Origin of the sequence: Terribacillus jepli (assembly GCF_047228925.1) — a bacterium.
GTDB lineage: Bacteria > Bacillota > Bacilli > Bacillales > Amphibacillaceae > Terribacillus.
In genome coordinates this window covers 1-57,671 of sequence record NZ_JBFEGH010000003.1, presented here as the reverse complement: position 1 = coordinate 57,671, position 57,671 = coordinate 1, and the positions used below count along the sequence as shown (strand labels likewise).

Below are 57,671 nucleotides of genomic sequence, written 5' to 3'. Positions count from 1 at the left end.
GAAAGGGAAATTTCCTGGAATTTTAAAAGATGACCCCTGTTTCATACAGGGACCATCCTACAGAAAGCTGCCTAGTCTTTTTTTATCATGTCCTTTACATAGGGTACACATTATTACGAATCATATAGCCATCAAATTCCTAATCCAAAACTAAATAATATTACTGCCAGAATGACTGCAGCCAACGGAACACATACTGTCATTGCTCCAAATGCCGGATATGCATCACGGTGCGTCTCCCCGGCAATAGCGAGCCAAAGCATTGGGCTGGTAATTCAGCTCTTCAGCAGCCTTCATTACTTTTTTCCGTGTTTTCTCTGATACACTGGCACCTGGCGTGAAAACCCTGGATACCGTCGACTGTGATACATTTGCCAGTTTAGCAACTTCGATAGCAGATATTATTCTTTTTTCCATATCCATGCCCCATATCTTTACTTGTTGTTTCGTTTTCTAAATCATTTGTTCTATTTTCTTGGCAAGACCATTCGGATAAACGGATAAACACCACCATTGGTAAACTGGTCAAATTGCTCTGTCCGTTGAAAACCGACCCGTTCATAGACAGTGATTGCTCGCTTATTGAAAGCGGCTACGCTAAGTGAAACCCTCTCAGGTTGATACATTTCATCAACTGCTTCCACCAAAAATGAAACAAAGGACTGTCCCAATCCTTGACCTGTTAAATCAGGCCGAATCCCGAATCCGATTTCCGCTTCCTCTTTTTCATACGTCACTGATACGAAGCCGATGAGCTCTTTCTCCTGTTGAACAGCAAAAACATTGCCTTCTCGCTCCTTAGGATCAAGGAATTCATCCATATCCTCTTCATCTTGATCCATATCATAAAAGCTGTAATCCCCATCATATTTCCAATTGTTCGCAATCGATTCTGCCTGTGATTGTGTCATTGGCACTATTTGGTACATGGTCATTCACGCTCCTTCCGTGCTGCCTGCCATTCTGCCATGACCGCCTGCTTACGCTTTCGGTTGTATGTGCGAAATACTAGATAGGTACCGATCACCAAACCTATCACTATCAGCAGGATAAGTGCGATGATCGCAACGGTGTAAAAGGATAAGGCAGTCATAGATGATGCTCCTCTTATATTAATTAATTCCATTATAGATAGAAAACCTGCAGTAAACCAAGTACAACTTTGATAAGTTTTTCTTGCCTTAGTCTTTTTAGCCATTTTTGCAGCTAATATTTTGATTTTTATGTCGCACTTGACCTGGAGTGAACTCCAGCTTATATAATCACTTTAGTGTATTCAAACGAAAGGTGATGTACATGCAGCAAACTTATACATTGAAAGAACTTACGCAGTCATGTGGTGTTAGTGAAGATACCGTCCGTTATTATGAAAAAATGAATCTCCTTCCCCCTGTCTCACGAAAAAGCAATGGTCATAGAGTTTTTCATGAAATCCACCGGGAAACGCTGCTGATGATCAAGTGTTTAAAAAAGACGGGAATGAGTCTCGAGGAATTGCGGCCCATCCTCTTGCTCCAATTGAACAATAATGATGTGTCCGATCAAGAGTGGGAAGAAAAACTTACTGCTTATCAAGCCAAGATAAAGAAACAGCAAGCAGATTTGCAAGTGATATGGGAACTGATAGAAGAAAAAAGAATAAACGGCGTTAAATTGGGGCACTTTCAATAAATTTTCCTTTACTACTTGACCTGGTGTAAACACCGGCTTGTAGGATGAACTTAAAGTAAGCCCGTCACCGGCTGCTTTAAAAACATGAAAAGAGGAAAATGATATGCGTAATCAAGCAACAATCGGCAAGACAGGATTAACGGCTTTCAAAATGGGGTTCGGCGCCGGCGTTGTCGGCAATGAAATGATGTATCCAAAGATGGATGATGAAAAGAGCCGACAACTATTGGAAGCAGTTTTGGACGGGCAATTTGAAATGATAGACACGGCATATATATACGGCCAAGGGAAATCCGAGGAATTGATTGGTGAGATGATTCAAAAAAGAGGCGCCCGGGATAAACTGATCCTTTCCACAAAGGTCTCTCCCAACCCAGAATTCATAGATGGCAAATTGCAGGTCGATAACAGCTCGAAAGCACTGCGTCTTGCTGTGGAGGACAGTTTAAAAAGGCTGCAAACAGATTATATCGACATTTTGTATCTTCATTTCCCTTATAGCTCCACACCTTTGGCTGAGTCAGCTGCTGCACTTGCTGATATGAAGAAAGAAGGAAAAATAAAGACTATTGGTGCTTCCAATCTGGATTATCAGCAAATACAAGCATTCAACCAATCAGACGATTTGAACGTACTTCAAACGGAATATTCTTTATTAGCCCGCCACGCGGAAAAGGAGATCATCCCGTATTGCCTTGAGAGAGATATTTCCGTCATCCCATTCTTCCCTTTGGCTTCCGGTTTATTGGCTGGTAAGTATCGCAAGGATCAAGTATTTACCGATACATCTCGAATGAACAATCCCATGTTCCAAGGAAAGGTGTACCAGGATAACGTCGATCGTGTCGAACAATTTAAGTTATTTGCTGAAAAGAAAAATGCCCAGCCTGCTCAAATCGCGCTTGCCTGGCTGCTTACCCGTCCTGGCGTTGACTTGATCATACCCGGCGCCACTAGTCCGGATCAGCTTGCCAGCAACTTAAAAGCATTGGATATTCACCTTACAGCTGCAGAGCATGAGGAATTAAATACAATTTTCGAGAAGCCCAACAGGTAACAGAGACCCGAAATCACAAAAACCCGGCAATCAGCCGGGTTTTGATCACTTATTCACTTTTTCTTCCGCTCGCTTTATCTCTTCTTCAGTCGGTGTGATTGTATTTGCCACCCATTCTTCGCGGTACGCATGATCCAATGCACTCAAGCCTTTTTCTTCTTCGTCGGTTTTGGCATCCGGGCTCGGCAGCTTGTCCTCCCGCTCTTTATCCTGCAGATTCGAACCTGTCACCTTTTGATCATCGTTCTTCTTGCGTTTCAAATAAGAAAAGGTACCTGCTGCTGCGGCTAGTGCAACTGTTCCTCCTGCGATCCATCCGATATTTTTCTTCATTGTTACTTCCCTCCACTCATTTGTGTTCGGTTGTGCTCTCGTTATATATTCCTTGTTTGCGCTTGCTTCAAACTATCAAGCTTCCTGCTTCAGTTCAAACTCGACAAGATTCTCCCCAAGGACACTGAGTGTGATATGGTTGTCACTCATGTTGATATAGCCATATTTAGAGCTCGATGTATCTGTGATACTCTGCCTGAGATTACCTGGTACTTTTCGCTCGCCATTCTTATAGCATGTATAGATATGATCGATCGTCACATCAGGTATATGCAGGACATTTTTCAAATAGTAGACTGCCACTGTATTGAACTTGATATTGGAATTCACTTCATATCGCTCCAGGAAATCACGGAATGGTTCCACCCCGCTCTTGCCCAGGAGATCCAAGTCTTTCACCATGCTATAGGAGTCTTTGTTCCGGCGAATCGGACGCTTTTTGATGGATTGAACTCGATTGGGATCGACGACCGATATATGCTGTACCGTCTCTGGTTCCGGTTCTTCCACAGCCGCTGCTTCAAAGACATGCTCCCCGAGATAGCTCTTTACCATGATATCGAAAACCTTGCCTTGCAGATTCTCCGGGAACTTTTGTATTACTGTCGATATACGTTCCATTTCCACTACTAATTCCTCGTAAGAAGTCGTCATGATTCCCCTCCCATAGCCTTTTTCTATTTGTTTCTCCATTATTCACACTATTTCCTGCATGCATTTCAATTTTTTCTATATTGAAAGATTTCTATAGTCACCATTCCACAATCCTTATCTTTTCACACCTTCTTTACTTAAAGCTTTTCTATGTAAGAAAAAGAGCAGTCATTGCTCTTCTCCTCCTGATTCTTCAGCTGCTTTTTGCTTATCCCATAGCCGGAAAAATGGGTAGTAAATCAGAAACGATAGGGCAAGAATGATAACCTGTAATATTGCCCCCGATATACTGCCTGTAATCAGATATCCTTGTAAAATCGGCGGCATTGTCCAAGGAGGTACGATTCCGATTGGTTTTGCAACCAGACCCCAGTCCATGGCCAAATACGTAATCAGTACCGAGATAAGCGGTGTCACGATGAAGGGGACGATCAATAGCGGGTTCATGACGATAGGCATCCCGAACAATACCGGCTCATTGATATTGAAAATACCCGGTCCGATACTCAACCTACCGAGCTGTTTCATTTGCTGGCTTTTCGCGAACAATAACATTGCCAGCACCAGTCCAAGCGTCGTACCAGAACCCCCGATGAAGACGATATCATTGATTTCATTCGTAACGATATGCTGCACTGGTTCGCCCAGCTCAAAGGATTTAGCATTCTCAGCTGTCAATGTCAGCCAAATCGGCCCTGTCACCGCTCCGACAATTGTCGCTCCGTGCAAACCAGTGCTCCATAGCAAAGTAATCAACAGGAAAATGATCATTGTACCAACAAGACTCGTTCCGATTGATGTGAGCGGTTTTTGCAGCAGTACCGTGATGACATTATGAATGCTGCCGAAAGAACCGACATTCTCGACCAACAGACGAATCATCCAGATTGCGATGATGGCAAAAAATCCTGGTATCAACGCAGTAAAGGAGCGTGCAACTGCTGGCGGTACGCCATCTGGCAGCTTGATGACCAAATTTCGCTGTACAATCAATCGATATATCTCTGTACATAATAGTGCAATCAGCATCCCGACGAACAAGCCCTTGCTTGTGAACATTGCCGTTTGATAAGCTGTCTCGGTGATATTGGCGCCTTCTGGTGTCTTGCCGATTATATAAGTCACATATGGTGTACCTACAAAGAATGCGGATAAAGATACAGCTCCAGCCGCAAGCGGATCCACTTTGTATGATTCAGCCAGACGGTAGCCTATCCCAAAGACTGCAATCAGAGTCATCAATTCAAACGTGCCGCGATACGGATAAAGCAAGCTTTCCTTTAGCTGGGGCCGATCAGCCAGGAAGTCCATATATGACTGAATCGGGAAATTAGCAAGTATCAAAAAGAATGAGCCGATGATGATAAGCGGCATCGATAAAATAAGGCCATCACGAAGTGCATTCAAGTGGCGCTGCTGTGCCACCTTTGCCGCAGCAGGCATAACTTTTTCCTCCAGTAATCGATTCACTTTACTCATGACTGTACCCCCTCAACGGATTTACAGTAGTTTATGTAAACGCTTACAAATAGGAAGTGATATTTCCCGCCCAATTATTACCTGCCGCATAAACTCCCGTTTAGTGGGGTACAACATGCTGCGTTTTTTAAAAATAAAAGCAAAAAAAGCCAGGAATCAATTCCCAGCTTTTTTACGATCTAAGATTATCATCCAGAATTAATTCTTTTGTATAGGTATGGAAAAGGCAGTTTTATATACCTCAAGAATTAACTCTTTTGTACATGGACGTGGGTTGCCTCCTGTACACACATCTGCCATTGCAGCGTCTGCTAAAGCATCTAGATCTTCTTCTTTGACACCAATTTCGTCCAATGATTGAGGAATGTTTAGATCAATAGATAATTGACGAACAGCTTCGATTGCAGCCGTACGATATTCGTCTTGCGTCATATCGTCAACCCCTTCAATCCCCATAGCACGCGCGATTTCCTTGAACTTTTCACCAGTATGATCTTTGTTGAATTCCATTACATATGGAAGTAATACGGCATTGGCTATACCGTGAGGCGTATTATAGAATGCACCTAGTGGATGGGCCATACCATGAACTACACCAAGACCGACATTAGAGAAAGCCATACCTGTCATGTATTGACCGAGAGCCATATCTTCGCGTCCTTTGGGATCATTATTGACAGCATCCCGAAGTGAACGGGAAATCAATTCAATTGCCTTTAAGTTTAACGTATCAGCAAGCTCCCAAGCAGCTTGTGTAGTATACCCTTCGATAGCATGCGTCAGTGCGTCCATCCCAGTGGCAGCAGACAATCCATGCGGCATGGAGGACATCATATTGGGATCAACGACTGCAACGACCGGGATATCATGCGGGTCGACACAAACGAACTTACGGCGTTTCTCTTCATCCGTAATAACATAATTGATCGTAGTTTCAGCAGCTGTCCCCGCCGTTGTAGCAACAGCAATCATCGGAACTGCTTTGTTTTTAGTTGGGGCCGTGCCTTCCAAGGAAACAACATCAGCAAATTCTGGGTTATTGATGATAATCCCGATGCCTTTACCAGTATCCTGTGGGGAACCTCCGCCTATAGCGATAATATAGTCAGCACCAGCCTTCTTGAAGGCTTCCACACCAGCTTTCACGATAGCAACACTTGGATTGGCTTTCACTTGGTCAAAGATTTCGTAAGGCAGGGTAGCGTCATCTAGTAAATCAGTTACCTTTTTCACAACACCAAATTTAACTAAATCAGCGTCAGTAACAATCAAAGCTTTTTGAAATCTACGATTCTTAACTTCACCGACGATTTCATTGATAGCTCCAGCACCATGATAACTAGTCTCATTCAAGATAAAACGATAAGCCATTTTCTATGACCTCCATTTTTCATTTTTTAAGAAACTGGTCAATTCCTTGTAGTTGCTTTCATATTGCTATGTGCATTGGCCTCTCGTACTTCCTCCGCCATATGGGTAAGTATATTAACTATATGTGATTTTTCTAAAGGGGAATAAGATTTGGGAGACCGTGATTCTTGCCGAAGATGGAGATGTTGCGTTAATAAAACACTATTTCTTTTCTTGATTATATTGAAGATAGACAACATGCGTTTGCAAGTACTCTTCCAGCCCATGTTTTCCATCTGCGCCACCGATACCGGATTTCTTCCATCCAGCATGGAAACCTTGTATTGCTTCAAAGTTTTCACGATTGACATATGTCTCCCCGAATTCCAATTCCTTGCTTGCACGCATCGTTACATCAAGGTTTTGTGTATAGATGGAAGACGTCAGACCGAATTCACAATCATTTGCCAATTTCAGCGCATCGTCTAAATCCTTAAATGTGGCAATAGGAAGGACAGGCCCAAAGATTTCTTGCTGCATAATATTCATCTCATTATTTACATCTACGAGAACAGTTGGTTCATAGAAATACCCTTGATCTCTCGCAGCACGCTTACCGCCCGTCAGTAATTTGGCCCCATCAGCTATTGCTTCTTGCAACATTTGATCTACAGATTCCAGCGCATCTTTACTGATAAGCGGTCCCATATCGATATCTCCATCAACTAATGGGTCACCATACCTTACTTCTTTCATTGCATTTGTCACTTTTGTGATAAACTCCTCGGCAATGCTTTCATGCACATACACACGTTCGGTGCAGTTACATACTTGTCCTGTATTAATGATGCGGGAATCGATGACAGAACGTACCGCCAAATCGAGATCAGCATCATCCATCACAATGGCAGGAGCCTTTCCTCCCAATTCCAAGGATACTTTTGTAATATTATCGGCCGCAGCACGCATAACAGCAGCTCCAGCGTTATAGCTCCCTGTCAGACTGACCATACCTATATCTTCATGTTTCGCCAGCTCTTGACCAATCGTACGCCCACTGCCGGTCACGATATTGATGACACCTTTTGGCAAACCAACTTTTTCAACGATTTTTGCGAACTCCAATGCATTGTTAGGGGACAAGTCACTTGGCTTCAAGACGATTGTATTCCCTGTGACCAAAGCCGGAGCCGCTTTGCGAGCAATCAGGAAAAACGGGAAATTCCATGGTAAAATACCAGCGATCACTCCGATAGGTTCTTTGTGAACAAAAATCTGTTCATTCGGACGGTCACTTTGGACGATTTCCCCTTCATAGCGTCTGGCCCAGCCAGCCATATAATCAATATAATCCGCTGTAAAGTTTACCTCAGTTTTAGCCAGAGCCAGCGTTTTACCCATTTCCTCTGAAATCGTTCTTGCCAGGATAGCTTCATTGTTACGAATCTCTTTGGAAATCTCCAGTAAGTAATTCCCTCTTTCTACAGCAGGGAGCTTCTTCCATTCTTTTTGTGCTCGCTTAGCAGAGTCAATGGCTTGTCGTACATCTGCTATCGTTCCTCTGGGAATCTCTGAAATAATCTCCTCCGTTGCTGGATTGACAACGTTTATTGTCTCCTGGGAGCTAGAATCCACAAATTCCCCATCTATGAACATTTGATACTTTTTAGAAGTAACCTCCATAATTCTTCTCCTTTCTACTTTCATGTAGTCGGAAATTACGTTTAAGTAATTTCCTGTCTTTTCACATGCTGCGAATTTGCCCGGGATGTAAGCGTTATCATTTTTCTTCAAACTACAACTCTTCTTTTGGTAGTCCAATGAAATCATTAACTCACACATAAACTATCTTTAACCTTTGTCAACCACCTTTCTTCTTATTCACTTGACATCCAGTCATCATACGACCTGATGTGTAAGATAATGCTATTTAAACATTCATTTGATATAATTGTCAATCTAATTGTTTATTTTTTCAGAAAGTTAATATTTACACGAATGCGCAAAGCTTCGAAATATATGTAACTCTTGAGAAAAGAGAAAGTGTTTGTCATCCAGTGGTGCGATCAACCAAATCAGGTGTATATCCCAGGAAATAATCAAACAAGAACCGTTCATCACCCAGATGAACGGTTCTTCCTTTTAAACTGTGAATTCTATTCCAATTTCTTTGGATCGCTTACCAATTGCTGAATGATCCCCTGCATCAGTTTGTCTCGGGTTGCAGCCATGCTGCTTACGTCAAATACCTCATCCAATTGATCATTTGATCGTTCATTTTTCAGCTCTTTTACTTCATTATGGATCATTTCCATCTTCTCATCCAGTGCTGCGGCGGAATTGGCCGCTTCCTTTAATTCATTCGCCAGCCTGTTTGGTATTTCCTTATCGTATTTGTAGTAGATCTTATGCTCCAGACTGGCCCAGAAATCCATCGCTATTGTCCTGATTTGAATTTCCACACATACTTTCTCTTCCCTGTCAGACAAAAATACCGGTACTTTCACAATCAAATGCAGACTCTGATAACCGTTTGGTTTCGGGTCCTTTATATAATCTTTCCGTTCTATAAGCTCAATATCTTTTTGTTTCTGGATCATTTCGCCTAATGCATAGATATCCGATTTGAAAGAACAAATGATCCTGATACCAGCGATATCTTTGATATTATCTTTTATATTATTTAAGGAAAATTCTATATTCTTCTTATAAATCTTCTTCAGGATACTTTCTGGAGATTTTAATCGCGAACTGCAATGTTCAATCGGATTATAATCATGAATATAAGAAAATTCGTCTTTTAGGATGTTGATTTTCGTATTCACTTCATCCAAGGCAAACTTGTAAACGGCAGTGAATCTTGTCAGTTCTGTTCTCATTTGCTTAAGCTGCGTCAGATTCTCTTGTGTCAATGGTTGCATCATCTGATTTTCCCTTCTGATCTGCAATGATAATTTATAATTCTTTCATCTACTCAGTTTACCAATTCTTCGTTTACAAAAAAAGAAACGTCCCCTAAAAGAACGTCTCTTTCTTTACACTCAGCTTGTTTTTCTCTCTTTTTCTTTCTCATGAAGGAGTGCTTCCCCTTCAACATCAATATTCGGTAAGATCTTATCGAGCCATTTCGGCATATACCATGCTGCTTTCCCCATCAAGGACATGATAGCCGGAACAATCGTCATCCGAACAACGAATGCATCGAATAGGACACCAAATGTCAGTGCCATTCCGATAGATTTGATCATCGCATCAGGCGTCACCATGAATCCGACGAATACCGACATCATGATCAATCCTGCTGCCACCACGACTTTACCGCTATCACGCATACCAGCAAGTATCGCTTCTTTTGGATCTTTCGTTTGGGAATAGACTTCCCGCATCCGGCTGACCAGGAATACTTCATAGTCCATTGCCAGACCGAATAGGATACCAATCGCAATGATCGGCAGGAAGGCTAGAATCGGACTTTCACCCGGGAATCCAAACAGATTGATCATATTGCCATCCTGGATGACGAACGTGACGAAACCTAATGTTGCCCCGATGGAAAGCAGGAAGCCCAGTACCGCTTTAAGCGGCAGAAGGATCGACCTCGAAGACAGCTTTAAAATAAGCAGACAATATACAATAAAATGGAAAAACGAGAAAGGATGGAACCCTTTCTCGTTTTTCTATTCCTACTACATCAGTAATGACCAATTCATCCTACGACTATTCCGCCCCATTCCTCTTTAAACGATTGATATCTTTACGGGGAGGAAAACCAAATAGCCTGGCGTATTCCCTGCTGAATTGGGACGCACTTTCATATCCTACATGAAGGGCAGCTTCCATTATGTCTGCATCTTCATACAACAAAAGCTGACGAGCCTCTTGCAGCCTTATTTGTTTTTGAAATTGAATCGGACTCATTGCCGTCACTTCCCTAAAATGCCGGTGGAATGTCGAAACACTCATCCCTGCAATATCAGCTAGCTCCTCTATACGGAAGGATTGATTAAACTCTCTCCTGATATGGTCGATCACATCCCGGATACGCTGTGTATTGCTCCCTTGGATAGCCATCTGTCCCAAAGCACTGCCATGTTTTCCTTGCAAAACACGGTAGAGAATCTCCTTTTTGATCAAAGGCGCAAGCACGGGGATATCTTCCGGTGATTCAAGCAGGCTAGTCAGCCGTACAGCAACATCCAATATAGGACGCTCGACTTCACTCACATACATACCACGCTTCGGATCCTCTGCTGTACTGAACTGCAAAGCACCTTCCTCCATCACCTCTAATATTTCTGCTGGTGTAAATTCCATTTTCATTGCCAAGTACGGGGCATAATCAGACGCTTCCAAAATCTGACCGGAAACCGGCAAATCCACCGAAGCTACCAAATAATGATTGGGGCCATAAAGTAAGCGCTCCCCGCCTAACAGTAGTTCTTTCTCTCCTTGCACGATAATACACACAGAAGGTTTGTAGACACTGTGTACAGGCCCGTAAGCAGTTGAATGCTGGATGAAAAACAGGGAAGGAATGCTAGTCTCACAGATTCCCTCTTTCGGGGCGAAGCGCTTGATCGCTTCGGCAAGTGTCGATTGCTTATCTGAAGTTGCTTTTATCATAAAACCTCCACCTTCTCCACGTCTATAATAATAGTATAAATCATTTCTTCCCGCATGGCAGGATTAGGCATGTATAGGATAGGAATAAGATAACGCTCCCTGGCCGTGTCACTGCATAATGGAAAGACAAATCAGCCAGCTATGATAGGAGTTCAGTAAAGATGCTTGAAAAAAACTTTTATGTAACAATTGAAACAGGATTTGCACGTTACGCAGCAGGCATAATCAGTGTTGCAGGAAATTTCTCATCCAACATAACCATTCTGTACCAAGGAAAATCTGTTGAAATAAAGAATGCCCCCGAATGTATCATGCAGATTATGAATCTTGGCATTTACACACATAGTTACTTTACGATTAGAGCTGATGGAACCGATGAAATTCAAGCAATAGATGCAATATCTGATCATTTGAGGATGCTGGATACAATGAATGACATGGTGAACTTGAAATATATGGAATGATTTCGATCAGCGCTGTATCACAACATACTGGCGGTCGCTCCATCTGAATTTTCGGGCCAGAGCTGCTATCGGATTTGAAAGATGCTCCTTCAGATTGATATCTGCCAGCATCCAGAAAAATCATCGTATCACATGCTTCAAGCCGGGCTAGCATCTTCTTCCCCATCCCAACATGTTTACGAATCCATTTTCCCCCATATCCCAGCTGATCTTCGATAAATCCGAAAAGCGACTCATAAGCCACCCTTTCATTGGGCATTCCAATTCATAAAGAAAAGGAGGTGACATGGGGAATGATTATATCCTTTCGGCGCTCGATTGATAACAATATAATCTTCCCAGGTTTTATGGAGATGCCAATATGGATGACCTTCCCTTTGCTTCAGTCCCTTATTGGTTGCAAGATAATGTTTCTCTGTCTCTTTGTTCACCTGCTCCTTATACACATAGTATTCAAGAATCATGCTATACTGGCATCACGATATAACAAGCTATAACACATAGGAGCAAACAAATGATTACGATAAATAAAAACGAAGCAATTCCGCTTTCAAAACAAATATATATGTCATTCGTAGATAAAATCCGATCCGGTTTATTGATGGGCGGAACGAAATTGCCCACGGTACGGCAGCTGTCCAAAGATCTCGAGGTTAGTCTCGTCACGGTCATGAAAGCTTATAAACAGCTTGAAGAAGATGGTTTTTTGGAATTGAGCAAGGGCAGAGGCACTTATGTTAAAACCCAGCAGCAGCCGGAAAGCGTTCATACAGGATCTGATTTGGATTGGCAGCTCAGCATTCCTGATTACTTGCATCGTTCTCAATATGCTCGTTTTCAAGATTCGGATGCGAATTACCATTTCTCTTCATCCATGATCGATCCGGCCTTGTTTCCGAATCAATATATGGATCAGCTGATTGCACAAGTATTCATGCAGAATCCACGCATACTGTCGCAATACGGTGGTATTCAAGGCGACCTGGCATTACGCGAAAAGATGGCACAAAATCTGCAAAAATCAAAAATCACCACTTCACCAGAGAACCTGCTGATCACTAGTGGTTCCCAGCAAGGTATCGACCTTGTTGCTCGTACTTTTGTTGGTCCTGGTGATGTTGTGATCATGGAAGCTCCGACCTATCCCGGTGCTATCGATGTCTTTCGCAGTCGTGGTGCCACCATTCTTACCGTCCCGGTTGATCAAGACGGTATGCGAGTCGATATGCTGCATGGTTTATGCGAGAAACACAATCCAAAATTGATTTATACAACGCCCACCTTCCATAATCCGACGGGAACGATCATGCCGCTGCAGCGACGAAAAGTATTGCTTGATATCGCCGAAAGTCATCACTGCCTGATCATGGAGGATGATCCATTCAGCGATATCTACTTCGACCGCAAGCCGCCGCTTCCAATCAAAAGCATGGATAAAGCAGGTCATGTCATCTACTTGAAAGGTTTAAGCAAGACGATTGCACCGGGCTGCCGTATCGGTCTCTTAGCAGCTTCCGGGTCCATCTTCAAGCGGCTTTATTCTGCAAAAGCGAATATGGATCTCGGCAGTCCGCTGCTTCCTCAAAAGGTGATTCTGCCGCTCGTCGATTCCACCAAAATGGAACAGCATACAAAACGACTTCGGGCTGCCTTGAAGAGCCGCCGGGATACTGTGCTGAAAGTCCTGACAGAGCAGGCACCCACCGGCGTTAGTTGGCATATTCCAAAGGGCGGACTGAATGTCTGGATTCAGCTGCCGGCTTGGCTTGACAGCAATGATTTACTCACGGAAGCAAACAAACGTCATGTCTCCTTCCTGACAGGCTCTGCTTGTTTTGCCATTGAAAATGAGCATAGCACCTTTCGATTAAGCTACTCCTATGCCAATGAAAAACTGTTGGAAGAAGGCGTCCAGATCCTTTGTGATATTATGCAGGCGCTGCAGCCATCAAGCTCCTCTTCGCCTACGTTTTGAATAATCGAGTTAATCAGAGTGACAATAAAAGATAGTTATCGGGATACAAATTAACCGCTCCACAAAAAGAAGGGTCAGTCCAATCGGACTGACCCTTCTTTTTGGTTAGTTAGTTTAGCGCTTCAAAATGCTCTTATAATGTGAAAAAGTATCAAAACTGGCTTTGCCATGATACGCTCCCATGCCGCTTGCGCCAACCCCGCCGAACGGAAGGTAGTGGGAAGTCATGTGGCTGATGGTATCGTTGATAGCACCGCCACCGAATGAAACGCTGTTTAAGATTTCATCATGGAATGCCTCATCTTCAGAGAACAAGTACAATGCAAGTGGCTTCGGTCGTTTTACAATTCGATCTATGATATCGGATGGATCGTCATATTCGAGAACCGGTAAAATCGGCCCAAAGATTTCATCCTGCATGATTGGATCATCCCAAGAAATGGAATCAAGGATTGTCGGCTCGATAATAAGCTGGGAACGGTCGGATTTTCCGCCTGCAACTATCTTTCCATTACTCAGGAAGCCAGCAAGACGATCAAAATGCCTGTCACTTACCACATGTCCGAAGTTTGGATTTTGGACAATGTTATCTCCATAAGTTGCAGTGATGACATCTTTCAGTTTGGCCAGCAGCGGTTCTTTTACACTGCTATGAACAAGGAGATAGTCTGGTGCGACACATGTCTGACCTGCGTTTGCGAATTTTCCGCGTGCGATTCGCTGAGCTGCTTCATCCAAATTCGCATCTGCATGGACGATTGTCGGACTTTTACCGCCAAGCTCCAATGTGACAGGCGTCAAATGCTTGGCTGCTGCTTCTGCTACGATTTTACCGACACCAGTGCTGCCAGTGAAGAAGATGTAGTCGAAGTCTTCTTTGAGCAGCGCCGTGCTCGTTTCCACTTCCCCTTCTACAACATGCAGATATTCATCCGGGAAATGATCATTAAAGATGCGTGAAAGAATAGCTGACGTTTTCGGTGTCAATTCAGATGGTTTCAATACCGCTGTATTTCCGCCAGCAATCGCTCCTACCAATGGAGAAACTGCCAGCTGGAATGGATAGTTCCATGGTGCGATCACCAATACAGATCCATAGGGTTCCGGCTTGATATAGCTTTTCGCCCCTTCATGGGAAGATGCTGTTGGCACTTCCTTTGTTTCCGCCCATGACTCCAAATTCTCCAAAGTGAAATCGATCTCACTCAGCACAAGTCCTACCTCTGCTCGTTTAGCTTCCATTTCTGATTTGTTCAAGTCTTGCTTCACAGCATCCAAGATGGCTTGTTCATGCGTAAGAATTAAATCTTTCAATTTATTTAATGTATTGATACGGAATTGTACATCCTTGGTTTCTCCGCTTCTATAAAAAGTACGCTGTATATTCAAAAGGTCTTGATAGTTCTCCATGTTAACTCTCCTTTGCACTATTGAATGCCTCGGGTAAACCATCTCCCGTTGCTACCCACTAGATTGCACCCTATTAGTTGATGCATCAAACATTCAATGTGGAGAACTATAATACATCGCAAAAAAGATTGCAAGTGATGCGACTTCCTCCGCAACAAACAACAAACCCTTTAAGTCTCACTTAAAAGGTATGTCTTGAATAAGGATGCATGTATACAGCTTTTTCAACGAAGAAAAAGTCCAGCAAATTACTGCCTTGAGATGATTCCTTATTATAGAGTTCAGAGTAACTGCATTGTGTACACGAAATAACCAGGAAGTGATATTGCTGCACATCGAATAACTTCGACAGGCAAGTACCTGTCATTGCCTTATACAGCCACTCTGTTGCATAAACGTTGCTCCCTTTATTAATGAGTCGTCTAGATGATCTGCAATCACATGCGAGCCGTTCTGACAAACAAAAAGGAAGCTGGTCCCAAAGCCCAGCTTCCTTCTTTCAAACATTCACTCTCGCGGCATCCTCGACCATCTCACGAAAATAAGCGATCAATCTTGTGTCATCAGTAAGCTCCGGATGGAAGGCTGTCGCCAAATAATGCCGATCCCTTGCTGCTACGATGCGGCCTGTATTTTCGCTCAGCACTTCGACTCCTGGTCCAGCTTCGAGAATAAATGGTGCCCGGATGAAAACTGCTGGAAAATCATCCGCCACCCCCTTGATGGGAAGATCAGTCTCAAAGCTATCCACCTGGCGCCCGAACGCGTTCCGTTCCACTGTCACATCCATCAGACCAAGATGGTTCGTTTCCTGATTGTTGATCTCCTTTGCCAATAAAATCATTCCAGCACAAGTGCCGAATATAGGTTTTCCAGATGTACCAAAAGCGCGTAATGGCTCCAGGAAATCATACCGATCAATCAGTCTTCTCATTGCAGTACTCTCACCGCCAGGCAAAATCAATCCATCCAAGTCTGCCAGCTGTTCCACGCGTTTGACCAAGACAGCTTCCGCTCCGACCGCTTCTACTGTCCGCGCATGCTCAACCACCGCACCTTGAAGTGCCAATACACCGATTTTCATCGAGCAAATCTCCTTTCTTTTACCAGCCGCGCTCCTGCATTCTATTTTCTGGAGAAAGGCTTGCGATGTCGATTCCCTTCATCGGTGTGCCAAGTCCTTTGGAAAGCTCTGCAATCAGCTTGTAATCCTGATAATGAGTCGTTGCTTCCACGATGGCTTTGGCGAATTTCGCCGGGTTATCAGATTTAAAGATACCGGAACCAACAAATACACCGTCCGCTCCAAGCTGCATCATCAGCGCCGCATCTGCAGGTGTTGCAACACCGCCAGCAGCAAAGTTAACGACCGGAAGCTTTCCTGCTTCACGAATTTGAAGCAATACTTCATATGGTGCACCCACTTCCTTGGCAAATGTCATCACTTCATCCAAATCCATGGAAAGAAGTTTCCGTACTTGGGATTGCACCATGCGCATATGCCGAACCGCTTCGACGATATTACCTGTTCCCGGCTCCCCTTTTGTACGAAGCATGGATGCACCTTCTCCGATACGGCGGGCAGCCTCACCAAGATCACGGCTTCCGCATACGAACGGTACTGTGAATTCCCGTTTGTTCAAGTGATACTGCTCATCTGCTGGCGTCAGTACTTCACTTTCATCGATATAATCGACGCCCATGGATTCAAGTACCCGCGCTTCGACAATATGTCCGATTCGAGCCTTCGCCATGACCGGGATGGAAACAGCATTCACTACTTCTTCCACGATCGTCGGATCCGCCATCCGCGCAACACCGCCCGCAGCACGGATATCAGAAGGAACACGCTCAAGCGCCATTACCGCTACTGCCCCGGCTTCCTCCGCAATCTTCGCCTGCTCTGCATTCACGACATCCATGATGACGCCGCCCTTTTGCATTTCCGCCATACCCCGTTTAACTAAATCTGTACCTGTTTTCGCCATGTTGACTCCTCCTGTTTCTCTTTCATTATCTGAAAAGTTTGATAGGAGTATTGTACATACTATCGGGGTATAACACGCAAGAAGATAGTATAACAAGTTAATCCCTTGCGTGCCTCGTTAAGAGCAGATTATATTCATTCCAAAAATCCGCGTACATCTCTTGATCGAATTCATCCTCAAACTTCTTTGATTTAGATTGATCAAAGAATGCCTTTGCTTGTAATGCAAATTGCAAAATCTCATGTTTATAAATACTTTTAGGTAAAGTAAGACTCAAATGCGGATATACTATCTTTCCTTCTGTATTACTAGAGCTAGTAAACTTAACAAAATCTGATAACCCAACCTCCTCGCCATCGTACTGCACTGACCAATGAATAGAAATCGGGCAGCCCGTCATCAAAATTGATCCGCATCCATGCAGAATCAATCCCTCCTCATGCTCTGGATTACATTTATAATCAGCGTCCAAAGTTCGCAGTAAAGCCAGTGCCGACTCGCTGATACCCCACTCTTCATTTGCGCCTGCTTTGGTAATTATCGTATCGCCAACTTCCAGACGAATTTCCCCGTGTGAACATATGTCTTCTGATTCATTGGTTAGCCAATGTTGTTTTTCAATCCTTATTTTCATTTGTTCCTTCCTTCTTCAGACTACCTATCTTACTTATATAGCAAAAAGATAGATATCATTCTCACTGACTTGTATATTGGAATTATAACCATTGTTTCCATAAGGAGGATACTATTGAAAATAAAAAAAATAGAGTTGCATATCAACCCATTCAAAGAAACCGTTGAATTCTACAAGGATACTTTAAGTTTTACTTGTATTGATGAGAATGCAAATTCAGCCGTATTCCAAATAGGAGCAAGTCAGCTGGTCTTACACAAAAGCGAGGATGATTCCCATTACTATCATTTCGCATTCAATACACCATCCAATATGTTCCAAAAGGCAAAACTTTGGTTAGTCTCGCGCGTTACACTTCTTACAGAAGATAGCCAAGATGAAATACATTTCAACACAAGAACACAGGCATATGCCTGTTATTTTGAAGATCCAGCAGGAAATATCGTCGAATACATCGCAAGAACGGAAACATCACCTTCAAGTTCTGATCCTGATTTTTCTCCAAGTCACGTTCTATCAATTAGTGAAATCAATCTCTCAACAGATCGAATTATAGAGTATGCCGACAAAATGAAGGAAATTGGAATACCTGTTCGAGATGAGAGGGACATTTCCCTTTCCTCAATTACCTTCATGGGGGAATATGAAGATGGTGCTTTCATATTACTCGGTCCTTTAAACAGGAGATGGATTTTCTCTCACAAAACCTCCATCTCCTCCCCTGTTTTAATTCACACAGACCGGGGATTAGTAACAAATATGGCAACATAAAAAACAACGTTCAGTAATCTCTTTTTTATTAAAAAAAGTGTCGAATGAAAGCTCGCCTTCTCATAACTTAAGCCAGTTCCGCTTCGAAGAGTAAGCAGCACACACACATTTCAGTTGACAAAAAAATCTATTTATGCTATAATTTACACAATTAAACATAGCATATATAATAGGATTCTCCTGGCCAGGAGAATCCTATTTTCGTTTAAGGGAGTGCGTCTGTTTGAAAAAAGATCAGTCAAGTTTAACTTCTTTAATAGCTGCTTTTAGCCGCGCTTATCACAGCCAGTATGATAATCCGAAAATCTTCGATGACTTTGTTGCAAAGCAGTTGCTTACAGCGCAAGAGTTTCAAGACATCAGCACAAACATGGTACGCAACATTCAATTTTTCAATGAGGATATTTCAGCAAAACTTGATCACAATGAAGAATGTATTCTTAAATGGGTCATCCAGACTCAACTCTCCCCCACACCTTTGGCTCGAGCTGCATATTGCGAGAGTGTTTTACTTAATGAAATTACCTTAGGAGCAACACAATATGTCATATTAGGAGCTGGCTTGGATACCTTTCATTTCCGCCATCCAGAATTAAGAAATAGCCTTGCTATCTTCGAGGTTGATCACCCTGCCACACAAACTTTCAAAAGTTCGAAACTGAAAAAAGCCGGCCTTGAGACCCAAGATAATCTTCACTTTGTCCCTATGGATTTCAGCAAAGCATTTTCTGTTCAAAATCTTTATGATGAAGGTTTTGGATACGACAAGACCTTCTTCAGTCTACTAGGTGTATCTTATTATCTGACGAAAGAGGAACTCTCTGATTTAATAAAGCAGTTATTTACCATTGTTCCAACTGGAAGTTCCATTGTCTTGGATTATGCTGATGAAAACCTTTTTACAGAAACGGGGTTATCCAACAGAGTCCAGAACATGGTTAAGATGGCTGCGGCTAGCGGGGAGCCGATGAAAGCTTGTTACTCCTATAAAGAGATGGAGAGTATGCTAGGCGATGCAGATCTTCTGATTTATGAGCATCTCTCGCCTGCTAGGATCAACGAACTTTATTTTGCAGATAGGAAGGATTATCTCACTGCTTTTGAAACAATCCATTATGTTCATGCCGTGAAAAAATAATAGTCTTATGGAATCAGAGGAACACATCCATCGATGTTCCTCTGATTTTCTTAACTAAATCTTCTATCTGCCATCTGTTTCCGGCAAACGATACTCACTACTTTGCCGAATCAAAAACATAAGCACCCCGAGCAATGCAATCGCACCCCCGACTATTTGCAGCGGCATTATCTTTTCCCCTAGCAACCAGACTGCAAGCAAGGTCGCGCCGACCGGCTCTCCCAATACACTCATTGAAATTGTGGTCGTATTGACATAGTTCAAGAGCATATTGAATATGACGTGTGCCAGGGTAGGGAAGATAGCCAGCAGGAGAAAAATCTTCCATTCACCAAATCCATACCCGCCAATCGGTATCCCAGCTGCCAAGTTATAAATGTTAAGCCATACACCCGCGGACAGGAAGACACAGAAGCTGTATACCCAATGTGATACTTTCTTGACATTGTTTTGACCGATCAGCAGATAACCGACAACAGCGATGACACACAGAAAAGATAAAAGGTCTCCGATTAGAACAGAGGAATCATCCAGCCCAAAGTCTCCCCATCCGACCATGACCACACCGATAATGGAAATGCCGATCGTAATGACGACAGCCCTGGAAGCCCTCTCTTTATAAAGCAGGAATCCGCCTATCATCGCGACTATCGGCTGGAGCGAGAGGATGATCGTCGAGCTTGCTACAGTCGTCAGTTTCAAAGAGCTGAACCATAGAGCAAAATGCGCTGCCAAACAGGCACCTGACAATACGAAGGCGAGCGCTTCTCGTCTGCCGATTTTTTTGAACTCCTTTCTGTTCATCCACACAATCGGAGCCAGCAGCAGACAAGCCAGATACATCCGGTTCATACTGAGAATCGTAGCTGGAGCATCAGACCACTTGACGAAGATAGCTGCGAAAGATATGGCAATGATGGATATAAGTAATAAAACAGCGGTTTGATTTTGTTTCAACAAAGCTGCCTCCTTCTCTGGAATATGGAAATTGTATAATGATTATAATTTAGACCCTCGGCTATCAAGTTGTCTTGATAAAATTCTAATTTAATTAAAAAGGTCATGCCTGATCAGCATGACCTCTTTCAGCTTAAGAGCAGCCGCCAAACTGGCGCTGTCTTGCTTCTGGATTCACTTGTTCATCCGCATGATAGGAGGAGCGGACCATCGGGCCTGATTCGCAGTGACGGAAACCTTTTTGCAAAGCGATTTCCTTTAACTCTGCGAATTCATCCGGATGGTAGTATTTTTGTACTTTCAAGTGTTTGAATGATGGCTGCAAATATTGCCCGATCGTCATGATGTCTACTCGATGTGCCAGCAAATCGTCCATTGCTTGCAGAATTTCTTCTTTCGTCTCTCCTAAACCTAGCATGATGCTCGATTTTGTCGGTGTATCTGGAGAAATGGTTTTGACACGATCAAGTAATTCAAGCGAGCGATCATAGGTTGCTCGATGACGGACAGAAGGTGTCAATCGCCGTACCGTTTCAATGTTGTGGTTGAAGATATCAGGTTTGGCATCCATGAGCGTCTTGATGCTTTCATATGTACCTTTCATATCAGACGGCAGTACTTCGACTGTCGTATTCGGCATCCGGCGGTGAATGGCACGGACTGTTTCAGCGAAAACAGCAGATCCGCCATCCTCCAAATCATCCCGGGCTACCGCAGTTACGACTGCATGGCGCAGTCCCATTTTAGCAACAGAATCAGCGACACGTTCCGGCTCAGCCCAATCCAGCTCTGTGGGTTTACCGGACGTTACCGCACAGAAGCGGCAGCCCCTTGTGCAAATGGAACCAAGTATCATGAATGTTGCTGTTTTCCGTACTGACCAGCATTCATAGATATTTGGGCACTTTGCTTCTTCACAAACCGTATGTAGATTCATTTCCCGCATCATTTTCTTCAAATCCATATAATCTTCATTCGTGTTGAAATCGATCTTCAGCCACTCCGGCTTGCGGAGCATCCCTTCCCGTCGTTGTGCCATCGTTTTCTTTACCATTTCCGTTCCTCCTTAACGAGCGTATAAGAATTCATGATCTTGGTATTTCTCTTTGGCTAGTTGTTCGATTGCTGCTAGTTGCTCATTATCCAGTTCAAGTCTTTCAAATGTCACCCCAAGTCCTTTTTGGAAACCATCATAAAAAGCAGCCCGTATATCCTCCATCGTTGTCTGCGGAGGGATGAATTCCTGCAGACTGGCAGCTTTGTTGCTGAAGCTTTTGTAAGCACGTTCTTTTACACGATCACTTGGATAGAGGAATAATTCCAGCAAATCCTCTTGATTCAGCCAAACCGGAATCGATCCGTGCTGAAGTACGATCCCTTTTTGTCTCGTTTGTGCACTTCCAGCTGCTTTCTTTCCATCCACATTGATTTCATACCAAGAAGCCTCCTCAAAGCAATTGGCAGTACCCTTGGGCTTCGAGTCAGCAGGTATGGCGAAATCCGCTTGGATCCCCAGATTGTCAAAACCGATCAGCAGTCCCTCTGACAAGACCTTATACGCCTCTTTGACGCTTGACGGTATTCCTGGATAATCCTCTTGTACAATGATGCTGTAAGTAAGCTCCTGATGATGGAGCACTGCCTGGCCGCCAGTTGGCCGACGCACCAGCTCGAAGCCTCGCTTCTCGATTTCTTCCAGATTGAATCGCTTCTTTGTCTTTTGGAAATAACCGACGGAAAAACCGCCAGGATTCCAGCCATAGAAACGTAACACAGGGCCGATCCGTCCCTCACGGTGCCATTGCATCAGCATCTCATCCGCCGCCATGTTAAAGGCTGGGGTATGATCACCGTCGTCCCAGAAAACCCAATTCCGCACGCTGTCACCTTCTCTTTCGAAAAGTTCAAATAATCTTAACAATTTCATTCTAGACTTCTTGTCTCTGGAGACGCAACCGCTTTCTGAAAAACCTACTATTATACTAGGAAATATTACTCTTTTTACCAAAAGGTAATAATTGATATATGGTAGAATGAAAAAAAATGCAAAAGTCGGTGATGTATGATGGATAACAAAGAAAAAGTCATATATAAAAGAGGTACATCAGAGCTCAAACAAGATACACATCGTGCTGCTAAGCTAACCTTTTCATTTAATAATTGTCCGCCGGATGAAGAGGACAAGAAAGAAAAGTTGTTACGGGAGCTGCTTGGCAAATGCGGGCGGAAGCTTTTTATTGAGCATAACTTTCACTGTGACCTCGGATATAATATAGAAGTAGGTGAGAATTTTTACGCAGGATTCAATTTCACCGTACTTGATATGGAAAAGGTTGACATCGGCGATAATTGCATGATCGGACCTAATGTCGGGATTTATACCGCTGGCCATTCCATCCAGCCAGCAGGCAGGACAGAAGAAGGTTATGCCATTCCTATCACGATAGGAAATGATGTCTGGATAGGCGGAAGCTGTACGATACTTGCCGGTGTCACTATCGGCGATAACTCCATCGTGGCAGCAGGATCCGTCGTAACGAAAGATGTGCCAGCCAATACGATTGCGGCTGGTAATCCAGCAAAACATATAAAAAATATAGAATAGAAAAAAGCCGTCAAAAATGACGGCTTTCTTCTCATTCGTTCGGCCAAACCGTCTTCGCTACATCAACAATAAAGCGCAGTTTCTCCCATTGCTCTTCTTCTGTCAGTTTATTGCCATGATGCGTGGAGGCAAAACCGCATTGCGGGCTGAGACAGATTTGGTCTAGAGAGACATATTCTGTTGCTTCCTTAATTCGGTTGATTATTGCTTCCTTCTCTTCCAATTCTCCGAATTTGGAAGTGACCACACCCAATACGACTCTTGGACCATCTTTAGGAATATATTGAAGCGGTTCGAATGTTCCGGAGCGCTCGTCATCATACTCAAGGAAGAATCCATCCACCTTCTCTTTTGCCAATAAATCTTTGGCAATGAGATCATAGCTGCCTCCGAACATATAGGTGGAGCGGTAGTTTCCGCGACAGAGATGCGTTGTCACCGTAAGGTCTTCCGGCTTTCCATCCAATACACCATTGATTACGCGGCGTGCCAAATCGATCAAAAATTCCCGGGAGTGCTCTCCATCGAATTTTGTATCAGGGGAAGATAGTGTAGCAATATACACATCATCCAGCTGCAGATAGCGTACGCCTGCATCGTAGAAGGCCTGGATGGCATCTCTATATGCCTGGATGACGTCAGCTGCGAAATCCTCGATATCTGGATAAATCGAATGGTCTCGAATATCTGTATGGAAAAGCTGATTCGGGCTAGGAATCGTCTGTTTTGCCACCGCCCTGCCAGCGACGATGTCTTGAAATACTTTGTAATCCCCAAGGAATGGGTGATCCGGATTGAACGATACTTTTCCAGTATTTTTTATGTTATAACGTTCTGTTTCTTCCCCTTTGAAAAGATAACCTGTATCTGGAACATAACCTGTGATTCCGTTCAGGTGCTCGAGAAAATCCGTGTGCCAGAATCTTCTCCGGAATTCTCCGTCTGTCACTAGTTCCAGTCCGACTTCGATCTGTTTGTCGACAATTCTTTTGATTTCTGATGTTTCGATTTCCCGCAGCTCTAGTTTGCTTATTTGTCCTTCCTTGAATTGCTGTCTTGCTTTGTGCAGTACATCCGGACGAAGCAAGCTCCCTACGTGATCTGCTCTGAATGGTGCCGTTTTTGTTTTTATTGTCATGTTCATCTCTCCCAATTTAATTTTTTACTGTTTCTGTTAATCGTTCAGCAGCTTTCAAGGCCTGCTGCAGATCCCCTATGAGATCTTCTGCATGCTCCAAACCGACAGATAAACGCAACAGCCCGTCTGTTATACCGCGTTTTTTTCGCTCAGCCTCCGGCATGGCAGCATGCGACATCGCAGCCGGATACGAAAGGATGGACTCCACCGCGCCGAGACTGACAGCGAAAATCGGAATGCGGAGCTGTTCAACGAATACCCTTGCATGCTCCCTGCTTGGCAGGACGAAAGATAGAACTGCTCCATTCCCACTGGCTTGCCCGGTATGTATCTCATGTCCATCATGAGTGGGCAAGCCTGGGTAGAAGACATTTTCCACAAGCGGATGCTCCAGCAAGAAGGAAGCTATCCTTTGGGCTGTCTCCGTCGACTGACGCAGCCTCGTTCCTAAAGTCTTGATGCCTTGGAGCAGCAAATAGCTATCCTGGGCTCCAAGGATGGCTCCGAATGTATTCTGGATGAAGGCAAGCCGTTCTCCAAGATCCCTATCCCTTGTAATCAGCAACCCTGCGATAATATCGCTATGTCCCGAAAGGAACTTGGTTGCACTATGAATGACCACATCCACACCAAGTGCCAGCGGCTGCTGATACAATGGCGTCAAAAATGTATTGTCCAGGAAAGTTAAGCAATCATTTTGTTTCGCTATCCGGACAATGGCGCGGATGTCTGTCACCTTCAAGCAAGGATTGGACGGTGATTCCAGATAAATGACCTTCGTGTTTGGCAGGATGGCTGCTTCAACCGCATCCAAATCGGTTAAGTCCACAAAGGAATGACTGATCTGGAACTTAGGAAGGATCTCTGTCACAAACCGGTACGTACCGCCATACACATCCTCGGTCACCAGCACATGATCACCTGCCGACAGCAGCATGAATGCGGAGGATATTGCTGCCATGCCTGATGAAAAAGCAAAAGCATGTGTGCCTCCCTCCAGTTCTGTCGCCTTTTTCTCCAGTGCTGCTCGTGTCGGATTACCAGAACGGCTATAATCGAATGGACCGAAAGCATCGAAGCTTTCCTGGTGATAAGTGGACGACAGATAAATCGGGACGTTCACGGAGCCTGTGGGCTGCTCTTTGTGTAAACCACGGATACACGCTGTTTCTAAATGTTGTTCTCCCATAAGATGACCTCCTAATCCAATCTTTCGAATGCTTGCTGCAAATCACCGATCAAATCTTGCGCTTCTTCAATCCCGACAGAGAAACGAAGCAGCCGGTCGCATATTCCCCTCGCCTCTCTTTCTTCAACAGGGATATCCGCATGGGTCTGTGTCATCGGGTACGTGATGAAACTCTCCACTCCGCCAAGGCTTTCGGCAAATGTAATGATGTTCAGGCTGCGAAGGAACGGATCGACCCATTTGCTGTCCTTGACCCGAAAGGAAAGCATTCCTCCCTTACCTGCATAGAGGACATCCTTCACCTTCGGCTCCTCTCTTAAATACGCCGCGATGTGTTCAGCATTGGCTTGGTGCTGCCGCATTCGGAGTGGCAACGTCTTCAAGCCGCGGATGAGAAGCCAGGCATCAAGCGGGGATAGTACCGCACCCGTACCGTTGTGCAGGACCGACAGACGCTCTGATAGCTCTTCGCCTTTACTCACGACGAGTCCAGCCAGTACGTCGTTATGACCGCCGATATATTTTGTTGCACTATGGATGACGATATCTGCTCCTTGTGTAATTGGCTGCTGGAAATATGGCGTCAGGAAGGTATTGTCGACAATCAACAACAGATTGTGTGCTTTTGCCAACTTCGCATACGCTGCAATGTCAATTTCCTGCATCAAAGGGTTTGTCGGTGTCTCCAGGAAAATCGCTTTTGTCTTATCCGTAATCAACGCTGCTGTGTCTTCCACTGTTCGAAATGGAGCGTAAATCGCAGTCACTCCGAATGAATTGGAATAGAAGTCGAACAGTCGATAGGTGCCTCCATAGATGTCCTCCGGTACAAGCAATGAGTCGCCAGATCGGAAAAGTGATAGTACGAGTTGAATGGCTGCCATACCCGAACTGCAGGCAAAAGCCCTATCTCCTTTTTCAAGCTCAGCGAACCCATCTTCCAGAACAGACCTGGTCGGGTTCTTCGTCCGGGAATAATCATAACCGGTTGATTGCCCGATTCCGCCATGCGCATAAGCAGTGGAAAGATAAACCGGAGGATTAACCGCGCCTGTCACTCCATCACTTCGATTTCCTAACTGTACAAATGTTGTCTCCAAGCTACTTCCCATATTGTTTCTCACCCTTCTCTTGAAAAAAAAAGAACCTTCTCCCCAAAAAGGAAGAAGGTTCAGTGATAACCGAATCAGCTTCTTATCTTTAAGGCGGATACCTTTTGGATTTAGCACCGTGTCATGACAGACTGGTTGCTGAGACATCATAGGGCCAATTCCCTCCGCCTCTCTTGATAAGAAAGTACTATTTATTTTTTAATATATAGTCATGTTAACATACAAGAAAATTCAGTCAATATTTTTTTGAAATTTTCCATCAAATATAAAATTTCTATTGAATTTCTTAGCTGGACCACATATCAAAGTCAGAAAATAGGATTGACACCCAGAAGTTTTCGGTCTATCCTTTTCTTTACAACTGATATTTCTTATCCAGATTGGTGGAGGGAATGGCCCTACGAAACCAAAGCAACAGGCTGCAGACCGCAGTACTGTGCTAATTCCAGGTGTTTGACACTGAAGATAAGAAGAGCGGAAGCTTAAAATGGGCCCTCTTCTGACGGAAGAAGGGTCTTTTTTTAAGAATAAATCCGATTAAATTCATTGGATATATCAAGATTATTACAGGAGGGTAATAGATGGAAACCATCAAGCAGGCACTAGCCGAAGTACATACGTATTTAGAAAGTGATTTCCCGGAAGTTGTCGAATGGAGACGTTATCTGCATCAGCATCCCGAATTGAGTTTTCAGGAGACAGAGACTGCCCGTTTCATCGCGGATAAACTGCGCAGCTTCGGCTATGAGGATATCCAAACGAATATCGGCGGTCATGGAATTGTCGCCGTACTATCAGGAAAAGAAGCAGGACCGACAATTGCCCTCAGAGCCGATTTCGATGCCCTGCCGATAGAGGATGAGAAAGAAACAGCGTATCGATCCAAGACGCCTGGCGTGATGCACGCTTGCGGACACGACGGTCATACTGCTGCTTTGCTTGGGACTGCCAAAGCATTGATCAAACATAAGGACAGCCTGAAAGGCAAAGTTGTCTTCCTTTTCCAGCCAGCTGAAGAAGTCCCGCCTGGCGGTGCCAAGGCAATGATAGAAGACGGTGCACTTGACGGTGTCGACTATGTCTATGGCGCTCATCTTAACTCTGCTGCCCCTGTCGGGAAGATCGGTGTCGGCGAAGGATTCAAAATGGCTGCTGTGGATAAATTCGCGATCACCATCCAAGGAAAAGGCGGTCATGGCGCAGCTCCTCAGGAGACAGTCGATCCAATCGTCATCGGCAGTGATATCGTAAGCGCCTTGCAGAAGATTGTCAGCCGCAGAGTCAGCCCGCTGGAATCTGCAGTGCTGACACTCGGTGTCTTCCAGTCAGGGAATGCATTCAATGTCATTCCGGATACCGCAAAACTGGAAGGCACAGTCCGGACATTCAATGCTGACATCCGCAAGCAGGTCAGGCAGCAGATAGAAGCAATCATTTCCGGGATTACGAGCGGATTCGGTGCCACTTATTCCATTGATTATTTGCATGGCTATCCTGCACTTTATAACCATCCAGAAGAAACTGCTTTATTGCAGCGGCTGTTCTCTGAACAATTCGGCGAAGAACAAATAATTGACCTTGAAACCGGGATGGGCGCAGAGGATTTCGCTTATTACCTGCAGGAAAAACCCGGCAGCTTTTTCAAAGTCGGCTCCCGCAATGAAGATACCGCCACACACTATCCGCATCATCATCCGAAGTTCGACATCGATGAGCGAGCACTGCTCATCACCGAGAAAGCATTCACGAAAATCGTATTCTCGTTATTGGGAAGCTAAGGGGGAAATGTCTTGAAAAAGAAACTCGCACTTATACTATTCGGCTTAGCGGCCACCATCGCCCTGTTCGGGTGCTCCAGCAATTCCAGCAGCGGTTCCGGTGCAAGCGGCGGCGAACCTGTGGAAGGCGGCGATTTGAACGTTGCGATGACAGCAGATCCTGACACGCTTGACTGGATGTATTCCGGCGAAAGCGCTGCGAGAAAAATCGGCTGGCATATCTATGAAGGTTTGTTCGCATTGGATAAGGATTATCAGGCACGTCCTTTACTAGCTGACGACTACACCGTCAGTGAGGATAAGAAAACATACACGATCACCCTTCGTGACGGACTTAAATTCCACAATAATCAGGGCGTAACTGCCAAGGATGCCAAAGCCTCGATCGAACGCTGGCTGAAAGTCTCATCCGTTGGTAAGATCACAGCGACACATGTAGATTCTGTCGAAGCAGAAGATGACCTGACATTGGTCATTACGCTGAATGATCCGTATACTGCATTGCTTACGGATTTGGCTGCTCCGAAAGCATCAGCTGTCATCATTCCAGCTGACATTGCAGAAGCTGCCGGTGAACAGCCGCTGACAAATGAGCAGCTGATCGGTACAGGTCCATTCAAATTCGATTCTTGGAAGCGCGGAAATGAAATCGTCCTTTCCAAATTTGAAGATTATCAATCACGCGAAGAAGAAGATTGGGGCGGTCTGACAGGTAAAAAGACAGCTTACCTGGATACGATCCATTTCAAGATCGTAAAAGACCCGCAAGTGATGCTCAATGGTTTGAAGACAGATCTATACGATTATGTCCAGTCCATTCCTCTGGATTTGTATGATGTTGTCGATGCGACACAAAATGTCGAACCAGCTATCTCAAGCAATGGCTATTCCGTCATCACACCAGATAAATCCGAAGCACCATTTGACGATATCAAAGTAAGGGAAGCACTTCACGCAGCTCTTGATAAAGAAGCGATTGCCAAGGCTACCTATGGCAACAGTGAGTTCTATAATCTGGATGGTGCCTTGTTCACACCGGATCAAACAGCTCTTTACTCAGATCAGAACATCGATGACTTCGAAGCTTATGATCAGGATGAGGCGAAAAAGCTATTGGAAGACAGCTCTTATGAGGGTCAGCCAGTGAAGATCATCTTCTCGAATGACCATGCAGAGTATAAAAAAATCGCTGAAATTGCAGAACAGCAGCTGGAAGCAGTAGGCTTCAATGTCGAGCTTGAGTCTTATGAATGGGCAACTTATTTGGAAAAATGGAGCGATGGGTCTAACTGGGATATGGTCGTTGTCGGATGGTCTCCGTTCTTCTCACCAAACCAAGCCGGAATGGTGAGCCAGGATTCCAACAGCAGCGGCTGGTACAACAGCGAACGCTGGCAGGAGCTTGTCGCACAGTGGGGTGAAGCAGACGATGAATCTGCTCAAAAAGAGATCCTTGCTGAGCTGAACAAGACAATCTATGATGAGCTTCCATTCGAAAAAGTAAGCAATCTTTCCACGTTGGATGCACGTACTTCCAAGCTGCAGGATTATGAAGACTGGTATGGTCCGCGCTTTTGGAATACGTGGAAATCACAGTAATGCCCCGAGAAAATCGCCTGCGTTACCGCTGGCGATTTTCTTCCATTTTTTATATAAAGGAGTGACGCTTATGCTTAATTATACGATCCGCAGGCTGCTGTCTGTCATACCTGTCATGCTCGTGGTCAGTATCATCGTATTCCTGCTCGTTCACCTGACACCTGGGAATCCAGCCTTCATCATCCTTGGTGAAGATGCATCACCCGAAGCCATTGCCCAGCTGGAAGAACAGCTTGGTTTGAATGAGCCGCTATATAGTCAATTCTTCGACTGGTTAAAACAAGTCATCACTGGTGACCTCGGTACTAGTGTTTATTCAGCCCAGCCAGTCACGGAACTGATTTTTGCCAATTTTGGTCCGACTTTCAGTTTGATGGTCTTGTCCTTGCTTTTTATTTTGATCATCTCGATTCCGATTGCCATCTTGATTGTATCTTTGCGCAAAACGATCCTTGACCCTCTATTCACAAACGCTTCCCTGCTCGGTGTGTCGGTTCCGGAATTCTGGCTCGCCATCTTGCTCGTGCTGGCGTTTGGTGTGACATTCCCAATATTCCCGGTTGCCGGTTATATGCCGCTTACCGAAGGTTTTGGAGCCTGGCTTTATCACTTGCTTCTGCCTGCTTTTGTGCTGGCACTTGTCGAAATCGGCATCATCGCCCGGATGCTCCGGGACAGCATGCTCGATTCCGTGAACCAGGATTACACAAAAACGGCACGGGCAAAAGGTGTCCGTGAACGCGATGTATTGATGAAGCATGTTTTTGCCAATGCGCTCATTCCGACAACGACTGTACTAGGCGCCACTGTGGCAGGGCTGCTCGGCGGAACGGTCATCATCGAAACGCTATTCACGATTCCTGGAATCGGACAGCTTTTGATCGACTCGATTCACCGGCGGGATTATCCAGTGATTCAAGGCGTTGTGCTGTTCATCGCTGCTATCTATGTCTTAGTCAACCTTGTCGTCGATCTCTTGTATGCATTCCTTGATCCGAGGATCCGCTATGACTAAGTCAAAGGAGGTACCTAAACAATGATGTCCAAGAAACGGAACATGATTGCCCTGACGATTTTCTTGTTGGTTGCCTTAGCGACCATCACTGCCACTTGGTGGCTGCCGGTCTCCCCTACGGCGATGGATGCGAACCAGCGACTGCTTGTACCGTCTGGCACCCATTGGTTCGGTACCGATGATTTCGGTCGTGACATTTTCGCACGTGTAGTCGTCGCTGCCCGCGTGTCTTTAGTCGTCGGTGTCATCGTGGCTATCATAGCGACAGTCATCGGTACATTGATCGGTCTTGTATCCGGGTATTTCCGTAAAACCGATTTCATCCTGATGCGAATCGTGGACGGCTTTCTCGCTTTTCCAGCCCTGCTTTTGGCATTGGCACTCGTCGCGGCACTTGGCGGAAGCATCACGAATATCGTCATCGCCCTGACGATTGCTTTCTTCCCGGTCATGTCACGCGTCGTCCGCTCAGCTGTATTGCAAATCAACAACGCGCAGTACATCGAAGCAGCCCGGACGACAGGTACGAGCGATATCGTCATTTTATTCAAATATATATTGCCGAATGTACTCTCCCCCATCATCGTGCAAAGTACATTCATCTTTGCCAAAGCCATTCTGGCAGAAGCTGCGCTAAGCTTTCTCGGTGTCGGGGTGAATCCTTCAACACCGACCTGGGGGAATATGCTGCAGGAATCACAGATTTATATCACGATTGCTCCCTGGTTCTCGATTTTCCCTGGTATTGCCATCGTCATTACCGTATTGTCACTGAACATACTCGGGGACGGACTACGGGATGCCTTCGATCCACATAGCGTCAAGAGAAAGCGGAGACGCAAACCAAAACAAACAGCACCAGCTGCCTGATAGGAGGTTTCACAATGCTAGAAGTAAATGATCTGCACGTCCACCTGGATACGCCAGCCGGCCTCATCAAAGCGGTTGACGGTGTATCCTTCCGACTGGAAGCTGGGCAGACCATCGGTATCGTCGGCGAATCGGGCAGCGGAAAAAGCGTCCTTGCTCATTCCCTGACAAAACTGAACCCCGAACCGCCAGCAACCTACCCTAAAGGAGAAATCCTCTTCGAAGGCGAGAACATCCTGACAATGGATAAAAAACGCCTGCGCAACTTACGCGGAAAAGAAATCGCGATGATTTTCCAAGATCCGATGTCGAGTCTGAATCCTGTCTTTAAAATCGGCAGACAGCTGATGGAAGCAATCCAGACCCATCAGAAGCTTTCGAAAAAAGAAGCTCGTCTAAGAGCAATCGAGTTGCTGACAGATGTCGGCATCCCAGATCCGGAACGCCGGATGCAGAATTATCCGCATCAATTCTCCGGCGGGATGCGCCAGCGTGTCCTCATTGCCATTGCACTTGCCGCCAGACCGAAGCTGCTCATCGCGGATGAACCGACAACAGCTTTGGATGTGACGATCCAGGCCCAGATCATTGAACTACTAAAAAAGATCCAAAAGAAGTATGGTACAGCCATCATCATGATCACCCATGACCTTGGCGTCGTAGCAAATCTGGCAGATCGGATCCTTGTCATGTATGCTGGAAAAATCGTCGAGTCCGGCAGTACAGCAGATATCTTTTATGATACGGCCATGCCATATACGTGGTCGCTGCTGCGCTCGATTCCAAGACTGGATGCAGCCGGCTCCGAACGTCTGCTGCATATCGAAGGCCATCCGCCGAATCTGATACAACCGCCAACAGGCTGTAATTTCCATCCTCGCTGCCCATTCGCGCGAGATGCTTGCCTTCAGATCGATCCTCCGCTCTCAGAATGCGGAACAGATCACTTTGCTGCTTGTGTTCTCAGCAAACAGCAGTTCGATGAAGAAAAACAAGCTGTAGCGGAGCAGAAAGGAGTGCTGCTATCATGACCGCTTTATTGGAAATCAAGGATCTACATGTTCATTTCCCCATCAAGAATGGTGTCTTACAGAAGACAACAGGACATGTAAAGGCCTTGAATGGTATTGATTTGACTGTCAAAAAAGGTGAAACATTAGGTATTGTAGGAGAGTCAGGCTGTGGAAAAAGCACACTTGCCAGAAGCATCGTTGGATTGCAAAAGCCTACTTCCGGCGATATCCTCTTCGACGGAAAACCATATACTGATGCATCTTCCAAGGAACTGTACGAGCTGCGCCGCCATATGCAAATGGTTTTCCAGGATCCGTATACAAGCCTGAATCCGCGCATGAAAGTTAGCGAAAGCATCGCCGCACCGTTAAAGGCATACAAAAAGACCAAAAATCTGGAATCACGCGTCAAGGAGCTGATGGAACTAGTCGGTTTGAATCCGGATGATCATTACGACCGGCTGCCGCATGAGTTCTCCGGCGGGCAGCGCCAGCGCATCGGTATTGCCCGGGCAATTGCCTTGGAGCCGCAGCTGATTGTCTGTGACGAGCCTGTCAGTGCACTGGATGTCTCCGTCCAAGCCCAAGTGATCAATCTATTCCAGGATCTGCAAAAGAAATTGGATCTGACCTATGTCTTCATTGCGCATGACCTATCCGTCATCAATCATATTGCTGACCGTGTTGCTGTCATGTACCTTGGCAAAGTGATGGAAAAATCCAATCGCGAAACATTCCGGACCCATGCGCAGCATCCTTATACCAATGCATTGCTATCTGCTGTGCCGCTTCCTGATCCCGACAAAGAACGAGCAAGGGAACGCATCGTGTTGAAAGGCGAACTGCCTTCCCCTGCCAATCCGCCATCCGGCTGCGTGTTCCACACCCGCTGCCCGAAAGCGACGGAATTCTGTAAGTCTAACATTCCTGTTCCAGAAGAGCGCGGTGTACCCGGACAGCAAGTTGCTTGCTTTTATCCTGTTGGTGCGGAAGAGGAAACGAGGATTACGTTATAGAAGGAAGCAACCTGTCTACGCTTTTCAGGCTGCCGAGAAAATCTCGACAGCCTTTTCATTTGTGGTTTCTTATAGTCTTTATAGAGATAACGACTAAGAAGGGGTGAGATGCCTCCATCCGAAGAGTAAGGCCAGAACACTACCTATACATTATCAATTTAATTATTCAGATCTCCTCCGATAAGTTCATAATAACGGTATACTAACGAAAAAATCTATTCTTGACACGCCAGGCTATTCTGCATTACTATATACCAGTAATAAGTAATACTAAATATCAGTAACACAAGATACATGTGTTACATAGTATGTCAGTGAATAAAATAATTATAAATACAAATGGAGGGGCAAAGTGGAGAATATTACAGAAATGCTGAAAGGGGTGCTTGAGGGGTGTGTGCTTGAGATTATCAGCCGTGGTGAAACTTACGGCTATGAAATCACGCAACAGCTGCGGGATCTTGGCTTCACTGACGTAGTCGAAGGAACAGTTTATACGATTACCATGCGGCTTGAGAAGAACAACCTAGTGGATATCGAGAAGAAGCCTTCTACTATGGGACCGCCAAGGAAGTTTTACAAACTCAACGCATCAGGTCAAGAAAAGCTCGAGTCTTTTTGGGAAAAGTGGGAATTCGTCTCGAGCAAAATAAACGAACTCAAAATAAATCAAAAGGAGAGATAATATGAGTATCATTAAAAAAGTCATCGGAGATCTGGATGACAAGCGGGAATGGAAAGCAATGGAGAAGCGTGCGAATGCACTTCCAAGTGAGTACCGAAATGCTTACAACGCTATCAAAAAATATATGTGGGCCTATAGTGGTCTATCCGACTGGAAAGACATCAGCCGTATATTCGGCGGTATTCTCGACCTCTTTGAGGAAGGTGAAGCGGAAGGCAAGAAAGTCACCGACCTCACAGGTGAGGACGTAGCCGAATTCTGCGATGAACTGGTAAAGGACACGAATACTTGGAAGGACAAATATCGCGCAAAACTGAACGATACAATTAGTCGCGGCTAACGGCGATACCCTTGGTAAATTCATAGTTAATACCGACTGAATAGCTGGTAACGAGTGTGCATATGTCACCACCTTCTATTCGGTTATATTTTTGACCCAGTAGTCAGTAATACAGAATACAAGTCATACTTAGTAGTCACTTGTAATTAATATAAGTTCAAAGGAGGAAAACGTATGAGCAATGTAGCGGTTTCAGTAAAGGGATTAAAGAAATCCTTCAGGGATAAGGAAGTCTTAAAGGAAGTGACTTTTGAGGTCCGCCATGGCGAAATTTTCGCACTGCTGGGCTCAAATGGAGCAGGAAAGACGACAACGGTTAACATCCTCTCGACGCTAATGAAACCTGATGGTGACGAAATAGATATTGGCGGGATTGACATCAAGCGTCAACCGGATTTAGTTCGCCAGAATATTAGCCTGACAGGTCAGTTTGCAGCTTTAGACGACATACTCACCGGCCGGGAAAACCTGATGATGATTGCCAAGTTGCGTGGAGTTTCCAAACCCGCTCAAGCCGCCGACAACCTACTTTCAAGATTCCACCTGACCGACGCCGCTAACCGCCGGGCTGGCCAGTATTCCGGCGGGATGAAGCGCAGGCTTGATATCGCCTTGAGCCTGATCGGCTCACCCGAAGTGATTTTTCTCGACGAACCGACGACAGGGCTTGATCCCGAATCTAGAATTGAAGTTTGGAATACCATCAAGGAACTTGCCTCCAGCGGCACGACCATCATCCTGACAACCCAGTACTTGGAGGAAGCAGAAAAACTGGCAGATCGTATCGCCATCCTGCATTGCGGTAAAATCATCACGACTGGTACCCTCATTGAACTTAAAGGGATGTTTCCACCCCCGAAAGTGGATTACATTGAGAAACAGCCGACATTGGAAGAAATCTTCCTCGCCATAATCGGTAAAAAGGAGGAGATGTAAATGAAGAGCCAAACAGGGATATTACTAGATCGTTTAATGCGCAATATCTTGCGAAGCCCGGATACAATTATAACGGTGGCAATAATGCCGGTTATGCTGCTACTGCTTTTCGTCTACGTATTCGGTGGCGCCATAGAGACAGGCACCGACAATTACATCAATTATTTATTACCAGGAATCTTGCTGATGACTATTGCATCCGGAGTTGCTTACACTTCCGTCCGATTATTTACGGATGTAAAGAGCGGGTTGATGGCGCGTTTTGCTACCATGCCTATCAAGCGATCATCTATATTGTGGGCTCATGTATTGACCTCACTGGTTTCCAATGCACTTACTAGCGCGGTGGTTATCCTCGTTGCGCTCTTGATGGGCTTCCGTTCCCCTGCTGATATCCTGCATTTTCTCGCTGTTGCTGGGATACTCGGCCTGTTTACGCTAACACTGACGTGGCTGGCTGTCATTCCAGGATTGACAGCCGCGTCCATGGAAGGAGCAACAGCTTATTCGTACCCGCTGATTTTCCTACCATTTATCAGTTCTGCCTTTGTCCCAACCGAAACCATGCCTGGATTTGTCCGGACATTTGCCGAAAACCAGCCGGTAACTTCAATCGTAAATGTAATTCGTGCCCTCTTGTATGAAGAATCTGTTGGCAACGATATTTGGGTCGCACTTGCTTGGTGCATCGGCATCATGTTTATCGCTTATCTTTTCGCCAGTAAAGCATTTAAACGTCAATTAGGCTAAGTACATCAAGTCTTATCGATACAGATGCCCGTTGGAGCTGCTTAAACCATCGAAGTCATGGAAAGCTTCAAGATTGCTATGATTGGCGGCAGCTGGATCATTGATCCGCACCTCGGAATTGTCCTTTGGAAGAATTACAAAAATACACCTTATTAATAGGAAAAAGCAACCTGTTTTTGCAGGTTGCTTCCCTATTTGCATAGATACCGAATTTAATTAATAGATTCGATAATTCTGACCTGTTTGAGCGCCTTCCACACTTTTTATGTATGCATTGGCAACTCTGTCTACCGGGACTGGGTTAAAACCTTTGAAGAAATCTCCATACACAGCCAGCGATTCTTCCACAATAGTTGGACTTACACTATTTATTCGAATACCTTTTTTCAATTCGATTGCTGCTGATTTTATAAAAGCAGCTACACCGCCGTTTGCCATGGCAGCTGATGACCCTTGTAAGATTGGGTCATCCATCATAACACCTGTTGTCAGTGTAAAACTGCCGTTTTCATTTAAATAATGTTGTCCAATCAAAACCAAGTTTATCTGACCTAGCAGCTTGCTTTGAACTGCAACAGCATTCAGCTCTGGTGTCATATTCTCCAACTTCTCAAATGAAGCTGATCCGGTAGCACTGACCACTGCATCTACATTATCGATTCTCTTAAACATTTTCTCAATTTCCACAGGAGAAGTTAAGTCCAATTGGTAATCACCGCTTTTACTGCCAACACTAATTACATCATGCTCTTCCCTGAGTTTTTTTACTATTGCCGTACCAATTGTTCCTGTTGCGCCTATCACGATTATTTTCATGTTTCTCTCCTATAGTTATTAGTTTCTTATAGATTGAATGAATCCGGGCAGAATTCCATATCCTATCCATCCTTACCAGTTCATTTTGATCGAACACCATCTTATATATGTCAGGCTTGGATGTATGTAATAAGAAATCCAAATCATAGCGACTATCATAGTACCCCATCATTAATGTCATGATTGCACCATGCATAGCAATCGCAATTTTTTTCCCTTTATGGATACTCAGAATATCCTTCAATACCGCTATCGCCCTATTCTGACAAGCAGCATTCGACTCTGCTCCAGTTAAGGAAAAACTTGGATCCGCAAAAGATTTCTCCAACAGAGGAATCAATTCTTCGTCAGATATCCTCTTTTCACCAGAGGCAAAAACACGTTCTCGAAGATCCTCCATTTCAACCACTTTTCTACCCATATGTTCCGCCAAATCACGGATTGTTTCGACAGCCCGCTTATATGGACTTGTAACGAAAACTTCTATCTCTTCCCCTTTCAAGGATTCGGTTATCCTGCATGCGTCCAGCTTTCCTTTACCAGTCAAACCTCTCGTTCTTTCATTACCTTCCTTGGGAGATTCGCCATGTCTGACCATATAAATGACAGTAGTGATATTTTTCACCTCCAACCTTTTGGTGCATATAACGTTTTATCCTAGTCAAATACGCTTTCTTTTTTCGGGTTACGCAGAAATTCAAACAACATATTGATTTGTGTTTCCGTATTTCTTTTCAAGGACAAAGGCGGCAGTTCCGTTTCATCAAAGAATCCGATTTCGCTCGTCTCCACACCCTCCTGCGCTCCACCGCCGACAATCTCGCATTGAAGGAAGATTTTGTAGTAGTGGAACATTTGCGGCTTGTCGGTATGCTTATCCGAATCCAGCACCGCTAAAAGTTTCTTCGGCACAACGTCGTATCCAGATTCCTCTTGGATTTCCTTTACCGCGTTCTCACTGGCCGACAGCCCTAATTCACAGAATCCGCCCGGCAGCGACCAGCGCTCATCCATCTTTTCCTTTACCAACAGCAGCTTCCCATCCTGGAAAACAACACCGCGTATATCCAATTTCGGAGTAGGATATCCCTTTTGGGCTGCAAGTATTTCTTTGACTTCCTCTGCTGACTGCCCTGTGTAGTTTGCGATAATCTCCGAGCTAAGCTGCTGCAGTTCCTCATATCTCTCCCGATCGAATACATCTTTTGAAAAATGTAATCCTGCCTGGGAGATTGCCTGTATTCTTCTTGCCCATTCCAACCATTTATCCAAGACTATCACCTATCATTCCGTTATCGTTATTATGCTTCGTCCACTAGTTTATGCATCAGTTCCCAAACAGTGATAGGCTCTGCGGCATTTGGGTTTTGGCCGCACCATAAGGACATTGCTTCTTTATCGTTGTTCTGTGCTGCTGCGGAGCGGATGGATTTTGTCAAGGTATTCTGGATGGGGAAGTCAGGCAATTCCCACTCATCCTTCCGCATATCACGGATAAAGTCATTCTCAATCCCCCTGGCAGCTTTACCAGAGAACGCCCGCGTCAATGTCGTCTTATCTTCTTGCTTTTGCTCCAGGATAGCTTGCTTATGGATCTCATTGGCACCACTTTCTTTGCAAGTTAAAAAGGCAGTACCTAGCTGTGCGGCTTGGGCACCCAAACATTGAGCCGCCATGATGCCGCGGCGATCCATTATACCTCCCGCAGCTATGACTGGGATCTTCACTTGATCAACGGTTTGCGGTATGAGTGCCATCAACCCAATCATGCTTTGCTCCACATCAGCGAGAAAATTCCCTCGGTGCCCTCCGGCTTCACTACCCTGCATGACAACAGCATCCATTCCGGACTCCTCGACTGCTTTTGCTTCTGATAATGTAGTTGCCGTCCCGATCGTATATATACCTTTTTGCTTCAAAGAACGAATCACATCAGGAACAGGAATTCCAAAAGTGAAAGAGCAAACCGGTACTTTTTCTTCGATCGCTACATTTACCTGTTCATTAAAAGTTTCCAAGATTTGCTCATAGGAAGTGAATTCATTTACCACTGATGTATCCAGTTTCTTTTGAAAGGGCTCAAGCGCTTCCTGTGCTTTCTCAATCAATTCTTTTTCTATTTTATAAGGTGTCGGAACAAATAAATTGATGCCAAAAGGTTTGTTGGTCCCTGCTTTTACCTCCCGTATTTGATGGCGGGTGCTTTCACCATCCAGATAACCGGCACCGATCATTCCCAAGCCACCCGCTTCAGATACAGAAGCAACCAATTCTGCTGTCGTGATGCCCCCTGCCATTGGAGCTTGGATGATTGGACGGGATATGGATATAGCTTTCAATAATTGATTTGTCATATTTCATTCCTCCTTCACTATCACTGTATGACATTCCTGCGGATTAATCAGGCGTGGATTTTCTCCCATTCACTTAAATACATTCTTGCAGTTACATTGTTTGGGTTTGCTATTTTCGTGATAAGCTCCAGACTATTTCCATCCAGATCATTGAAATGGATCTTTGCATGCGCCATTCCATCATGAGCCATCACAAAAGGCTCGTGAGGACCAAAACCGAAGGCCTCCCTTGGGTGATATCCTCTCTCTTTTAACCATCCAGATGCATGTTTCAGATTTTCCAAGCTTACTTGAAATGCGACATGTCTGATTGACGGGTGATATTCAAGCTCTGCTTTATCCGATTCCCAGAGACCGAGCCAGCTATGGTCTTTTTTGATCCAAAAGAAAGCTAATCTATCTTCATGGATATGGGAAAGCTCGAGCCCAAGTCCTTCATAAAATTCAATAGAATTTTTCAGCTTACTTACCGGTAAATGTGCTTCATATAATCCTTCTATCATATATAGCGCTCCTTTTTTCGATTCCCTACCCAAAATATAACAATTGTTCGCTCTTTCCAACATGATAATTGCTTCATTCACATATAATTTTTATTTATAACATTTTGCCTCAATGGAAAGTGGCCGTGGAGATTTCCCCACAGCCAACTAGCTTTTTCACCTTCACTCCAGGCTTTCCGCCAACTTGGTAAAGATGACTCCAAGAGCATGTGCCCCAGCATCCGGATAACCTAGACTGCGCTCTCCCACCGTACCGGCGCGTCCCATCCGTGCAACGATTTCCCTTGTCTTCTCCGCACCATCAACTGCAGCCTCAGCACCTTTTTGAAAGGCAGTCTTCACATCTTCACCAGAAGTCGCACTCTGCTGCCAGCTGTCTGCACATGGCGCAAGGGCGTCGATCAATGTCTTATCGCCAACTTCCGCCCCGCGGCCGAAGGAACGTTCCCCGATATCCTGGATAGCTGCTACAACACGTTGCAGCGTGTCAGCGAATTCCGAAACGGAAAGCTCCTGCTTGCCTTCTGCCGCTTTACCTGCAGCTCGGAAAGCCCCGCCCCATATCGGACCTGATGCACCTCCGCAATGCTCCATGATCACCATGGAAGCACCGTCGAGGAATTTCGCAATTGTCAGGCTGTCTTGATCGAGAATCTGCTTCCATTCCCTTTTCAACTGACGGAAGCCTTTTGCTACACTATTACCGAAGTCACCATCCCCTGCGTGCGTATCCAGCTTGTTGAAAGCCGCTTCATTCTCAATGATGATTTCACTCATTTTATCTACTAAGTAAATGACATTTTCCAGTGTGATAGAAGCTCCTTTTACTTGTGCATACGTGCTGTCTGTTTCCACTTGGAAAGATACATCCGTCTCTTCAGCTGATTCTTCCACCTCATCAAACGCTGGCTGCTCCACCGGCCCATCGATCTTGAAAGCAGGTGTATCTGAATGGCTGGAAAGCAATGTGCGAAGCTCCTCATCAAGTGACATGATGGTTACCGAAACACCCGCCATATCGATACTAGTCATATAATTGCCGACGAATATCCGGTTTAATTTTATATTGCGCTCTGCCAGCTCCCGATTGACTGACTGGTTGAACAAGTACAGCTCCTGCAATGGCGTCCCGCCGAATCCATTGATCAGCAATACCGCGTCTTCTTCAGGCTGCCCTTCTTTCAGCAAGTCATCGACCATGCGTTTTGCCAGCTCATCTGCTGACAGAACCTTTTCGCGTCTTATCCCTGGCTCACCATGAATACCCACACCATACTCCATCTCATCCTCTGCCAGTTCTAAAGTCGGTTCACCTCCAGGCAAGGTACAGGAAGTCAAGGCAACACCGATGCTGCGTGTGCGGGAAACAGCTTTTTCGGCAACTGCTTTCACTTGCTGCAAGTCGCGTCCCTCGGCAGCGGCAGCACCGGCAACCTTATGCACAAGGACGACACCGGCAACACCACGCCTGCCGACTGTATACAGACTATCCTCGACAGCGATATCATCATCCACTTTTACATAATCCACTTCCAGCCCATCTTCCTCGGCCAAGTGGGCAGCATTCTTGAAATTCATGATATCCCCGCTGTAATTTTTAATGATCAGCAATGTACCCTTCTCACCCGCTGTTTCCTTGATTGCTTGATAGACCTGAATTTGGGAAGGCGAAGCAAACATATCCCCGCATACCGCGGCATCCAGCATACCTTCTCCGACAAAACCTGCATGGGAAGGTTCATGCCCGCTGCCGCCACCGCTGATCAGCGTCACCTTATCCGTTTGCGGTCGTTTCCTTTTAATCACTTTGTACTTTTTCAATAACTCGAGTTCCGGGTGCGCCAATACCAATCCATGGCACATTTCCAAGACGACATCCTCCGGCCGATTGATGATCTTCTTCATCGGTCATCCTCCTCTTATTACAAGCAAAAGTATCTATCTTCCTTCAGCTTAACAGAACGAATTCACAATTGCACAAACTAGGTTGACAAGTCAGAAAATTTTGGATAAAATCACAAAAAAATAGTTTTCTTATCAAGAGAGGCGGAGGGACTGACCCAGTGAAGCCTCGGCAACCGACTGTAAACAGCACGGTGCCAATTTCAGAAGGATGAATACATCCTGAAGATGAGAAGCGTGTACGGATGGCAGTTACATATCCGCAGCCCTTCTCTTTTATGGAGAAGGGCTGGTTTCGTATACGTCTTGATAAGCAAACTCTATTGGAGGATAAACATGACAGAGAATGTGAAATTTGCTTATTGGGTACCGAATGTGAGCGGCGGACTGGTCATTTCCAAATTGCCGCAAAAGACGGATTGGAGCTTTGAAGCGAACAAACGCTACGCGCAAATCGCCGAACAGAATGGCTTTGAATACGCCCTGCTGCAAACGCGCTTCATCGCAAGCTACGGGGCGGATAAACAGCTGGAGGCGATAACGCTCGCTTCTGCTCTTGCCAGTGTCACTGAAAAACTGAACCTTATTTCTGCTGTCCACCCTGGGCTTTGGCATCCTGGCGTCTACGCGAAGATGCTTGCCACTTTGGATCATATCAGCGGTAGCCGCGCAGCTGTCAATGTCGTCAGTGGCTGGTTCAAACAAGAATTCATCAGCTACGGCGAGCATTGGCTCGATCATGACGAACGCTACCGTCGTTCCGAGGAATTCATCCGCGTGCTTCGGGCACTGTGGGAAGAAGAACAAGCTACTTATCGGGGAGATTTTTATCGATTGACGGATGCCCCATTAAAGCCAAAGCCAAAGAACCAGATTCCGATATTCCAGGGCGGCAATTCAGAAGTGGCCAGGGATATGGCAGCCCGCGTGTCGGATTATTACTTTATGAACGGCAATACGCTGGAGGGCTTCCAGGAGCAAATTGAAGATGTAAAGGCACGGGCAGCCAAAGAAGGCCGAGAAGTGAAATTTGCCGTAAACGGATTTGCCATTGTCCGGGATACAGAAGAAGAAGCTGTATCCCTCCTACGAGATATTGTCACTCATGCCGATAACGAAGCCGTCGAAGGTTTCCGGGAATCGGTCAAGGATGCAGGCCAAGCTACCCGCAGCAAACAAGGCATGTGGGCAGACTCCTCTTATGAGGACCTTGTCCAATATAATGACGGCTTCAAAACCGGCCTGATCGGTACAGCCGAACAAGTTGCCGATCAAATCATTCGCCTGAAAGAAATCGGTGTCGACCTTGTCCTGACCGGTCACTTTCATTATGAAGAAGATTTGGAGCGCTTCGGTCGTGAAGTCATTCCGCTCGTTCGTGCGAAGGAAGCAGCTTTGACAAATGTGAAACAGCCCACGTAATGTGGGCTGTCTACTTATTTACAGGAGCAATCACTTTCATTTTCTTTAACCTTACCTGCTTGAACGGAATCCAATCTCCCTTCCTTACAATACCCTTTGGGAACCAAATAATCCAAGCATGTCAAAGTAATTCCCTGCCTTTGATATCACACACACTTTTTCCAATTCGTTCAGCAACTCCGCTGCAATCCCTTGCCCTCTATAATCAGGATGTACCGCTAAACTGAGTATGCTTTAGCAGGATTTAGTATTGTATGTGCAGACAAATCATCTGTTATAGCGCTGCTGTATAACCGAACCCAACGACATAGCCGAGAATTTCCATCCGTTCAAGCATGCTTCTTTCGTTGCCGCTTCATAAGATGTAAAACTCGAATTTTGTATATCCGCAATTCTCTTATATCAATCTCGGGCGGTACAGTAAAATGGATATTCCTATACTTCTCTCCTGCCATTTAAATATACTATAATAATACACTAGCGGTAGCAGTTAAGGAGTGATTGTTATGCATGTAAAAGACTATCTAGTAAGCCGCTTTCCCAATCTTGAACTGGTTCCAAGTATTTACGATCAATGGCATACAGGTATCCACATCGAGCTCGGCGGAGATATCTATCAATTGCTGGACGATGACCAGCTCAATATGGATCGGTTCCATCTTGTCTATCATCAAACATTGACTATTTTCAACCGTTTATTTGATGCTGATGATGAGCTCTATCTTGTTGCCAATCTGTATAAGATGAAAAATACAATGATAAAAAAAACGCGCACGATTAAACCTTATGTAAAAAAGAAAGATTTGCTCTATCAGATTCAGGCACAGACATTGCCTTATCCTTTTGAAGTCGAAGAGGAAGATGATAACCTTTTTGAATACCAGCAGCTTTCCCTGTGTTGTAAATCAGCTGATATCAGGATTCCCGCTATCCTTCAAGCTGCATGTAACGAAGACTTCCCTCCTCTCAAACCAAGATTCAAAAGCTATGTCAGCTATCCAGATATCTTTTTTGTCAACAAAAGCAAGGATATCATCTTTTTTGTATATGACGATAGAGGATGCGAGGTGATTGCCAAAAAGCAAGCGGCGCTCGACATCCTATCAAGTCAACTAGCCGCCTATAGATATGATGAAAAGACAGGGGGCTAACATCCTCCTGTTTTCTTACATGTCAGATAGATTATATTAGATTAGCTACATCAAAGTATTCTAATAATGTAACCTTGCGTCCTTCTTTATCCCATTTGTGATACTGCTCAAATACTTTCCACACATTGTTATCAAACTTTTTCTCGACCAGATACCTAACAGTAAATCCGCTCCGCCAGTAATCGTACATAATACTAGTTAGGCTGCCTTCATAGGAACTGCTGCCGAAATCCTCCAAGGAATGATTTCCGTATTTGTCTTTAAAAATATTTATCAGCTTATATTCTATATTGCTGATATCCATAAACTCCTGCTCTCCTAACAGATATTTTCTGGATAAATAATCGCACATGCCTTCCTCGAACCATATGCCCCCTTCCCTATCATCATCAAATTCATCCAAAAACAAATCAGAATGATGGGTCAACTCGTGCCCTGCAATTGCCAGAACTTGATTGCTGGAGATCTGCTCATAGAAAGCCTTTATTTCCGGATAATCATGTCCTTCAAGCTGCTCGATAAAAAGTCTTTTCCATGCTGTAAGCTCCGGCGTCATATAGATGATATCCTTATTTGTAAAGGCTGGAATCGGAACTTCAGAAAACACGGAAGTAGCCAGTTCAGAAGCGGTCCAGACAATCGCCTTTGGCAAATCGATCAATTGATAGTCTATTTGCAGTCTACGCTGAAAGGCTGATAATTTTTCTTTGAACTCCTCTATCAGGCTTTGATACTTGTTGTAATCTTCTGTATTTTCCAGAGAAAAAATATGCCTCATTCAAAAAACTCCTTAGCTAATAGATTCACCCCCATATTAACATAATTATCCATAAAACAAATTGAATATATAACAAAACCCAACAATAAAAGTCCCGTTTCGCACCCTATGTCTATGTTAAAATAAGTGAACGTGCATTTCACTCTATCAATAAGGAACGGGAAACGATATGAATAAAAAAGACATCGCAACTATCCGGAGACAATTCAAAAAAGGCAATGATAAGCTCAAAATCTCAAATATATTCAATGTTTATATCATGAAGGAATCCAGCGACATTTACCATCACGAAAGCATGCCATTCGGTATGCTGGATGAAGACCAGCAGGAGCTCTTCCTTGGCAATTTCAAAAAAGTACTGGCTGGACAGCTGGATGAGAAATTATTCGAACTGAAATTCAAACGTGATGCAGAGGACAGCAGTCAATTCATCCTGCATCGCGGCCTGCTCACGAATGATGTCGAGGAATGGACAAATGATATGCTGAAGCTTGTTGCAAAGATGCTGGAAGACAGACAGTATGAACATGATGTTGTCATCAGCTTCATCAAGGCGGAATACCTGAAAGCGCAGAAACGCCAAAGTGAGGAATCAGAGGAAAACGCGAATGACACGATGTATTCCCACCAATTCCTGCTTTGCAGCATCAATAAAACACAGGAACCGAAGAAAGAACTGGAATTTGATTATGTGGAAAGAGAATTCAAATACAATGTCACAGTAAATCCTGTAATCAACCTGCAAGCGCCGCTATCAGGATTTTTGTTCCCTTGCTTCAACGACAGCGCCGCTGACGTGAATCATGTGCTGTACTCCACAGCAAAAGCATACGAACCAGATACCGCATTTATCGAGGACGTTTTAAATGCTGAAGAAATCATGACAGCAAGAGATGATAAAAGCGTCTTTGAAGAGATAGTCAAAGATATTACCGGCGATCAGCTTAATACCTCCGCCCTTGCAAGTGTGTATGAGGAAATAAATCGTGTAGTAGAAGAGAATGAAGAAGAAGAAGCACCAAAGCTTGATCGACAGGATATCCAACGCGTCCTGACAATGAGCGGTGTAGAAGACGTGACACCGGAAAAAGTGGAAACGGCTTATCAAAAAGTCATTGATGATGAGAAATATGAAATGAAAGCCACCAGTGTGTTGCCCAAGTACAATTCCAAATCCATCAAAATCAAAACGAAAGTTGCCAATATTGCAATCAGCCCGGAAGATCTTCGTTACGTACGGCAAGTTGTTTTCAACAATAAACGCTGCATCATGATCGAAGTTGAGGAAGATACTGTCATCGAAGGATTCAAGATGGCAGAAGAAGCTTTGATAAATAAGGTTAATAGAGAAGAAGAAGCTGAACAGTTATAAAGAAAGGATGCTGCTCCATGCAGCATCCTTATTTGTATTAATTAAGCTTTCGCTTTCTTTCTTTTGATGATAAAGAGACTTGCACCTGCTACCAGCAATATCGCTCCCGCCAGCATGTACGTATACATGTTCGTTGCCGTGTTCGGCAGCTTATTTCCACTGCTGATTGGGCTCGTCTTGTCATCAGAGACTTTTACAATGCTGCCACCTGAGTTGCTGCCGTTGCCGTTATTATTTTGGCTGCTTGGCGGTGGTGTGCTGTCTTTATCGTCTTGATCATTTTTATCTTCGTCTTTCGGTTTATTGTCATCTTTTGGATCTTCCTGTGGTCCGTCATCATTTGGATCTGGAGTTTCTTCACCTGGATCTGGAATTTCTTCTTTCGGCTCCTCTGGTGGTTCTGTCGGCTCCGGCTCTTTGCCTTCCAGATCCGTAATACGTCCCTCAATGACCGGGTTCACTTCACCGTTCAAATCCTCCACCATATAATCACGGAATTGCTCCCAGTCTATTTCCCCAAGATCTTGCACACGGCCTTGCGCATATGCTTGGGCAAATACATCGTAACCATCTCCGCCTTTTGCTGTGAAATTATTTGTTGTTACAGCGTACATTTGATCAGGCTGGATATCTGCATACCCGTCCCCATCTTTCACTTGCATGCTTACAACACGGGAACCTGCTTCCTTCGTACTATCATAAGTGAACTTCATGCCGGAAACCTGCAGGAAGCCGCCGCTTTCTGCAGGGGCTAAATGGACGCTGTATTCCAGTATCTGTTTGATTTCATCACCGCTCAGCTGCACGACAGCAGGGTCATTACCAAATGGCAATACAGCAATCACTTCCCCGACTGTGATCGGACCTTGATCGATTGCTGCACGAATGCCACCGCCATTTTGCATGGCTATCGAAACTTCCGGCATTTTTTCCTGTGCTTTGGCGAGCATCGCATCCGTGATTAAGTTGCCTAGTTCTGTTTCATCAGCCCGTACACTTATGTCACTATCAGAAAGTCTTGGATTAGTAAGCGGCTTTTGAGCAATAGCTCCTATCTCCTCGTTGGAAACTTGATCTACTTCATTTTTATAAGCAGCAAGTGCGTTTACTGCATCCGGATCGGCTTGTTTCCCTGTGACATCGATCAAACGACCTTCATAGCCTACGACTTGACCTTGACCATTGAATTCCACATCCAATTTCCCAAGATTTTCAGCATATTGATATGCCTGCACAATTACTGTGGGATCTTTTGCTGTGCCGTTTTCATCCGTATTGACCACTGTAGGCTGTTCCAATTTGGTATGAGAATGGCCCCCGACGATAACATCGATACCATCCACTTGCTCTGCAAGCATTAAATCATTACCCACCGCAGGGTTGCTGTCATATCCAATATGGGTAAGCGCTACAATCTTGTCTACTCCCATTTCCTCAAAAGCAGATACTGCTCGTTCTGCTTCTGCAGCGTAATTGGAGATTTTTGCGTTAACCGGGCTGGAAGTTTCCAGTGTTTCCTCTGTTGTCAGCCCAAAAATACCTATCTTCTCCCCGTTTATTTCTTTCACCATACCGTCATACACTGTGCTATCCTGTGCATCTTCTGTGAACGTATTGGTCACCTTGTTTCCAACATAAGCATCCCCAGAAAAATCGACGTTGGCAGAGACGAATGGGAAGTCAGCTCCTGCAATGAACTCAGATAGCGACTTATGACCATTTTCACTGGAGCCCAAATCGAATTCATGGTTCCCGAACGTCATCGCATCAATATCCATCATATTCATAAGTGCCAAATCAGCTTGTCCTTTGAACTGGTTAAAATAAAGTGTTCCCGAAAAAACATCTCCTGCGTTAAACAGTAATGCATCCGGATTTTCCGCACGGACTTCCTTAATCGCAGTAATCATATTCGGCAGCGGCTCCACATGTGCATGTGTGTCGTTCATATGCATGATTGTCAACGAGAAGTTTTCTCCGTTCCCATCATCTGCGTATGTACTAGTAGGTAAAACAATTGATGATAGGATTGTAATAATTGCAGCAACACTCAGCGAAAATCTTAAACGCTTCTTATACATCATATTTTAGATACCCCCAAATAAATAATAAAGTCGACAGATTATACAAATATCTGCCCCGCTGCATTTGTCGACTCTTCTCTATCAGTGTAGAGAACTACTATTAATTTATCATTAAGAGATTGTGAATATCTAAAAATATTTAAAAATCATAAAATGATTAACATCGGACCATGAATTGGAATTAATAACCAAATATACATGAGATTTGTATTACTTATATATATGCAATTTAGAAAAAGTGGTATTAGCCCGACGCATATTATGGTAAGTTAATATTTGTATTTTACATATATTACATAAACAGGGAGGGAATTCTGTGAAAAACGTAATAAAGTGGATGACCTGGGCATGTCTAGCTGCAATCTTAGGGGCGCTGCCATTTAGTCAAACTGTCCACGCAGAAAACAATTATAGCTTGACAGGCTTTGCCCAAGGTACGACAGGGGGCGGTGTGCTGGAAGAGACCGATCCAGCGTACAGAAAAGTGTATAATGCGACCGATCTTGCCAAAGCACTAAAAAAAGGCTCCGATGTAAAAGTTATCGAAATCATGAATGACCTTGATCTGGGGTGGAATGAACTTCCTTCTTCTGCCAAGACATCGCCATTCTCTCAGCATAATACACCGCTAACACATCCTGTTTTGAAAGAGAGCGGTGTAAGCAAGCTTGCAATCGACAGCTTCGATGGATTGACGATCTTCTCAAAGAATGGATCCAAGATAAAACACGCGGGCATCATTATCAAGCGAAGCAAAAACATCATCATACGCAATTTGGAATTTGATGAGCTCTGGGAATGGGATGAATCTACAAAAGGAGACTATGATAGGAACGATTGGGATTACATTACGATTGAAGGCGCAAGCGAAGGCGTCTGGATCGACCATAGCACTTTCAATAAAGCCTATGATGGAATTGTTGATGTTAAAAAAGGCAGCAATGGTGTCACCATTTCTTGGTCCGCATTCAAAGGGGACGACAAGGGTCCCGATAGCTGGGTGACACAGCAAATCAATGCTATGGAGAAGAATAAAGCGTCCTACCCAATGTATGCATATCTTCGCAGCAGTGCAGTCGGCCTAAGCAAGAACGATATCATCGATATTGCTGCCGGACAAAAGAAATCCCATCTGATCGGGGCATCATCCTTTGCATCTGATAATGCCGATCTGGAAATCACGCTTCATCATAATTATTACGAAAATATACAGGATAGGATACCACGTCTTCGAGGCGGAAATGCCCATGCTTACAATATCGTCATGAATAATACAGGACTTGTAGAAGCCAAAAACAGAATTACATCCAGCATGAGTAAAGCGATCAAATCGAAAGGCTATCACTTCACTGTTACAAATAATGGTGCCATCTCCACAGAAGGCGGTGCCTTGCTTTTGGAGAAATCAGTAATCAAGGATGTCACACAGCCGATGAAAAACAATCAGAAAGATGCCGCCGATAATTCATATACCGGAAAAATACTAGCACTGGATACGATCTACAGTAATAACGGCAATACATTCCGCGGCGACAGTACCACTAGCGGAAGTCCGCTGGCTCCAGAACCCGCGCCGGCGATCCCCTTCTCCTGGAATGGATTCAGCAAACTTCCATACAGCTATAGTACAGATGACCCGGCGAACTTGATTAATCAGCTCACTGCATCTGATGGAGCAGGAGCTGGAAAGCTGAATCGCAGCGCATTTGATTGGATGGGTACAAAGTAAATAAAAGAAGAAAAGAGCTAGGTACCACTTAGATGGTGCCTAGCTCTACTACTAATGTGCAGACTTATTCCTGTTCTAAGGCCATGCCTTAACTGAATGTCGTCATTTTAGCCTCCGTCAATTTTTTCGCTGCTTCATAGAAAATTTCTACTGCTTTAGCTATATCTCTTGAGTCCGAGCATTCTTCCGGACAGTGACTCAGCCCGGCTTTACTTGGAATGAATAACATCCCAACATCGGTGAAATCAGAAAAGATCATCGCATCATGTCCCGCTCCGCTATTGATGGAGCAATAGGAACCATCACTCATACTGCTCTTCTCTTTCAATAGTGTTCTGATATTTTCATTCAGCAACTTAGGCTGAATGTAAAGCTGCTCTTCAGCCAGGGCCTCGATTCCATTTCCTTGATGGTGGTTTATGCAATCCTTCATTTTCACAATCACGTTTTGCACGTTTTCTTCATTTCCGGATCGGATATCAACCGTAAATACAACTTTATCCGGAATAACATTTGCTCCATTGGGAAAGACATGAAGACGTCCTGTCGTAAGTACAGTACCATTTCCTTCTTCAATCGCGAGCGCAGGCAGTTGACTGATGATTTTTGCTGCAGTTACCAAAGCATCTGCGCGGCGGTCCATTGGAGTTGTTCCAGCATGTCCCGCCTGCCCTTTCACTGTCACTTCATATTGAGTCAAACCTACAATCGCTTCAACAACACCGATTTGGATGCTTTTCTCCTCTAATATTGGCCCCTGCTCAATGTGCAATTCAAGAAAAGCCTTCATTGTTTTTGAATCTCTTCCTTTTGGCAGCGATGGGTTCAAGCCTATCTTCCGCATTGCTTCTACTGTGGAGATTCCATCCTTATCCTTTAAGCTGTTAAAATCAGCTTCACTCAGCAAACCAGTGATTCCTCGTGAACCCATCAATCCGCCGCCAAAGCGTGAACCCTCTTCTTCCACTAGCGCTACGATTTCAAGCGGATATGTTGGCTTCAATCCATTCTTTTTAAAAAGCTGCGCCACCTCAAGAGCTGCCACTACTCCAGCAGGACCATCATATGCCCCTCCATTTGGCACAGAATCAAAATGTGAACCAATCATTACACTGGGAGCATCCGGTAAGGTACCTTCCAGCTTCCCGAATATATTGCCAAAACCATCTTCGACTACTTTCAAACCGGATGCTTGCATTTCTTCTTTGATATAATTGCGGGCTTGTAAATCTTCCTCGCTGTATGTGAGCCGAGTGGTACCATTGCCAGGTGTTGCGGTAAACTGTTCCAATGCCTCGATATGTTTTTCAATACGTTCCTTTATTTCACTCATTCTTTCCATACCTCCATTATAAGAAACCGACGAAGATTCCTGCTAATACAACTGATACGATGGTGACTGTGATGAAACCCCCGACAAGCATCGGCGGAAGCATACGGCTCGTTAATACTTCTCTTTCCTTTTCATTCTCGGTCAAAGACTTGATTACTTCGTTTGTAATAATATAATCCGCCGGGAAACCGTAAAGTGCCGTCAGGGAAACAGCAAATGCCATATTCTTGCTGACCCCTAAAATCTTACCGGCAATAAAGGAGAAGATATACATTCCAATAACTCCAAGGATGATGGTTCCTACCAGCGGATACAAGATTTGAAGCATCATGCTTGGTGTAGCCTGATTCAACCCGTCGAAGATAAACAGCATCAGCACCAAGATTGCAATTCCAAATCCATTTGCCTTTTGCAATGCCTGCTTTTCAAGGAAACCTACACTAGAGGCAATAACCCCGAACAACAAACAAAGGACGAATGGACTGATTGAAAATAGTGGTGTCAACAGAGTTGATACAAGATACGCTGCATAAGAAACTAGTGCCAGCTTGAAGAACTTGAAGAAATCCGTATTATATTTTTCAGGCAGTCTCCATCTGGATGGTGCTGCTTCCACAGTAGCTGCTATTTCTTCTTTTTCTTTATCATTCACGTCCACTTGAAGTTCTCCATTCCGATAAAGCTTCAGCAATCGCTTCCCTTCTTTTTTCAGTACAAATGATGTAATCGGATAGCCTGCAAAACCTTGCATCACGTAAATGACGATAGCAAACACTGCCAAAGATGAAAGACCAGCCTCACCAGCTGCATCAGACATAATCAGCGCAGAAACTACTCCGCCGACTAAAGGCGGAATCGCTACGACCATTGTTTCAAAACCGAAAATAAGTGTTCCAACCGTCAGCAGCAAAACAACGATTCCCAAAATACCAGACAGTGCAATTACAATCGTTTTCCACTGCTTTTTTAATTCTTTAAGTGACAGCAATGTCCCCATATTGGTAATCAACAGGTACATCATCATCGTAGCTACCACTGGCGGAACACCAGCCACCGATACGATGTCTGCTGGGAAGAAAGTCCAATATCCTACGAGAAATAATATCGCACAAACGAAGACAGACGGCACCCAAGCTTTCGTTCGCACGGCAACCAGATCTCCAATGAATAGAATAAGGGTAAGTATGACTAATGCTAATAATTGCGACATGAGAGTCTCCTAACTACTTGATGTATTTTTCCATATACCGGAATATAGAATATTCAAATATATCAAACATGTTAGAATGATAATATAATTGTAGTTTTCAGTCAATTCAATTTAGTAATTTCTAAAGATATTAATGTTCCAAATCCAAATACAGTATAATCTAAATAGCAAAGACAGGATGTGTTGCACATCCTGTCTAATCTTCTTTCTCATACCAAATCTTCGTAAAATCAATCCACCCAAGAGAGTTGAAGTGCACATCTTTTACATAACTAGGATAAAAAGCAAACTGTTTTATCTTATAAAGGTGAATCTGCCCATATTCTTCAATGAGCTTATCTTCCAATTCACATAATCTGCGAATCGTTCTCCGTTCACTCATTTCCGGTAAGCGAAATACGTCATTCTGCGGTAAGTGATATCGCAATAAACTGTGGTTTCCTTTGAATGCAGCTAAATACGTATAAAGCTCGTTTTCGTAGGTCAGATGTTCTCCTAAAAGAAAATCTGACTCTTCAAGAGGAAGTTCATGCAGTTGGTCATATGAGCAAATCGATATCTGTATATTAATGCCTTCTTCTAACAGCTTTTTTTGTATCCAGCTGGCATCTGTTTCATTACCTGCTCCTTGATAACTCATTAAGGTAAGGGTTTCCCCCATATACTTGCTGCTGGCCAGTGCTGATCTCCCGGCTTCCCTGGCAGTGAAAATGTCTTCGCTCTTAAACTTTTCAACAAGACGAGATGCTTTTTTATAACGTGTACCACCTAAGTCTTTTATTATTTGTTCAGGTGCTAAAAAGTGATAGATTGCTTTTCTTAACATTCGATCCTCGGCAAGCAATCCTTTTCGTAAGTTAAGAGTAAGCAACTTGCTGCCCCGGTCCAAAAAAGTATATTCCTCGAAGCTCTGTATTGTTATCCCTATATAGGGATAATGATAGAAATTCATTTCCTGATTGCTAATATGGCTGTCAATAACAGTATGATTATCATAGAGTGCGGGTAAGAAGTACAAGTTGATTTCATCTAAAAATGGACGCCTCAAGAAATAATCATCAAATACTTTTAATTTTAATTTTTCTTCATTATTTTCAACTATCCGGTAAGGACCAGTGCCAATCTGTTTTTCTTCAGCATTATTGTTACTTGCCGGCACAATACTTCCCCCTAAACAAGAGGCTAAATGTAAGAAGGTATGACATGGCTTGAGAAACAAAAATTCCACTGCGTATGTATGGAGACTGTTAACTGCTGATAAATTCTGTACGATCCATTTATAAGGGGATGATCCATCCCGGTGTCGAAGAAAACTATAACGAACATCATCGGCTGTCATCTCTTTTCCATTGTGAAAACGAACTCCTTTTTGTAAATAAAAGGTCCACTTGGTATAGTCTTGATTACTTTTCCAATGATGAGCGAGATGAGGGTGAAATTCGTTTGCATCTTCTTTATATACAACGAGCGGACTGAATATGTGTCGCATCATATGATTTTCCGAACGTCGGCAAACTTTGGCTGGATCTAAACTTGGCAGCGGGCGGTACGATGGAAATTGAAGCTTTGCAATTTCATTTTCTTCTGCATATGTTGCTTCATTAAGATAGCTACGGAAAACATAATCTATAAATTCCCGCTGTACCGATTTGTTTACATGTTGGTTCATTAAAAATTGAAGGGAGGAGTCAATGCTATCAGGACTTAGTAAGGCTTTTGCCTTCTCCGTGATAATCGAGTCCATATCTTTTAATAATTTTATTGTTGAACAATTCTCTCTCCCCTTGCCCGGAACCCATTCAATCCATTGCAAAGCCTCTAATTTACGAATGATTATCTTCGCATTTCTAACAGAGCAGGACAGAATATCCGATATCTCGGCCATCTTAACTTCCAGTACTTTATCGGTGCAGTTCAATTCTCTGTATAACATTGCACAATGCTCAATTATTGTCATAAGATCAACCTTCCTAAAAAGGGGAAAAGAGTTAAAGAGAATTATACACTTTTTTCCCTCTTTTCAAAAGGTACACTAAAATGCAGGAGGGTGAATTTATGAGATTGGTAATTGCTTCATGGAATAAAGAAAAAGTACAGCAGATTAGAGCTTTTTTTAGTAATATGCTTTTAAATACGACTGTCATTGCACAAAACATCCATGACGTTGATGAAAGTAAACTTACTTTTAGCGGCAATGCGCATTTAAAGGTTGAAGCAGTAAAAGCACATTACCCAAATGACATTATATTAGGTGAAGACTCAGGATTATCGGTAGACTGTCTTAATGGTTTCCCAAATGTAAAAACTGCTCGCTTTTTCCCTGGAACAGATAAAGATCGAGCGAACGAGCTTCTCCGCATGCTGGAAACTGTTCCTTCAAGTAAAAGAAGGGCAAATTTCACAAGCAGTATAGCGATATTATTTCCCATTGGAGAAATGGCCGATTGCCATGGGAGTATGCATGGATGGATTACAACAAGCAGCAAAAGGGATATCCGAGGCTACAGTGATATATTTTTGCTTAGTGACGGGAAGGCACTTTCTGATTTTGAGGAAGATAGTCTCTCCCCCTTCCTTCATCGAAACCAAGCTTTATACCAGGCACAACAGCACATACTTGAATGGATGGGAAAACAAAATCTATGAATCCATCAAAAAATAAAGTAATCGGAATTGCGCTAATCACAGCTATTGCTTTACTCGGGGATGCTCTGTTCATTATTGTGTTACCCCTTCAATGGCAAGAATTCGGATTGATTTCTATTTGGCAAGTCGGTCTCTTGCTTTCTATCAATCGTTTTATCCGTCTGCCGATAAATCCATTAGTCGGGATGTTCTATCAGCGCTTCCAGTTGAAGACTGGTATCTTGATTTCTTTGATTATTGCAGTCTTTACAACAGCCAGCTATGGTTTCTTTAAAGAGTTCTGGCTTCTTTTCACCATGCGTGCATTATGGGGAGTCGCATGGTCATTTCTGAGGATAGGTGGTTATCTGACCGTCATTGAAACAACGACCGAAGCCAACCATGGGAAAAATGTCGGACTTTACAATGGCTTATGGGGTCTGGGTGGCTTAGTTGGCATGCTTGCAGGTGGAATATTGGTTGATCAATCTTCTATTTCTATCAAAATGGTAACAACGTTGTTCTCTCTCGTAGGGCTGATTACTATACCCGCTGTTATACACTTAGTGCCAAGTACAAAAAACAATCCTAAACAAACACAAGCTAAAGTAACTGTAAAAGAATGGATTAACTCTTATATTACGTTGATTCTTATAACAGGGACGGTGATGGGATTTATTGTATTCGGTCTATTCGCGTCAACGTTAAGCAGATTGATTGAAGATACCTATCATGCAGAATGGACAGTCCTGCACATAACTATTGGAGCTGCTACGCTTACTGGTTTCATACAAGCTTTACGCTGGGCTTGGGATCCTTTTATCGCCCCAAAGATTGGAAATATAATAGATAAAAGAAAGATTCCTGCACATGTGATCTTATTTCCGCTTTTGGCTGGGGGTATCATTATTAGTGCCTTAGTCAGCTTCAAGACTGTCGGCGTTTTAATTATTTTGCTTTTATTCTTTCAGATGATTTCCACACTTTTTGTTACAATCACTGATTCTTTAGCAATAAAAGCTGCAGCTAAATCCGATAAAGTAAAGGTGATGACAGCTTATACAATTGTGATTGACGTTGGGGCTGCACTTGGTCCTCTATTAGCTTTTATCGTGCTGGATATGTATAGCCTTAACTCCATCTACTACCTGTCTGGTATCATTATGATATGTCTGGGGATTGTCTGGTTAGTTTATATACACACTCGATTAAGATAGATCTAAGATAAGATGTTTTGCTCTATCAAAAAGATGCCCCGTAAAATATCAGCTTGTTTTACGGGGCATCTAAGAGCAGTTCACTTTGTATATAAATGAAACCACATGTAGCTATTTGACATAAGAATATAATAGTAAGGGTAAAATGCGGAACTATTTTTCTTCATTCCTCTTTCAATATCTTCACATCATGAAAACAATAAAAAAGGACCCTGATTTTATGTCAGGATCCTTCTTTTACCGCTTGGCAATACGGTAATTTAGTGATACCGGTGGTCGGGGTCGAACCGACACTCCTTACGGAACACGATTTTGAGTCGTGCGCGTCTGCCAATTCCGCCACACCGGCATGTTATAAAATATTCTATGGAGGCGGCAACCGGATTTGAACCGGTGATCAAGGTGTTGCAGACCTTTGCCTTACCACTTGGCTATGCCGCCAATTTTGGAGCGGAAGACGGGATTCGAACCCGCGACCCCCACCTTGGCAAGGTGGTGTTCTACCACTGAACTACTTCCGCATACAAGTCAGGCTTCAAGGATTCCAATGGAATCCTTGCCTGTTTACTTGGCTATAGCCTTAAGCTATATGGAGGGCGATCGATGGGAATCGAACCCACGAATG

The 57,671-nt window shown here is 44.2% G+C and carries 55 protein-coding genes, 3 tRNA genes, 2 pseudogenes and 3 riboswitches; of the genes and pseudogenes, 23 read left to right on the top strand and 37 right to left on the bottom strand.

What is annotated here, in order from left to right; genetic code table 11:
* Positions 1-225: 225 nt before the first annotated feature.
* From AB1K91_RS04455 to AB1K91_RS04445, 3 genes are read right to left on the bottom strand one after another with little or no spacing between them, the layout of a single operon-like run.
* Positions 226-417, bottom strand: a complete 192-nt coding sequence (locus tag AB1K91_RS04455) for a LacI family DNA-binding transcriptional regulator (RefSeq protein ID WP_413088490.1) — start codon at positions 415-417, stop codon at positions 226-228.
* Positions 418-467: 50 nt separating this feature from the next.
* Complete coding sequence (locus AB1K91_RS04450) at positions 468-929, bottom strand: GNAT family N-acetyltransferase (protein ID WP_413088488.1); 462 nt, start codon at positions 927-929, stop codon at positions 468-470.
* Between the two features lie 2 nt (positions 930-931).
* Positions 932-1,093, bottom strand: a complete 162-nt coding sequence (locus AB1K91_RS04445) for a hypothetical protein (RefSeq protein WP_413088486.1) — start codon at positions 1,091-1,093, stop codon at positions 932-934.
* Positions 1,094-1,296: 203 nt separating this feature from the next.
* Between AB1K91_RS04445 and AB1K91_RS04440 the strand changes: the two genes are divergently transcribed.
* On the top strand, positions 1,297-1,671 hold the full coding sequence (locus AB1K91_RS04440) for a MerR family transcriptional regulator (protein ID WP_413088484.1): 375 nt from the start codon (positions 1,297-1,299) through the stop codon (positions 1,669-1,671).
* Positions 1,672-1,774: 103 nt separating this feature from the next.
* Positions 1,775-2,728 carry an aldo/keto reductase gene (locus tag AB1K91_RS04435; RefSeq protein ID WP_413088482.1) on the top strand — a complete coding sequence of 318 codons (954 nt, stop codon included), beginning with the start codon at positions 1,775-1,777 and terminating at the stop codon, positions 2,726-2,728.
* 45 nt (positions 2,729-2,773) lie between these two features.
* Here AB1K91_RS04435 and AB1K91_RS04430 read toward each other — a convergent pair whose 3' ends face one another.
* The 8 genes and pseudogenes from AB1K91_RS04430 to AB1K91_RS04395 form a co-directional block, all read right to left on the bottom strand.
* Positions 2,774-3,061, bottom strand: a complete 288-nt coding sequence (locus AB1K91_RS04430; RefSeq protein ID WP_413088480.1) for a hypothetical protein — start codon at positions 3,059-3,061, stop codon at positions 2,774-2,776.
* Between the two features lie 75 nt (positions 3,062-3,136).
* A complete protein-coding gene (locus AB1K91_RS04425; protein WP_413088478.1) occupies positions 3,137-3,715 on the bottom strand; it encodes a hypothetical protein in 579 nt (192 codons plus the stop codon).
* Between the two features lie 168 nt (positions 3,716-3,883).
* Positions 3,884-5,194 (bottom strand): PTS cellobiose transporter subunit IIC, encoded by a 1,311-nt coding sequence (gene celB, locus AB1K91_RS04420; protein WP_413088476.1) that lies wholly within the window; start codon positions 5,192-5,194, stop codon positions 3,884-3,886.
* Positions 5,195-5,392: 198 nt separating this feature from the next.
* Positions 5,393-6,565 (bottom strand): lactaldehyde reductase, encoded by a 1,173-nt coding sequence (fucO, locus tag AB1K91_RS04415; protein WP_413088474.1) that lies wholly within the window; start codon positions 6,563-6,565, stop codon positions 5,393-5,395.
* A gap of 201 nt (positions 6,566-6,766) precedes the next feature.
* Entirely contained in the window at positions 6,767-8,227 is a 1,461-nt protein-coding gene (gene aldA / locus AB1K91_RS04410) for an aldehyde dehydrogenase (RefSeq protein WP_413088472.1), read from the bottom strand.
* A 473-nt stretch (positions 8,228-8,700) separates the two neighbouring features.
* Positions 8,701-9,465 (bottom strand): GTP pyrophosphokinase, encoded by a 765-nt coding sequence (locus AB1K91_RS04405; RefSeq protein WP_413088829.1) that lies wholly within the window; start codon positions 9,463-9,465, stop codon positions 8,701-8,703.
* Between the two features lie 120 nt (positions 9,466-9,585).
* Positions 9,586-10,173, bottom strand: a pseudogene (locus AB1K91_RS04400) (MMPL family transporter); the annotation flags it as partial.
* A gap of 88 nt (positions 10,174-10,261) precedes the next feature.
* Positions 10,262-11,167, bottom strand: coding sequence for an AraC family transcriptional regulator (locus tag AB1K91_RS04395; protein ID WP_413088470.1), 906 nt, complete (start codon positions 11,165-11,167; stop codon positions 10,262-10,264).
* Positions 11,168-11,328: 161 nt separating this feature from the next.
* Between AB1K91_RS04395 and AB1K91_RS04390 the strand changes: the two genes are divergently transcribed.
* Positions 11,329-11,631 carry an HPr family phosphocarrier protein gene (locus tag AB1K91_RS04390; RefSeq protein ID WP_413088468.1) on the top strand — a complete coding sequence of 101 codons (303 nt, stop codon included), beginning with the start codon at positions 11,329-11,331 and terminating at the stop codon, positions 11,629-11,631.
* A gap of 514 nt (positions 11,632-12,145) precedes the next feature.
* Positions 12,146-13,606 (top strand): MocR-like pyridoxine biosynthesis transcription factor PdxR, encoded by a 1,461-nt coding sequence (gene pdxR, locus AB1K91_RS04385; protein WP_413088467.1) that lies wholly within the window; start codon positions 12,146-12,148, stop codon positions 13,604-13,606.
* Positions 13,607-13,720: 114 nt separating this feature from the next.
* Here the strand turns inward: pdxR and AB1K91_RS04380 are convergent, their stop codons facing one another.
* From AB1K91_RS04380 to AB1K91_RS04360, 5 genes are all read right to left on the bottom strand, one after another.
* Positions 13,721-15,016 (bottom strand): aldehyde dehydrogenase, encoded by a 1,296-nt coding sequence (locus tag AB1K91_RS04380; protein WP_413088465.1) that lies wholly within the window; start codon positions 15,014-15,016, stop codon positions 13,721-13,723.
* A 181-nt stretch (positions 15,017-15,197) separates the two neighbouring features.
* The gene (locus AB1K91_RS04375) at positions 15,198-15,383 is read right to left on the bottom strand and encodes a zinc ribbon domain-containing protein (protein WP_413088463.1); all 186 of its coding nucleotides are present in this window, start codon (positions 15,381-15,383) and stop codon (positions 15,198-15,200) included.
* A gap of 132 nt (positions 15,384-15,515) precedes the next feature.
* The gene (gene pdxT, locus AB1K91_RS04370) at positions 15,516-16,100 is read right to left on the bottom strand and encodes a pyridoxal 5'-phosphate synthase glutaminase subunit PdxT (RefSeq protein ID WP_413088461.1); all 585 of its coding nucleotides are present in this window, start codon (positions 16,098-16,100) and stop codon (positions 15,516-15,518) included.
* Between the two features lie 19 nt (positions 16,101-16,119).
* Entirely contained in the window at positions 16,120-17,004 is an 885-nt protein-coding gene (pdxS, locus tag AB1K91_RS04365) for a pyridoxal 5'-phosphate synthase lyase subunit PdxS (RefSeq protein WP_413088459.1), read from the bottom strand.
* A 97-nt stretch (positions 17,005-17,101) separates the two neighbouring features.
* Entirely contained in the window at positions 17,102-17,638 is a 537-nt protein-coding gene (locus tag AB1K91_RS04360) for a hypothetical protein (RefSeq protein WP_413088457.1), read from the bottom strand.
* Between the two features lie 114 nt (positions 17,639-17,752).
* On the opposite strand from AB1K91_RS04360, the gene AB1K91_RS04355 reads away from it, so the two are divergent.
* Entirely contained in the window at positions 17,753-18,409 is a 657-nt protein-coding gene (locus AB1K91_RS04355; protein WP_413088455.1) for a hypothetical protein, read from the top strand.
* A 223-nt stretch (positions 18,410-18,632) separates the two neighbouring features.
* Positions 18,633-19,547: a class I SAM-dependent methyltransferase gene (locus AB1K91_RS04350; RefSeq protein ID WP_413088453.1), complete on the top strand. Its 915-nt coding sequence runs from the start codon at positions 18,633-18,635 to the stop codon at positions 19,545-19,547.
* A gap of 63 nt (positions 19,548-19,610) precedes the next feature.
* Here AB1K91_RS04350 and AB1K91_RS04345 read toward each other — a convergent pair whose 3' ends face one another.
* The 3 genes from AB1K91_RS04345 to AB1K91_RS04335 all read right to left on the bottom strand — a co-directional run bounded on the left by AB1K91_RS04345 (position 19,611) and on the right by AB1K91_RS04335 (position 22,431).
* Positions 19,611-20,504 (bottom strand): DMT family transporter, encoded by an 894-nt coding sequence (locus AB1K91_RS04345; RefSeq protein WP_413088451.1) that lies wholly within the window; start codon positions 20,502-20,504, stop codon positions 19,611-19,613.
* Positions 20,505-20,637: 133 nt separating this feature from the next.
* Positions 20,638-21,558, bottom strand: a complete 921-nt coding sequence (gene lipA, locus AB1K91_RS04340; RefSeq protein WP_413088449.1) for a lipoyl synthase — start codon at positions 21,556-21,558, stop codon at positions 20,638-20,640.
* A 12-nt stretch (positions 21,559-21,570) separates the two neighbouring features.
* Complete coding sequence (locus AB1K91_RS04335) at positions 21,571-22,431, bottom strand: lipoate--protein ligase family protein (protein ID WP_413088447.1); 861 nt, start codon at positions 22,429-22,431, stop codon at positions 21,571-21,573.
* Between the two features lie 135 nt (positions 22,432-22,566).
* On the opposite strand from AB1K91_RS04335, the gene AB1K91_RS04330 reads away from it, so the two are divergent.
* On the top strand, positions 22,567-23,109 hold the full coding sequence (locus AB1K91_RS04330) for a sugar O-acetyltransferase (protein WP_413088445.1): 543 nt from the start codon (positions 22,567-22,569) through the stop codon (positions 23,107-23,109).
* A 31-nt stretch (positions 23,110-23,140) separates the two neighbouring features.
* Here AB1K91_RS04330 and AB1K91_RS04325 read toward each other — a convergent pair whose 3' ends face one another.
* From AB1K91_RS04325 to AB1K91_RS04315, 3 genes are read right to left on the bottom strand one after another with little or no spacing between them, the layout of a single operon-like run.
* Positions 23,141-24,247 (bottom strand): 5-methyltetrahydropteroyltriglutamate--homocysteine S-methyltransferase, encoded by a 1,107-nt coding sequence (locus tag AB1K91_RS04325; protein WP_413088443.1) that lies wholly within the window; start codon positions 24,245-24,247, stop codon positions 23,141-23,143.
* A 16-nt stretch (positions 24,248-24,263) separates the two neighbouring features.
* Positions 24,264-25,436: an aminotransferase class I/II-fold pyridoxal phosphate-dependent enzyme gene (locus AB1K91_RS04320; RefSeq protein WP_413088441.1), complete on the bottom strand. Its 1,173-nt coding sequence runs from the start codon at positions 25,434-25,436 to the stop codon at positions 24,264-24,266.
* Positions 25,437-25,447: 11 nt separating this feature from the next.
* Entirely contained in the window at positions 25,448-26,548 is a 1,101-nt protein-coding gene (locus AB1K91_RS04315) for a methionine biosynthesis PLP-dependent protein (RefSeq protein ID WP_413088439.1), read from the bottom strand.
* A 79-nt stretch (positions 26,549-26,627) separates the two neighbouring features.
* Positions 26,628-26,731, bottom strand: a riboswitch (SAM riboswitch).
* Positions 26,732-26,916: 185 nt separating this feature from the next.
* Positions 26,917-27,020: riboswitch (SAM riboswitch) on the top strand.
* Between the two features lie 109 nt (positions 27,021-27,129).
* Here AB1K91_RS04315 and AB1K91_RS04310 point away from each other — a divergent pair.
* The 10 genes from AB1K91_RS04310 (at position 27,130) to AB1K91_RS04265 (ending at position 36,550) form a co-directional block, all read left to right on the top strand.
* Positions 27,130-28,326 carry a M20 metallopeptidase family protein gene (locus AB1K91_RS04310; RefSeq protein ID WP_413088437.1) on the top strand — a complete coding sequence of 399 codons (1,197 nt, stop codon included), beginning with the start codon at positions 27,130-27,132 and terminating at the stop codon, positions 28,324-28,326.
* Positions 28,327-28,338: 12 nt separating this feature from the next.
* The gene (locus AB1K91_RS04305) at positions 28,339-29,925 is read left to right on the top strand and encodes an ABC transporter substrate-binding protein (RefSeq protein WP_413088435.1); all 1,587 of its coding nucleotides are present in this window, start codon (positions 28,339-28,341) and stop codon (positions 29,923-29,925) included.
* 70 nt (positions 29,926-29,995) lie between these two features.
* A complete protein-coding gene (locus AB1K91_RS04300) occupies positions 29,996-30,940 on the top strand; it encodes an ABC transporter permease (protein WP_413088434.1) in 945 nt (314 codons plus the stop codon).
* A 21-nt stretch (positions 30,941-30,961) separates the two neighbouring features.
* The gene (locus AB1K91_RS04295) at positions 30,962-31,810 is read left to right on the top strand and encodes an ABC transporter permease (protein WP_413088432.1); all 849 of its coding nucleotides are present in this window, start codon (positions 30,962-30,964) and stop codon (positions 31,808-31,810) included.
* 14 nt (positions 31,811-31,824) lie between these two features.
* Complete coding sequence (locus AB1K91_RS04290) at positions 31,825-32,841, top strand: ABC transporter ATP-binding protein (RefSeq protein WP_413088430.1); 1,017 nt, start codon at positions 31,825-31,827, stop codon at positions 32,839-32,841.
* Positions 32,838-33,839 (top strand): ABC transporter ATP-binding protein, encoded by a 1,002-nt coding sequence (locus AB1K91_RS04285; RefSeq protein WP_413088428.1) that lies wholly within the window; start codon positions 32,838-32,840, stop codon positions 33,837-33,839. Before AB1K91_RS04290 ends, AB1K91_RS04285 begins: the two co-directional genes overlap by 4 nt.
* Positions 33,840-34,191: 352 nt before the next feature.
* Positions 34,192-34,524, top strand: a complete 333-nt coding sequence (locus AB1K91_RS04280) for a PadR family transcriptional regulator (protein ID WP_413088426.1) — start codon at positions 34,192-34,194, stop codon at positions 34,522-34,524.
* A 1-nt stretch (position 34,525) separates the two neighbouring features.
* Entirely contained in the window at positions 34,526-34,864 is a 339-nt protein-coding gene (locus AB1K91_RS04275) for a DUF1048 domain-containing protein (protein WP_413088424.1), read from the top strand.
* A gap of 174 nt (positions 34,865-35,038) precedes the next feature.
* Positions 35,039-35,800 (top strand): ABC transporter ATP-binding protein, encoded by a 762-nt coding sequence (locus AB1K91_RS04270; RefSeq protein WP_413088422.1) that lies wholly within the window; start codon positions 35,039-35,041, stop codon positions 35,798-35,800.
* Positions 35,801-36,550 carry an ABC transporter permease gene (locus AB1K91_RS04265; RefSeq protein WP_413088420.1) on the top strand — a complete coding sequence of 250 codons (750 nt, stop codon included), beginning with the start codon at positions 35,801-35,803 and terminating at the stop codon, positions 36,548-36,550. It abuts the gene before it with no gap.
* Between the two features lie 216 nt (positions 36,551-36,766).
* Here AB1K91_RS04265 and AB1K91_RS04260 read toward each other — a convergent pair whose 3' ends face one another.
* The 6 genes and pseudogenes from AB1K91_RS04260 to dhaK form a co-directional block, all read right to left on the bottom strand.
* Positions 36,767-37,366 carry a short chain dehydrogenase gene (locus AB1K91_RS04260; RefSeq protein WP_413088418.1) on the bottom strand — a complete coding sequence of 200 codons (600 nt, stop codon included), beginning with the start codon at positions 37,364-37,366 and terminating at the stop codon, positions 36,767-36,769.
* A gap of 49 nt (positions 37,367-37,415) precedes the next feature.
* Positions 37,416-37,982: pseudogene (locus AB1K91_RS04255) on the bottom strand (histidine phosphatase family protein); the annotation flags it as partial.
* Between the two features lie 41 nt (positions 37,983-38,023).
* Entirely contained in the window at positions 38,024-38,638 is a 615-nt protein-coding gene (locus AB1K91_RS04250) for an NUDIX hydrolase (protein WP_413088416.1), read from the bottom strand.
* Between the two features lie 29 nt (positions 38,639-38,667).
* On the bottom strand, positions 38,668-39,720 hold the full coding sequence (locus AB1K91_RS04245) for an NAD(P)H-dependent flavin oxidoreductase (RefSeq protein ID WP_413088414.1): 1,053 nt from the start codon (positions 39,718-39,720) through the stop codon (positions 38,668-38,670).
* Positions 39,721-39,767: 47 nt separating this feature from the next.
* Positions 39,768-40,223, bottom strand: a complete 456-nt coding sequence (locus AB1K91_RS04240; protein WP_413088412.1) for a VOC family protein — start codon at positions 40,221-40,223, stop codon at positions 39,768-39,770.
* A 162-nt stretch (positions 40,224-40,385) separates the two neighbouring features.
* The gene (dhaK, locus tag AB1K91_RS04235) at positions 40,386-42,128 is read right to left on the bottom strand and encodes a dihydroxyacetone kinase subunit DhaK (RefSeq protein WP_413088410.1); all 1,743 of its coding nucleotides are present in this window, start codon (positions 42,126-42,128) and stop codon (positions 40,386-40,388) included.
* Between the two features lie 126 nt (positions 42,129-42,254).
* Positions 42,255-42,360: riboswitch (SAM riboswitch) on the top strand.
* A gap of 101 nt (positions 42,361-42,461) precedes the next feature.
* On the opposite strand from dhaK, the gene sfnG reads away from it, so the two are divergent.
* On the top strand, positions 42,462-43,547 hold the full coding sequence (sfnG, locus tag AB1K91_RS04230; RefSeq protein WP_413088406.1) for a dimethylsulfone monooxygenase SfnG: 1,086 nt from the start codon (positions 42,462-42,464) through the stop codon (positions 43,545-43,547).
* Between the two features lie 84 nt (positions 43,548-43,631).
* Here the strand turns inward: sfnG and AB1K91_RS04225 are convergent, their stop codons facing one another.
* Complete coding sequence (locus tag AB1K91_RS04225; RefSeq protein ID WP_413088828.1) at positions 43,632-43,778, bottom strand: GNAT family N-acetyltransferase; 147 nt, start codon at positions 43,776-43,778, stop codon at positions 43,632-43,634.
* A gap of 275 nt (positions 43,779-44,053) precedes the next feature.
* Between AB1K91_RS04225 and AB1K91_RS04220 the strand changes: the two genes are divergently transcribed.
* Entirely contained in the window at positions 44,054-44,698 is a 645-nt protein-coding gene (locus AB1K91_RS04220; protein WP_413088404.1) for a DUF3885 domain-containing protein, read from the top strand.
* Positions 44,699-44,729: 31 nt separating this feature from the next.
* On the opposite strand, the gene AB1K91_RS04215 is transcribed toward AB1K91_RS04220, so the two are convergent.
* Complete coding sequence (locus AB1K91_RS04215; RefSeq protein WP_413088403.1) at positions 44,730-45,476, bottom strand: hypothetical protein; 747 nt, start codon at positions 45,474-45,476, stop codon at positions 44,730-44,732.
* A 169-nt stretch (positions 45,477-45,645) separates the two neighbouring features.
* Between AB1K91_RS04215 and AB1K91_RS04210 the strand changes: the two genes are divergently transcribed.
* Positions 45,646-46,848 carry a DUF4317 domain-containing protein gene (locus tag AB1K91_RS04210; RefSeq protein WP_413088401.1) on the top strand — a complete coding sequence of 401 codons (1,203 nt, stop codon included), beginning with the start codon at positions 45,646-45,648 and terminating at the stop codon, positions 46,846-46,848.
* 41 nt (positions 46,849-46,889) lie between these two features.
* On the opposite strand, the gene AB1K91_RS04205 is transcribed toward AB1K91_RS04210, so the two are convergent.
* Positions 46,890-48,932 carry a bifunctional metallophosphatase/5'-nucleotidase gene (locus AB1K91_RS04205; protein ID WP_413088399.1) on the bottom strand — a complete coding sequence of 681 codons (2,043 nt, stop codon included), beginning with the start codon at positions 48,930-48,932 and terminating at the stop codon, positions 46,890-46,892.
* Between the two features lie 337 nt (positions 48,933-49,269).
* On the opposite strand from AB1K91_RS04205, the gene AB1K91_RS04200 reads away from it, so the two are divergent.
* Positions 49,270-50,661, top strand: coding sequence for a pectate lyase family protein (locus tag AB1K91_RS04200; RefSeq protein WP_413088827.1), 1,392 nt, complete (start codon positions 49,270-49,272; stop codon positions 50,659-50,661).
* Positions 50,662-50,749: 88 nt separating this feature from the next.
* Here AB1K91_RS04200 and AB1K91_RS04195 read toward each other — a convergent pair whose 3' ends face one another.
* From AB1K91_RS04195 to AB1K91_RS04185, 3 genes are all read right to left on the bottom strand, one after another.
* A complete protein-coding gene (locus AB1K91_RS04195; RefSeq protein ID WP_413088397.1) occupies positions 50,750-51,994 on the bottom strand; it encodes a Zn-dependent hydrolase in 1,245 nt (414 codons plus the stop codon).
* 16 nt (positions 51,995-52,010) lie between these two features.
* The gene (locus AB1K91_RS04190) at positions 52,011-53,204 is read right to left on the bottom strand and encodes a hypothetical protein (protein WP_413088395.1); all 1,194 of its coding nucleotides are present in this window, start codon (positions 53,202-53,204) and stop codon (positions 52,011-52,013) included.
* A 196-nt stretch (positions 53,205-53,400) separates the two neighbouring features.
* Entirely contained in the window at positions 53,401-55,161 is a 1,761-nt protein-coding gene (locus AB1K91_RS04185) for an ABC transporter substrate-binding protein (RefSeq protein ID WP_413088393.1), read from the bottom strand.
* Positions 55,162-55,259: 98 nt separating this feature from the next.
* On the opposite strand from AB1K91_RS04185, the gene AB1K91_RS04180 reads away from it, so the two are divergent.
* Entirely contained in the window at positions 55,260-55,850 is a 591-nt protein-coding gene (locus AB1K91_RS04180; protein WP_413088391.1) for a non-canonical purine NTP pyrophosphatase, read from the top strand.
* Positions 55,847-57,046 (top strand): MFS transporter, encoded by a 1,200-nt coding sequence (locus tag AB1K91_RS04175; RefSeq protein WP_413088389.1) that lies wholly within the window; start codon positions 55,847-55,849, stop codon positions 57,044-57,046. The genes AB1K91_RS04180 and AB1K91_RS04175 overlap by 4 nt, the downstream gene beginning before the upstream one ends.
* A 267-nt stretch (positions 57,047-57,313) precedes the next feature.
* Here AB1K91_RS04175 and AB1K91_RS04170 read toward each other — a convergent pair.
* The 3 genes from AB1K91_RS04170 to AB1K91_RS04160 all read right to left on the bottom strand — a co-directional run bounded on the left by AB1K91_RS04170 (position 57,314) and on the right by AB1K91_RS04160 (position 57,567).
* A tRNA-Leu gene (locus tag AB1K91_RS04170) sits at positions 57,314-57,395 on the bottom strand.
* Positions 57,396-57,413: 18 nt separating this feature from the next.
* Positions 57,414-57,487: transfer RNA gene (locus tag AB1K91_RS04165), tRNA-Cys, on the bottom strand.
* 5 nt (positions 57,488-57,492) lie between these two features.
* Positions 57,493-57,567, bottom strand: a tRNA-Gly gene (locus AB1K91_RS04160).
* Positions 57,568-57,671 lie beyond the last annotated feature (104 nt).

Coding starts and splice junctions, on each gene's coding strand:
- AB1K91_RS04315 (WP_413088439.1), bottom strand. CDS start 26,548: ATGGGAAGTAGCTTGGAGACAACATTTGTACAGTTAGGAAATCGAAGT.
- dhaK (WP_413088410.1), bottom strand. CDS start 42,128: ATGAAGAAGATCATCAATCGGCCGGAGGATGTCGTCTTGGAAATGTGC.
- AB1K91_RS04425 (WP_413088478.1), bottom strand. CDS start 3,715: ATGACGACTTCTTACGAGGAATTAGTAGTGGAAATGGAACGTATATCG.
- AB1K91_RS04190 (WP_413088395.1), bottom strand. CDS start 53,204: ATGTCGCAATTATTAGCATTAGTCATACTTACCCTTATTCTATTCATT.
- AB1K91_RS04275 (WP_413088424.1), top strand. CDS start 34,526: ATGAGTATCATTAAAAAAGTCATCGGAGATCTGGATGACAAGCGGGAA.
- AB1K91_RS04295 (WP_413088432.1), top strand. CDS start 30,962: ATGATGTCCAAGAAACGGAACATGATTGCCCTGACGATTTTCTTGTTG.
- AB1K91_RS04205 (WP_413088399.1), bottom strand. CDS start 48,932: ATGATGTATAAGAAGCGTTTAAGATTTTCGCTGAGTGTTGCTGCAATT.
- AB1K91_RS04440 (WP_413088484.1), top strand. CDS start 1,297: ATGCAGCAAACTTATACATTGAAAGAACTTACGCAGTCATGTGGTGTT.
- AB1K91_RS04290 (WP_413088430.1), top strand. CDS start 31,825: ATGCTAGAAGTAAATGATCTGCACGTCCACCTGGATACGCCAGCCGGC.
- AB1K91_RS04180 (WP_413088391.1), top strand. CDS start 55,260: ATGAGATTGGTAATTGCTTCATGGAATAAAGAAAAAGTACAGCAGATT.
- AB1K91_RS04445 (WP_413088486.1), bottom strand. CDS start 1,093: ATGACTGCCTTATCCTTTTACACCGTTGCGATCATCGCACTTATCCTG.
- AB1K91_RS04285 (WP_413088428.1), top strand. CDS start 32,838: ATGACCGCTTTATTGGAAATCAAGGATCTACATGTTCATTTCCCCATC.
- AB1K91_RS04335 (WP_413088447.1), bottom strand. CDS start 22,431: ATGAAATTGTTAAGATTATTTGAACTTTTCGAAAGAGAAGGTGACAGC.
- fucO (WP_413088474.1), bottom strand. CDS start 6,565: ATGGCTTATCGTTTTATCTTGAATGAGACTAGTTATCATGGTGCTGGA.
- sfnG (WP_413088406.1), top strand. CDS start 42,462: ATGACAGAGAATGTGAAATTTGCTTATTGGGTACCGAATGTGAGCGGC.
- AB1K91_RS04210 (WP_413088401.1), top strand. CDS start 45,646: ATGAATAAAAAAGACATCGCAACTATCCGGAGACAATTCAAAAAAGGC.
- AB1K91_RS04360 (WP_413088457.1), bottom strand. CDS start 17,638: ATGAAAATAAGGATTGAAAAACAACATTGGCTAACCAATGAATCAGAA.
- AB1K91_RS04320 (WP_413088441.1), bottom strand. CDS start 25,436: ATGGGAGAACAACATTTAGAAACAGCGTGTATCCGTGGTTTACACAAA.
- AB1K91_RS04185 (WP_413088393.1), bottom strand. CDS start 55,161: ATGACAATAATTGAGCATTGTGCAATGTTATACAGAGAATTGAACTGC.
- AB1K91_RS04435 (WP_413088482.1), top strand. CDS start 1,775: ATGCGTAATCAAGCAACAATCGGCAAGACAGGATTAACGGCTTTCAAA.
- AB1K91_RS04200 (WP_413088827.1), top strand. CDS start 49,270: ATGACCTGGGCATGTCTAGCTGCAATCTTAGGGGCGCTGCCATTTAGT.
- AB1K91_RS04195 (WP_413088397.1), bottom strand. CDS start 51,994: ATGAGTGAAATAAAGGAACGTATTGAAAAACATATCGAGGCATTGGAA.
- AB1K91_RS04220 (WP_413088404.1), top strand. CDS start 44,054: ATGCATGTAAAAGACTATCTAGTAAGCCGCTTTCCCAATCTTGAACTG.
- AB1K91_RS04405 (WP_413088829.1), bottom strand. CDS start 9,465: ATGCAACCATTGACACAAGAGAATCTGACGCAGCTTAAGCAAATGAGA.
- celB (WP_413088476.1), bottom strand. CDS start 5,194: ATGAGTAAAGTGAATCGATTACTGGAGGAAAAAGTTATGCCTGCTGCG.
- AB1K91_RS04260 (WP_413088418.1), bottom strand. CDS start 37,366: ATGAAAATAATCGTGATAGGCGCAACAGGAACAATTGGTACGGCAATA.
- AB1K91_RS04300 (WP_413088434.1), top strand. CDS start 29,996: ATGCTTAATTATACGATCCGCAGGCTGCTGTCTGTCATACCTGTCATG.
- AB1K91_RS04330 (WP_413088445.1), top strand. CDS start 22,567: ATGATGGATAACAAAGAAAAAGTCATATATAAAAGAGGTACATCAGAG.
- AB1K91_RS04375 (WP_413088463.1), bottom strand. CDS start 15,383: ATGACAGGTACTTGCCTGTCGAAGTTATTCGATGTGCAGCAATATCAC.
- AB1K91_RS04265 (WP_413088420.1), top strand. CDS start 35,801: ATGAAGAGCCAAACAGGGATATTACTAGATCGTTTAATGCGCAATATC.
- AB1K91_RS04390 (WP_413088468.1), top strand. CDS start 11,329: ATGCTTGAAAAAAACTTTTATGTAACAATTGAAACAGGATTTGCACGT.
- pdxT (WP_413088461.1), bottom strand. CDS start 16,100: ATGAAAATCGGTGTATTGGCACTTCAAGGTGCGGTGGTTGAGCATGCG.
- AB1K91_RS04175 (WP_413088389.1), top strand. CDS start 55,847: ATGAATCCATCAAAAAATAAAGTAATCGGAATTGCGCTAATCACAGCT.
- AB1K91_RS04240 (WP_413088412.1), bottom strand. CDS start 40,223: ATGATAGAAGGATTATATGAAGCACATTTACCGGTAAGTAAGCTGAAA.
- pdxR (WP_413088467.1), top strand. CDS start 12,146: ATGATTACGATAAATAAAAACGAAGCAATTCCGCTTTCAAAACAAATA.
- AB1K91_RS04430 (WP_413088480.1), bottom strand. CDS start 3,061: ATGAAGAAAAATATCGGATGGATCGCAGGAGGAACAGTTGCACTAGCC.
- AB1K91_RS04215 (WP_413088403.1), bottom strand. CDS start 45,476: ATGAGGCATATTTTTTCTCTGGAAAATACAGAAGATTACAACAAGTAT.
- AB1K91_RS04450 (WP_413088488.1), bottom strand. CDS start 929: ATGTACCAAATAGTGCCAATGACACAATCACAGGCAGAATCGATTGCG.
- aldA (WP_413088472.1), bottom strand. CDS start 8,227: ATGGAGGTTACTTCTAAAAAGTATCAAATGTTCATAGATGGGGAATTT.
- pdxS (WP_413088459.1), bottom strand. CDS start 17,004: ATGGCGAAAACAGGTACAGATTTAGTTAAACGGGGTATGGCGGAAATG.
- AB1K91_RS04325 (WP_413088443.1), bottom strand. CDS start 24,247: ATGACAATAAAAACAAAAACGGCACCATTCAGAGCAGATCACGTAGGG.
- AB1K91_RS04395 (WP_413088470.1), bottom strand. CDS start 11,167: ATGATAAAAGCAACTTCAGATAAGCAATCGACACTTGCCGAAGCGATC.
- AB1K91_RS04310 (WP_413088437.1), top strand. CDS start 27,130: ATGGAAACCATCAAGCAGGCACTAGCCGAAGTACATACGTATTTAGAA.
- AB1K91_RS04245 (WP_413088414.1), bottom strand. CDS start 39,720: ATGACAAATCAATTATTGAAAGCTATATCCATATCCCGTCCAATCATC.
- AB1K91_RS04270 (WP_413088422.1), top strand. CDS start 35,039: ATGAGCAATGTAGCGGTTTCAGTAAAGGGATTAAAGAAATCCTTCAGG.
- AB1K91_RS04455 (WP_413088490.1), bottom strand. CDS start 417: ATGGAAAAAAGAATAATATCTGCTATCGAAGTTGCTAAACTGGCAAAT.
- lipA (WP_413088449.1), bottom strand. CDS start 21,558: ATGGTAAAGAAAACGATGGCACAACGACGGGAAGGGATGCTCCGCAAG.
- AB1K91_RS04380 (WP_413088465.1), bottom strand. CDS start 15,016: ATGGAGAACTATCAAGACCTTTTGAATATACAGCGTACTTTTTATAGA.